Below are 56,711 nucleotides of genomic sequence, written 5' to 3' on the forward strand. Positions count from 1 at the left end.
CGCAGCGGGGGCAGCGCGCATGAGGCGCGTCAGCGTTGTTTGCCAAGCTTCATCGCTGTCCTCTTGGATGACTTCGTTCACCAAGCCCACTTGCAGCGCTTGCGCTGCGGTGTAGCTCAGGCCTTGCAGCAGGCATTGGCGCGCCGCGCTCTCGCCCAGGCGCTGCCACACCAAAGGCGCAATTTGCGCAGGCGGCAGGCCCAGCGTGACTTCGGGCGTGCCCAGCACCGAGCGCGTGGTGGCCACCACATGGTCGGCGCAGCACACCAGGCCAAAGCCGCCACCCATGGCCGCACCATCGACACGGCACACCAGCAGCTGGGGCAGATTAGAGAGGGCGTGCAGCAGGTCACCAAAGCCCCGGTTCATGGCCAGCAGCGGGTCGGTCTGTCCGGCAGGCAGTGGCTGGCCGATCAGCTTGGCAAAGCCGCCCAAACTGCCGCCCGCGCAAAAGGCGCCGCCTGCGCCCGTCAGCACCACGATGCGCAGCGTCGTGTCTTGTGCGGCCCGCACACAGGCGCTGTGCAAGCCGTCCACCATGGCGTCGTTCAGGGCGTTGCGCGAGGTTGGGTCGTGGAGGGTCCAGGTTTCCACCGGCCCTTGGCGGTCGATCAAAAGCGGCGCAGTGCTCATGCTTGTGGTCGCTTGGCAATGCCCATCATCTTGGACAGGATGCCCAACATCACTTCGTCAGCGCCGCCGCCGATCGAGGCCAGACGGCCGTCGCGGTACATGCGCGAGACCTTGTTTTCCCAGGTGAAGCCCATGCCCCCCCAGAACTGCAGGCAGGTGTCGGGCACGGTGCGGTTCAGGCGGCCCGCTTTGAGCTTGGCCATGGTGGCCCACTCGGTCACGTCTTCGCCTGCAATGTAGTGTTCGCAGGCCTGGTAGGTCAGGGCGCGCAGGCATTCGACCTCTGCCTTGAGTTCGGCCAGCTTGAACTGTACCCACTGCTGGTCGGCCAGTGTGCTGCCAAACAGCTTGCGCTCTTGCGCCCAATCCACCGTCCACTGGATGCAGTGGGTCAGCGACTGCAGCGTGCTGGCGGCGCACCACAGGCGCTCCTCCTGGAACTGTTGCATTTGGTAGATGAAGCCCTGGCCCTCGGCCCCGATGCGGTAGCGCTGCGGCACGCGCACTTCATCGAAATAAATCAGCCCGGTGTCGCTGCTGTTCATGCCGATTTTTTTGATCTTTTTGCCCACCTCGATGCCAGGCAGCAGCTTGCCGTTTTCGCGCATGGGCACCATGACCAGGCTTTTGTTTTTATGGATGGGCCCCTCGCCGGTGTTGACCAGCATGCACATCCAGTCGGCTTGCAGGCTGTTGGTGATCCACATCTTCTGGCCGCTGATCACGTAGTCGTCACCGTCCTTGCGGGCCACCGACTTGATGCCGGCCACATCGCTGCCCGCACCGGGCTCGCTCACGCCGATGCAGCCCACCATGTCGCCTGCAATCGCCGGGGCCAGAAATTGCGCGCGCAATTCGTCGCTGCCAAAACGCGCCAGCGCCGGTGTGGCCATGTCGGTTTGCACGCCAATGGCCATGGGGATGCCGCCGCAGTCGATGTGGCCCAGCGCTTCGGCCATGGCCATGCTGTAGGAGTAGTCCAGGCCCGCGCCGCCATAGGCCTCGGGCTTGGTCAGGCCCAAAAGGCCCAAGTCCCCCATCTTTTTGAACACTTCATGCGCCGGGAAAATTTCGGCCGCCTCCCATTCGTCCACATGGGGGTTGATCTCGGCTTCAATGAAACGCTTGAGCGTATTTTGAATTTCGCGGTGCTCGTGGGTGTATTGCATGGTTTTGTCTCCGTTGGGTTTTCACATCCGGGCCACGCCAAACGGGCTGGCGCGGGGTTGGCGGGCGGCACTCTCGGCGCAGGTGTCGAGGCAAAAACCCAGCACGCTGCGGGTGTCACGCGGGTCGATCACGCCGTCATCGAGCACCAGACCGCTGGTGTAGAAGGCATCGGCCTGGGCCTCAAACAGCGCCACGATCTTGTCGAATTGGGCCTGCATCTTGTCGGGGTCGGGCGTGATGCCTTTGCGGGCCATGCCGGCTTCGGCCACGATCTGCATGGTGCGAGCCGCTTGCTCGCCACCCATCACCGCCGTTTTGGCCCCCGGCCAGCTGAACAAAAAGCGCGGCGCATAGCCCCGCCCGCACATGCCGTAATTGCCCGCTCCAAAGGAGGCGCCGCACTGGATGGTGATTTGCGGCACGGTGGCATGGGTCACCGCTTGGATCATTTTGGAGCCGTGCTTGATCATGCCGCCTTGCTCGCTGTCCTTGCCCACCATGTAGCCTGTGGTGTTTTGCAAATACACGATGGGGTGGCCCAGTTGGCACATCCACTGGATGAAGTGCGTGGCCTTGTTGGCCCCCGCCACATCGATGGGACCGTTGTTGCTGATGAGGCCCACCGCATGGCCGCCGATGCGGGCTTGGGCGCACACCGTGGCCCCGCCATACAGCGGTTTGAATTCCAGAAAATCCGAATCGTCCACCAAACGCAAGATGACTTCGCGCATGTCGATGGGTTCGCGGTGGTGGGCCGGCATCAGACCCAGCAACTCTTGGGCGTCAAAGCGCGGGGGCTGGGACCTGCGCAGTGCCTTGTGCGCAGGCCAGTCCCAGCGCGCCACGACATCGCGTGCGGTGCCCAGGGCGTGGCGGTCGTCTTCGCACAGGTATTCGCCCAGGCCCGACACGCTGGTGTGCATTTCGGCCCCGCCCAGTTCTTCTTCGGTGGCGACTTCGCCCGTGGCGGCTTTGAGCAGGGGAGGGCCAGCCAAAAAGGCCCGTGACCTGCCGCGCACCATGATGACGGTGTCACTCAGCCCCGGCATGTAGGCCCCGCCTGCCGTGCCCGAGCCGTGTTGCACGGTGAGGACGGGCAAGCCTGCGGCCGACAAGCGTGCGAGGTTGCGAAACAGGCTGCCACCGAGCACAAAGCCCTCGACTTTGTACTGCATCAAGTTGGCCCCGGCGCTTTCAACCAGGTGCACAAAAGGCAACTTGTTTTCGAGGGCGAGTTCTTGCACGCGCAAGATTTTTTCCAAGCCCCGTGCCTGAATGGCCCCGGCCTCAATGCCCGAATCGCTGGCCACCACCATGCAGCGCACACCTTCGACAAAGCCTATGCCCGCGATCATGCCGCCGCCAGGCACCGACTTGGCCGCGTCGGCGGTGTCTTGCATGAAGCCCGCCAAGGCGCAAAGGGGCAAAAAGGGCGCGCCCGGGTCCAGCAGCAAGGCCACGCGTTCACGGGGCAGCAACTGGCCGCGCTTGTCGAACACGGCTTTGGATTGGGCGGAAGCCTGCGCGGAGCGCTCCTGCAGGGCTTGCCACTGCGCCAGGCGGGCCAGCGCCGCTTCGCGCCGTTGTTGGGCCAAGGGGCTGTGGGGGTTCCAGGTGGATTCAAAAGTCATTGGAAAACCTTCGGCGTGACGGCGCGGTGAAAGCCGCCAAAGGCTTTGACGGCATCGCGTTCTTGCACTTCGGGTGAGGCCACGGTCTGCTGCCAGCCCATGCGCATTTGGGGGCGGGCACCGTCCACGCGCAGCACCGTGCCACTGATGAAGCTGGCGGCAGGGCAGAGCAAGAACACGATGGCCGCCGAGGTTTCAGCCTCGTTGCCAAAGCGGCCTTGCGGGACGGTTTTTCGGATCTCCCGCAACATGGGGCCGGCTTCAGGCGGGTAATGGTCCATGCCGCTGCTGGCGATGTAACCGGGGGCCACGGCGTTGACGCGAACACCGTTGGCCGCCCACTCCAATGCAGCGGTTTCGGTGAAACTGACCATGCCTGCCCGCGCCGCGCCGCTGTGGCCCATGCCCGGCATGGAGCCCCACATGTCGGCCACGATGTTGACCACCGCGCCGCCGTGCTGTTGCATGGATTGGTTGAAGCACTCGCGCGCCACCAAAAAGCCGCCGGTGAGGTTGGTGTCGATGACCGCTTGCCAGCCTTTGGCGCTGGTGCTTGCCAATGGCGAGATGTATTGCCCGCCAGCGTTGTTGACCAGGCCGTGGATGCGCCCGTGCTGCTGCACCACCTGCGCCACCATGGCTTGGACATCGCCCTCGCGCCGAATGTCGCAGCTGTGCCAGCTCGCCTTGCCGCCGTCGCCCTCAATCTCTTGCGCGGTGTGGCGCAGCTTGTCGGGGTTGCGGCCCACCAGCACCACCTGCGCGCCCAGGTGGGCCAGTTCGTGGGCGGTGCAGCGGCCAATGCCGGAGCCGCCACCGGTGACGAGAATCACTTGCCCGGGCAGCAAGCCGGGGGTGAAGACCGAGCGGTAATGTGTTGCAGGGGATGAAGTGCTCATGGGGGATCTTTTAAGAACAATTGCAAAGCGGTGTCGGTCAATTCGTCCAGGTTGGCGCGCTTGGACGGGTTGCTGGGCGATGCCGGCTCGTACCACTGCACCGACCAGTTGAGGGCGCCGAAAATCATCAAACGCGCCAGACCCACAGGCGCTTGCAGTTGGCCTGTGTCGTGCAGGGCTTGCAGCACGGGTATCCAAGGGGCTTCGTAAGTGTCTTTGAGTTCGGTAATCGCTTTGCGCTGCGCGGGGGCGAGCGAACGCCACTCGTAGAGCATCACGGGAATGAAATCGCTGTCAGGGCCCAGCAGCACATCGAAATGATGCCGGATGAGATGGCGCAGTTGCTCGTATGCGCTGTCACCGGCGGCGCTGACAGCGCAAGCCGCCTGCTGTCGCGCAATGGCCTGCCGCATGCCTTCGACCATCACCGCCAGCAAGAGGTCCTGCTTGTTGCCAAAGTGATAAAAGGGCGAACCCGGCTGCATGCCGACTTGCGCCGCGATCTCTCGGGTGCTGGTGGCGTCGTAACCCTTGCGGTGAAACAGCTGCGCCGCGGCCGAGATCAGGGCTTGGCGGCGGTTGCCATCGTCGCGTTCGCCCTCGGTCTTCCTCGGGCGACCACGTGTGCGTTTGGGCTCGGCCAGTTTGGTCATGCGTTCATCGTCCCGCCAAACCCATGCTGCGTGAGATCACTTCTTTCATGATTTCGTTGGTGCCGCCGTAGATGCGCTGCACGCGGGCATCGGCATAGGCGCGGGTGATGGGGTATTCCCACATGTAGCCGTAGCCGCCATGCAATTGCACGCATTCGTCCATCACCTTGCATTGCAAATCCGAGCACCAGTACTTGGCCATGCTGGCCGTGGCCGTGTCGAGCTTGTCTTGCAGCAGCAACTCGCTGCATTTGTCCACAAACACACGCGCCACCTGCACCTCGGTCTGCAACTCCGCCAGGGTGTATCGGGTGTTCTGGTAGTTGCCCACGGCCTGGCCAAACACCTTGCGGTCTTTCACATACTGCACCGTCCAGTCGATGGCCGCTTGCGCTGCGGCGATGCCGCCAATGGCAATTTGCAGGCGCTCCCAGGGCAGTTGCTCCATCAGGCAGATGAAGCCTTTGCCTTGCATGGCCGCGCCGCCCAGCAACTGGTCCGCACCGACCTTGACGTTGTCAAAAAACAGCTCGGAGGTGTCTTGCGCTTTGAGGCCCAGTTTCTTCAAGCGCTTGCCTTTTTCAAAGCCGGGCGTACCGCGTTCAATGAGGAAGAGGCTGGTGCCCTTGGCTCCGGCCGCCGGATCGGTCTTGGCCACCAGGATCACCAGGTCGGCGTGCCAGCCGTTGGTGATGAAGGTCTTGCTGCCGTTGATGAGGTAAGTGCCATCGGGCTGCAACAGCGCCGTGGTTTTCACGCCCTGCAGGTCCGAGCCTGCGGCCGGCTCGCTCATGGCAATGGCACCGATCATTTCGCCGCTGGCCAGTTTGGGCAGGTACTTTTGCTTTTGCGCCTCGGTGCCGTAATGCAGGATGTAAGGCGCGACGATCTCACTGTGCAGCCCATAGCCGATGCCGCTGAACCCGGCCCGGGAGAGCTCCTCCATCTGCACCACCGAGTACAGCTTGTCGGCATCCGAGCCGCCATAGGCCTCGGGCAGGGTCATGCACAAAAAGCCGTTGTCACCGGCTTTGTCCCACACAGCGCGGTCCACATAGCCCTGCTCCTCCCAGGCGTCGTGGTGGGGGGCGATTTCCTTGTCCATGAAGCGGCGAAAGCTGTCGCGAAAGGCCTCGTGGTCGGCGGTAAAAAGCGTGCGTTCAATCATGGTGTCACCTTCAGGACTTGGGGATTTATTTATACAAAGCGTTTGCTTGGTAAAAGTCTATACTGATTGCTGAAACCCACAACTCAGGGCAAACCCCCTGATGACCCCCAGGAGAGATTCATGACCCCCACGCTCGTCACTTCGTGTACTCACTGCCCCCCGAGGGGGCTTTGCCCTCCTTGGGGCGGCCCGGCGGAGGGCAAGCCATGAGCGAAGCATTTGTTTACGACGCCATACGCACTCCGCGCGGCAAAGGCAAAAAAGACGGCAGCCTGCACGAGGTCAAACCGATCAGCCTGCTCTCGGGCGTGTTGCGCGAGCTGCAAAGTCGCAACCAGCTCGACACCGCTGCGGTGGACGATGTGGTCATGGGTGTGGTCTCGCCGATTGGCGAGCAAGGCTCGGTGATCCCCAAAGTGGCGGCCCTGGCGGCGGGTTGGGACTGGCGCTGCTCGGGTGTGCAACTCAACCGCTTTTGTGCCTCGGGCCTGGAAGCGGTCAACATGGCCGCCATGAAGGTGCGCAGCGGCTGGGAAGACCTGGTCGTGGCCGGGGGCCTTGAGAGCATGAGCCGCGTGCCGATTGGTGCTGACGGCGGTGCCTGGGCACAAGACCCCGAAACCAACAGCGCCACGCTGTTTGTGCCGCAAGGCATTGGCGCTGATTTGATCGCCACCATGAGCGGCTTCAGCCGCCAAGATGTCGATGCCTTCGCGGTCGAGTCGCAAAAACGTGCCACGGCTGCGCGTGCAGCGGGCTACTTCGATGGCTCGGTGGTGCCGGTCAAAGACAAGCTCGGCCAGGTCATCTTGGCGAAAGACGAATTCATCAAACCGGGCACGACGGTAGAAACGCTGGGCGGTCTCAAGGCTTCGTTTGAGCAGCTGGGTGCCATGGGTTTTGACGCGGTGGCCTTGCAGCGCTACCCACAGGTCGAGCGCATTCACCATGTGCACCACGCGGGCAACTCGTCCGGCATCGTGGACGGCGCAGCGGCGGTGCTCATCGGTTCGGAAGCCGCAGGCAAAACCCATGGCCTGAAGCCACGCGCGCGCATCGTGTCGGTGGCTTTGTCGGGGGCCGATCCGACCATCATGCTGACGGGCCCCATGCCCGCCGCACGCAAAGCGCTGGCCAAAGCGGGCCTCACGATTGACCAGATCGATTTGTTCGAGGTGAACGAAGCTTTTGCCGCCGTGCCCATGAAGTTCATGCAAGAGATGCATGTGCCGCACGACAAGGTCAACGTCAACGGTGGCGCCATTGCCATGGGCCACCCGCTGGGTGCCACAGGCGCGATGATTTTGGGCATCCTGATCGACGAACTGCACCGGCGCCAACTGCGCTATGGCCTGGCCACTTTGTGTGTGGGTGGCGGCATGGGCATTGCCACGATTGTGGAACGGATTTGACCAGGGAGACACCAAAATGATTTTGAAAACACTGCGCTACGAACTGGCGGACGGCATCGCCACCATCACCTTTGACGAGCAGGGCTCGCCGGTCAACACCATGTGCCTGCAATGGCAGGCCGACCTGGCCCAAGCGGCCGAGCAAGTCCTCAAAGACAAAGCCCAGATCAAAGGTGTCATCCTGGCCTCGGCCAAGTCCACGTTTTTTGCGGGGGCCGACCTCAAAGGTGTGATGCGCTCGCAAGCCTCGGACGGCCCGCGTGTCTTTGTCGAGATTGAAGGCATCAAGAAAGCTTTTCGCGCCATCGAAACGCTCGGTGTGCCCGTGGTCAGCTGCCTCAACGGCTCGGCCCTGGGCGGTGGTTGGGAAGTGGCCTTGATCGGTCACTACCGCATCGCCACCGCCAACCCCAAAACCCAATTTGGCTTGCCCGAGGTCACGCTGGGCCTGATTCCTGGCGGTGGTGGCATCACCAAAATGACACGCCAGCTGGGCTTGCTGGCCGCGCAGCCCTATGTGCTGGAAAGCCAACTCTTTGGCCCCGAAGAAGCGCAAAAGCTCGGTCTGGTGCACGAGATCGTGGCCAGCGACGACCAGCTGCGCATCCGCGCTCTGGCCCACATCGCGGCAAGCCAAGGCCAGCCCGAAGCCGCCCAACACCTGTGGGACCGCAAGGACTACAAAATGCCCGGCGGCACGCCGAGCAACCCCAAGATCGCGGGCATGCTGAGCGTGGCCCCGGCCGTGCTCAAACAAAAAACACGCGGCCTGTACCCTGCCCCCGAAGCGGCGCTGGCCGCCATGGTCGAAGGTGCGATGGTGGACTTTGACACCGCCATGCGCATCGAAAGCCGATATCTGGCGGGTCTGATGACCAGCCAGGTGGCGCGCAACATGATCAACACTTTCTTCTTCAACATGAACAGCATCAAGGGCGGCCAAAGCCGCCCCAAGGCTGCACCGCGTTACAAGCCGCAAAAGGTGGGCATCTTGGGCGCAGGCATGATGGGCTCGGGCATTGCGTATTCACAAGCCAGCCGGGGCATGGCCACGGTGCTCAAAGACGTGAGCCAAGAGGCCGCCGAAAAAGGCAAGGCCTACAGCCACAAGCTCACCCAAAAACGCGTGGACAAAGGCCGCATGACCGCGGACAAACAAGCGGCCTTGTTGTCACTCATCCAGCCCACGGCCAGCGCTGCAGACCTCAAGGGTTGCGACCTGATCATCGAAGCCGTGTTTGAAAACCGCGAGCTCAAGGCCCGTGTCACCCAAGAGGCCGAGCCCATGCTGGCCGAAGGTGGGTTCTTTGCCAGCAACACCTCCACCTTGCCCATCAGCGGCCTGGCCACCGCCAGCACCGCGCCCAATAAATTTGTCGGCATCCACTTCTTCAGCCCGGTGGACAAGATGAAGCTGGTCGAGATCATTCGCGGCGCGCAGACCGACGACGAGACCATCGCACGGGCGTATGACTATGTGCAGGCGCTGGGCAAGCTGCCCATCGTGGTGAACGACTCACGCGGTTTTTACACCAGCCGCACCTTTGGCACTTTTGTGATGGAAGGCGCGGCCATGCTGGGCGAGGGCATCCCCGCCCCCGTGATCGAGAACCTGGCCATGCAGGTAGGCATGCCCGTGGGGCCGCTGGCCGTGCTGGACGAAACGGCGCTGTCGCTGTCGGTGCATGTGCTGGACCAAACCCGAGAAGACTTTGCCAAAGAAGGCAAAACCCACACCGCCACGCCCGGCGAACTGCTGGTCGAGCGCATGGTCAAAGAACTCCAACGCCCCGGTCGCGCCGCAGGCGGTGGCTTTTACGACTACCCCGCTGGCCAAAAGAAAGTGCTGTGGCCTGAACTGAAAACCCGCTTTGAAAAAGCCGACGTGGTCTACAGCCAGCAAGACATCAAAGACCGCCTGCTGTACCGCCAAGCCGTGGAGACCGCCCGCTGCCTGCAAGAAGGCGTGCTGACCTCGGTGCACGACGGCAACATCGGCTCGATCTTCGGCATCGGCTTTCCAGCTTGGACGGGTGGCGCTTTGCAGTTCATCTATGGCCAAGGGGTGGATGCGTTTGCCAAGCGTTGCGCTGAACTGGCCGAGAAGTACGGTGCGGGATTTGTGCTCACCGATGCGGTGGTGGCGAGCTTGAAGCAGCATCAGCCGGTGTATTGAGCCACAAGCCTGAGAAGGCTCGCACCAAAAAACGCAGCGCTTGGGTGATTGGGCGGCTGCGTTTTTTTATGGGGCGATGAAGGCGGATGAGGCTCCTTGGGGCTAAGAGAATCCGTCTTTCAAATAGTTAAGTTCTCTGTCGGGTTCAGGACTCGTCCAGCCGCTAGTTCACCCCGCTCAGGCACACTACACACCATTTTTCACATCCCCAGCTGCTGGGGTGCCGCCATTCCCAGGGATCACCGCATGGAAATCAAAGTCAATTTTCTCGACAAACTGCGCCTAGAGGCCAAGTTTGACGACTTCACTGTGCTGGCCGATCAGCCCATTCGCTACAAGGGCGATGGCTCGGCGCCGGGGCCGTTTGATTATTTTTTGGCGTCTTCGGCTTTGTGTGCGGCTTATTTTGTCAAGCTGTATTGCGAGACGCGCGGCATCTCCACCGAGCACATTCGCCTCTCGCAAAACAACATCGTGGACCCGGACAACCGCTACCTGCAGACCATCAAGATCCAGGTGGAGTTGCCGGCCGACATGTCCGACAAGGACCGCCAAGGCATTCTGAGGTCCATCGACCGCTGCACGGTCAAAAAGGCGATTCAAGCGGGCCCCACTTTCATCGTTGAGGCGGTGGACAACCTGGACGCTGACGCGCAGGCCTTGCTCTCGCTGAAGGCCGATGCGCAGGCGCAGACCCGCATTGCAGGCAAAGACTTGCCGCTGGAACAGACCATCGCCAACATGACTGCGGTGTTGGCCAATTTGGGCATCAAGATCGAGATCGCGTCGTGGCGCAACCTGGTGCCCAATGTGTGGTCGCTGCACATCCGCGACGCGCATTCGCCCATGTGCTTCACCAACGGCAAAGGCTCCAGCAAAGAGAGCGCCTTGGCCTCGGCACTGGGCGAATACATCGAGCGCCTGAACAACAACCACTTTTACGCAGGCGTGTTTTTTGGCGAAGACCTGGCACAAGCCGACTTCGTGCACGACCCTAAGGAGCGTTGGTTCCAGCCCGGCAAGCGTGACGCGCTGCCCAAAGGCCTGCTGGACAAGCATTGCCTCAGCATCTACAACCCCGATGGCGAGCTCAAGGCCTCGCACCTGTTCGACACCAACTCGGGCAACCCTTCGCGTGGCATTTGTGCGCTGCCTTATGTGCGCCAGTCCGATGGCGAGGTGGTCTACTTCCCGTCCAATCTGGTGGAAAACCTGTTTGTGAGCAACGGCATGAGCGCTGGCAACACGCTGGTCGAAGCCCAGGTGCAGTGCCTGTCAGAAATTTTTGAGCGGGCCGTCAAGCGCGAAATCTTGGAAGGCGAAATGGCCTTGCCCGATGTGCCGCAGCACGTGCTCGCCAAATACCCCGGCATCGTGGCCGGCATTGAGGCTTTGGAAGCGCAGGGCTTTCCCGTCTTGGTCAAAGACGCGTCGCTGGGCGGGCTGTACCCGGTGATGTGCGTGACCCTGATGAACCCCCGCACGGGCGGTGTGTTCGCGTCCTTTGGCGCCCACCCGCGCTTGGAGGTGGCGCTCGAGCGCAGCCTGACCGAGTTGCTGCAGGGGCGCAGTTTTGAAGGCCTGAACGATCTGCCTGCGCCCACGTTCATCAGCAACGCTGTGACCGAACCCAACAACTTTGTGGAGCACTTCATTGACTCCAGCGGCATCGTGTCGTGGCGGTTTTTCAGCGCCCAGGCCGACCATGCGTTTGTGGAGTGGGACTTTGCCGGGCAGGGCGACGACGCCACCGCGCAAGAGGCCGCCACGCTGTTCGGCATTTTGCAGGCCATGGGCAATGAAGCCTATGTGGCGGTGCACGACCAACTGGGTGCCACCGCCTGCCGAATCCTGGTGCCAGGTTATTCGGAGGTGTACCCGGTCGATGATCTGATTTGGGACAACACCAACAAAGCGCTCTTGTTCCGCGCCGATGTGCTCAACCTGCACCGGCTGGACGACGAGGCGCTGGAGGCCTTGCTGGACCGCTTGGAAAACAACGAGCTGGACGATTACCTCGACATTGCCACTTTGATCGGCATCGAGTTCGACGACAACACGGTGTGGGGCCAGTTGACGGTGATGGAGCTCAAGCTGCTGATCCATTTGGCATTGGCGCAGTATGCGCAAGCGCACGAGCTGGTGGGTGCGTTTTTGCAATACAACGACAACACGGTGGAGCGCCGCTTGTTTTACCAGGCCTTGAACGTGGTGCTGGAAGTCACACTCGATGACGACTTGGCCCTGGAAAACTATGCGGTGAACTTCAGGCGCATGTTTGGCAACGAGCGCATGGATGCGGCGATCGGTTCGGTGGACGGCCGTGTGCGTTTCCATGGCCTCACGCCCACCAGCCTCCAGCTTGAAACCCTGGACCGTCACCAGCGCTTGCTCGACAGTTACAAAAAACTGCACGCGGCACGGGCGCGTGTGGCCGCGCAACAGGCCTTGGCCTGATGTTGGCCAGCAGGCAGCTGCCGCGCTCAACACAGCCCCAAGGTTCATTCAACCCATAAGAGGGGTCAAGGGGTCTTTGCTTTGATCCTGACCCCGCCAATGACGCCCGCGATCAGCAAGGCTATACCGGCCAGTGTCAGCGGCTCGGGCCACTGACCGCGCAGCCAAAACGCATAGGTCAGCGCGGCCAAGGTTTCAAACACGATGAGCTGCCCTGCCAGGGCGGTGGGCAGACGTTGGCTGGCGGCGTTCCAGCACAGGGTGCCCAGCCAAGACGCCAGCAGGCCGATGGCCACCATGAGGCCCAGAAATTCCAAGGGACGGGGCCCGAGCGGCATGGGCATCGGGTCGTTCGTGGCGCTGGCCCACAGCCAATAGGCGGCATAACCCAGCAGGGCCAGCGGCAAGGTGGCGAGGCCTTGTGCGGTGGCCCAAACGCGCGGGTTGCGGTCGGGGTGACCGCGCAGCCAGTCGGCGTTCTTCAGGGGATACCAGGTCCAGCAGACCACCGCGCCCACGGCCAGCACAGCGCCGGTGATGTAGCGCGTGGTGTCGGCTGCCGGGTTTTGCAGCAAGGCCGTCCACTCCACATGGTTGACGCAGGCGATGCCGAGCAAAATGAGCGCCAGCGGTGGCGCCAGCTTGAGCCACGGAAAGCGCCCATCGCGCTGGTGGTTCAGCACGTTGGCCGAGACGGCGATGACCACCGGCAGCGTGCCGATGATCATGGTGGGCAGGGCGCCGCCTGCCCGCTGGATGGCGCTGGCCAGAAACAGGTAATACAGCACGTTGCCAATGGCCGCCAGTTTGAGTGCGGCCAACCAGTCGCTGCGCCCCAGGCGCCGGATCTCGGCGCGGTCGATGTAGGCCAGTGGCAAGGCGATCAGCCCAAAAGCCAGATACCGGCCGAAGGTGTGCAAGGCGGCGGGGTAGTCGGGCAGCAGCAGGGGGCCAACAAACACCAAGCCCCACAGCATGCCGGCGGCCAAGGACAAGAAGATGCCGCCGGTCAGGGCAGCCGGAGGCTGGGGCATGGGCATGAGCATGAGGGGAAAATGTTCAGGTGTGCCATGCGGGCAGCTGCCAGTTGCGCCACAAGGCCAGGGCACGCAGCCCCACGGTGACCAGCACGCACCCCATCAGGGCCAACCAGCCGGGCGCGTCCACGGACCACAGGCCCACATAGACCCAGCCGCCTGCAAAGGCGCAGACCGCGTAGGGCCGGTGGTCCTTGAAAGCGGTGGGGATTTCGTTGCACACCATGTCACGCAGCACGCCGCCAAACACGCCCGTGATCAGGCCCATGAGCACGGCCACCACGCCGGGCATGTTGGCCTGCAGCGCGTGGTGCACACCTGTGGCCGTGAACAGCCCCAGCCCCAGGGCGTCGGGCCAGAGGATGGCTTTTTCGGTGACTTCAAAATGGCGCTGGCGCATGAAGACCATGGCCACCCCACACAGGGCCAACACGCCCCAGAGCATCTCGGTGTGTTGCACCCAAAAAAAAGGGCGCTGGTCAAGCAGCAGATCGCGCAGCGTGCCTCCGCCAAAGGCTGCCAAAAAAGCTACCACGCACACGCCCACGGCGTCGAGCCGCTTGCGCGCCGCTTCCATCAGGCCCGACAGCGCAAAGGCGGCGGTGGCCGACAACTCGACCAGCAGGCGCAGGGTGTCTCCCCAAGATTGAATGGCATACATGCTCAGGATTATCAGGCCAGCCAGACTTGCCGATAGCGCCCTTGCGCGTCGTGGTCCTGCGTTTGTTTGGTGGGGTTGAAGCGGCGGCCCACACGCGGGTCGGTGCCTCGGCCACTCACGTACAGCCAGTTGCCTTGGTTGCTGCACACGTCAAAGTCCACCAGTTGTGATTCGAACCAGGCCGCACCTGCACGCCAGTCGCACGACAGGTCGTGCACCAAAAAGCTCGCCACGATCTGGCGCATGCGGTTGGAGGTGAAGCCCGTGGCGGCCAACTCGCGCATGCCGGCGTCCACGATGGGCTCGCCCGTTTGGCCGCTGCACCAGCGCTGAAAATCTTTGGGGAAGTGCGAGGGTTGGGGCAAGCGCGACAAACCGCGCGCCGCATAGAGTTGCGGGCCGTGTTGCCGGTGCAGCATGCGGAAGTTGTCGCGCCACAGCAGCTCAAACCACAGCCAATAGGTGCCGTCGTTGCTGCCATGTGTTTGTTCGTAGGCATCCAGGTCTGCCCAAATTCGGCGGGCCGATACCGCGCCCGTGGCCAACCAAGGCGACCAGTGGCTGCTGCTGTGCTGGCCTTGCAGGGCGTTGCGGGTTTGTTTGTAGCGGTCGGGCCAAGGGGGCGTGAGGTAACTTTGCAGGTGGGCCAAAGCGCTGGCCTCGCCGCCCCGGCAGGCGGCCTGGGTGTACGGAAAGTTCGAGCGCGCGTGCGCCTCGCCCTCGGGGGCTTGCAGCAGGGTGAACGCGTTGTCACTCCAGCCCGGCAAGGGGGTCAATGGGTCATTTGGCGGCGCAGGCAGCTGGGTGGGCGCGGGCAGCGGTGCCAGCGGCTGGAGTCCGGCCGATTCGATGCGCTGGCGAAAAACGGTGAAGACTTGCGGCATGTCTTCGGCGGCAAAGGGCAGGGCGTCGGGCTCGATCAGGCTGGATTGCCACAGCGTTTTGACGGTGAGTCCCGCGCCGATCATCGCCTGCACTTGCGCCTCTTCTTCGGGCGCGGCGATGTCTTCGCAAAACACCGTGTCGGCTTGCACCGAGCGGGCGCAGGCGGGCAACACATCGGCCACGCTGCCGTGCAGCAAGACCAGGCGCTGGCCCAAAGCTTTTAATGAAGTTTGCAAGTCTTGCAGCGTGTCGGCCACAAAGCGCCTGCGGTGCACGCCCATGCGGCGAAAGCCCCAGGCGGTGGGTTCGTCTTGCACGGGTTCATGCACATAAACCAGCACCAAGGCTTGGTCGTGGGCCTGGGCGTGCTGAACGGCTTGCTGGAGTGCGCGTTGGTCATGCAGGCGCAAGTCGTTTCGAAACCAGAAAATGGTGCTGCGCATGGTTTAAAAATCAAAGCCCAGCTGGGCGCTGGGTGGGGTGTTGGCGGGTGCTGTCTTGCCTGACCTTCGGCGGCTGGTTTTGGGGGTGTCGCTGTCGCGGGTGAACACACCGCGTTGTGGGCCGTTGCCGTGTTGGCGCGAGGCGTGTTTCTCGACGATGGCTTTTTTGCCGGCCCTCACCTCGGGCTCGGCCCTGCGTGCGTGCAGCGCTGCTTTGGATTGGCGTGTGGCCTCGGCCAAGTCCACCACGGGCCAGGGAATGTCGGCCTCGGGCTCGGTGCCCACCGTCAAGCCGCAGTGGCGCTGCACCTCGGGCGGCATGAGCCAGGGCTCGAACAGCCAGGTGTCGGGCACGCGGCGCATGTGGGGCAACCAGCGGCGCACAAAAATCCCTTTGGGGTCGTGGTCCTGCGCTTGCTTGATGGGGTTGTACACCCGCGTGGTGTTGATGCCGGTGGTGCCCGACTGCATTTGCAACTGGCTCCAGTGGATGCCGGGTTCGTAATCCAAAAACTGCGTGGCCAACCATTGGCCCACGGCCCGCCAGTCCAGCCACAGCGGGTAGGCCGCCACCGACACCAGCATGGCCCGCATGCGAAAGTTGAGCCAGCCGGTTTCATGCAGCATGACCACGCAAGCGTCCACCATGGGCCATCCGGTGCGCGCCGAAGTCAGGGCCGCAAAGTGGGCATCGCTCCAGCCGTCTTCGCGCAGGCCGTCGTAACCCCGGTGCATGTTGCGCCACTCGATTTCGGGCTCGCTTTCGAGTTTTTGGATGAAGTGGCAGTGCCAATACAAGCGGCTGATGAAACCGATCAGACCCGCGCGGTGGCGATTGGCTTGCGGCGGCAGGGCATCTAAGGTGGCGCGGGTGCTTTGCACCACCTCGCGCAGGCTGATGCAGCCCCAGGCCAAGTAGGCCGAAATGCGCGAACACGCCGTGGGCGAAGAAAGTGGCGAGGAGATGCCGCCCCGGTAAGCCAGCGCTCGCGCATCCAGAAAGCTGTGCAGGGTTTCGAGTGCGTGGCTGCGGCCACCGCGCTGGCGCTGGGCGGGGTTGTGCTGCAGGCCGGGTGGCGCACACATCCCCTCGGGGCCGAAATTTTCTGGCGCATGGAAAAAGTGCAGCGCAGGCAGCACCACTTGCGGCGCGGCCATGTGCGCTTCCCATCGGGCTTGCCAGGTGCTGCGGCTTTTGAGGCGGCGCACCACACCAAACTGCGCAAATTCAGTCCAGTCCACGCCCGCACTGCGGCACCATGCGCCCACTTGCAGGTCGCGCGCGAAGGTGAAGGCATTGCCAGTTTCTTCGTGCGCCACCAGTTCAGCAAAAGGCGCTTGCGCGTGCAGGTCAGCGAGCACCTGCACCGCAGGCCCCACGCGCAGCTGCAGGCTGCCGCCAAGTGCTTGCAGGTCTTGGTGCAGCTCGGTCAATGATTCGCGCACAAATTCAAAGTGCTGCAAGGCCGCATCGGGCTGCGCCCACAGATCCGGCTCGACGATGTACAGGCACAGCACCGGTCCAAGAGCGGCCGCGTGCGCGAGTGCCGCATGGTCGTGCAGGCGCAGGTCGCGTTTGAACCAGACGACGCGGTAAGTCATGGCGACAGCCCTTTGGACAGTGCTGCATAACGACGCGCCTCAATCGGCACGCAGTCGATCAATTCGCGTGGCAGTTCGGGGCTTTGTTGTTGCAAATAACGCCGTACAAAATCGGCCGCTTGCCAAGGCGCTGTGGGCCCACTCCAGACCGCACTGTCCTGGATGAGCCAGTCACTGCCGTGCTGACGCAGCACCACGATGCTGGGATTGAGTGTTTTGAATGTGACCTCTGCAATGGCCCAGTCTGCCTGAATGTGCAGTTGCAGCAGTTGAGCTTCTAAGGAGTCCGGCAGACTGTGCTGCTCGATGGTGTGCAGCACCGCTTGGGCGTTGGCCGTGTGGGTGGGTTCGGCCTGAACCCGGCGGCAGTCTTGCCGCCATTGCCGCCCTTGCTCGGCCATCCAGCCTTGCAGATCGAACTTTTGGCCGTTGATCTCCAGCAAGGTGCCGTGGTCTTGGCGAACCCAGTCAATGTGGCTGTCCATGATCAAAAAGCCGATCACCCCCAGCACGGTGGCGGCCACATGTCGTTTCATGCGCAGTTCGGTGGCAAGGGTTTCAGACGCGCTCTTGCAAGGAAATGCCTTCGTGCTCAGCCACCATCTGCAGCGCTGCTTCAAACAAGGCACGGGCTGTGCCGGCCATCCTGTTGAGCTGGGTGTGCAACTCGCTGTCTTTGGGGCTTTGTTGGAGACAGTCCAGGCTGTAGTCTTCGAATCGGGCCAACTGTCCAATCAGTTCGGCCACATGCCGTGGGCATTCGCACAGCACTTGGCTGGGAATGTTGGCCACGCGCTGCAGCACCGCGTCTGAAAACCGGCGTGGCGGTACGGGCTCATCGAGCTGGGGCAGTTGCCACGGTGCATCGGTCAGCGGTGGGCGTGTGTTGCGCACGATGTCGGCCAAAGCTGCATCGCTCAGAGGTTCGCGGTGCACCCAGCAACCTGCGCGGCTCAGGTTTTCAATGGCCTTCATTTGCCCGAAGCCATACAGCACGACTGTCTGGCCTGCACTGTGGCGCGAGGACGCGTCCAAAATTTGCTGAGCACTGTCCTCATTGAGGTTGTTCACCGACACCATCAGCACATCGGTTGAGGAGGTCTCAGCGTGGTTGAGGGCTTCGTGCAAATCGGCCCACACCGCTTGAATGTGCAGTCTCTGCCCTGGATGCGCCGACCGGAAGCGTTCGGATTGCAAGCGCTCGGCCATTTGGCGGCCGATCAGCGCCCATTTGCCAGGGTGGGGGGTGGCAGCTCCTGGTGTGGGTGCTGGCGCGCGCGCCAGGTCAGCGCCGGTTTGCAACAACTGCTGCAGCTGCGGGGTGCTCAGTCCAGCGATCAAGCGGATGCCATGACCCTGACCTGTCAGCGATTTGAGCAAGGCCGCCTTGCGCAGGTCCTCGTCATCGTAGAGCCGGTGTTGTCCTTGACTGGTGGCCGGCGCGAACGCGTTGTAACGCGTTTGCCAGACCCGCAAAGTCGGCACAGGCACGCCGCTGAGCTTGGAGACTGCGCCAATGCGGTAAAGCGCCGGACGGGGGGTGGCAAAGGTGTTGGTCATTGTCTTGTTTATATATTGAGTAGATATTTTAAGGGATAAATTGATTTTTATCGAAACAAAATAGGAAATGAGTGGATTTTCAAGTTTTAAACCATACAATATCAACTTAATGAGGAGCGCATCATGATCTTGAAGAAAACAGCCAAAGCCGTAGACATTGCGGTTTTCATCACTTCTCGTTCAGCCGTGGAGCCCGTGACGACCGAGGAGATCGCTTCGGGCCTGGGGCTGTCGTCCTCTTACACAGAGTCGATACTCAAGGAGTTGCGTGAAGCCGGCTTGATCCGCGCGCACCGTGGCCCTGGTGGGGGTTACCAGATCCGAGGCAACCCCGAGGAGATCAGCTTGTGGGATGTGGTCAAGCACTTTGAAGTGGTCCACAGCTTCGACGAGGTTTACCCCGATGACGGGCACCCGATGAAGTCGCTCGAGTCAGAAATTCAACGCCACCTGCAAGAGACACTGGCGTCACAGACCTTGGACGATGTGGCCGTGCCCTTCATGCCGCGCGATGCCCGCGTGAGTTCCATGTTGGGGCAGTTTCGCCTCAAGCCACTGCCGCCACCGGTCATGCCTCGGGCGCCCAACTCGGTTTTTCAGCTGAGCATGATGCTCTGAGTGAAGTGTCGGTGGGTGCGGGTGTGGGCATTGCCAGTCCATGCCCAACGACAGCTGCATGCGCCGAAGCGAAAAATTGGCACTGCCATCGGTTCACTCTGTGCGTGTCAAGCCCAACCCTCGACACAAAGCGTGTGCGGCATCGGCTGTGAATGCACCCGCTTGCATGCCTGAGATCACTTCGTGGGGATCCCAGCAGGCAAAGTCTTGTACTTCGCCGTCTTGATTGATGGGTTGGAATGTATCTGGAATGTCGAGGTTGTAAACCAACAAGACTTCGTCATGCCATCCTTGCGGCTCTGTCCTTTGAGTCCTCACTGCGCCACACCCATTCAAATTCTGGCGCACATTCCAGTGCCATCCCGCCTCTTCTTTCAGTTCCCGGCGCACAGTGCTGATGGCGTCTTCACCTGCGGTTAAACCCCCGGCAGTCATGTTGTCCCACAGGCCAGGGTCTGTGGCTTTTGCTGCTGAACGTTTTGCGCACCACAATTGCCCGTTGGCACAAAAGCCGTTGATGTGAACGGCATGGCTCATCAAACCCAAATGCCGAAAACCGGCACGCTCAACACACAGCCAAGGCTCGTCAGTGACCAAGGGCGGTGTGTTCGGTTTGAGCCAGTAATTGAAATATTCGTCTCGCCACCCCTCCAATCGTCCACGATCGGCTTGAGTCTGTAAAAAATTCTGCAAGCTGCGGCTTCTTTGCATGGGATTTTCAGCATTGGATTGCCAAATTAATCGGCCCTCCCGCAGGACGCATCCGGGCAAATGCACCACCATTTGCTCAGCTCGCTCGGGTGATACCCAACCGACAAGATGGCCATCACCTGACCAAGCCAGCCAATGTTCAGGAGGCTCGGCTCTTGAGCACTGCGCAAATTCGATCAACCAATCGAGCTGATGGCCTCGAATCTGGTGAAGAAAGGCTTGCGCATGGGATGGCTTGGGCGGCATGTCAAGTCAAGGGTTTTGGCCCTGCGCGATGCGCAGTTCAATGCGAGAAATCGCCATGGGCAAATCGGCCACGCTGTCGATCACCTCGTGCGCACCTGCCGCTTGCAAGGTCGCCACGGCAGGCACCAAGGCTTGCATTCTTTCAGCGGCGCTGGCCTTGAGCCACTCGGCGTGCGACCAACCCAGCGCATTGCCACTGGCTGCCACGCCAACGGTCCAACAACCAGCGGCAAGCCCCTCGGCCAAACCTGGCGCTGTGTCATCAACTTTGATGACCTGATGGCTTTGTCCAGTCAAATGCATCGCAGCAAGGCATTGGAGGACACCCATGGGATCTGGACGGCTTCGCAAAACATCGTCACAGCACACCACCAAGGCGGGATGAAAACCCTGTTCAGCAGCTCGCTCAATCAAGGGCGTCATGATTTTTCGGGTGTAGCCGGTGGTGGTGGCAAAAGAGACGCCTTGAGCAGCCAAATCACGGTAAATGGCCATGAATCCTGGGATGAAGTCACTGCGATCCATGGCCGCATGTGCACTCATGGGCTCAAATTCGCTGAGCAAATTCTGCGCATCTTTGAACTGGAATGATCGACCGTATTGGTTTCGCCACTGCTGCGCCACCGCAGGCAGGGATCCCAAAGCCACGATGTGGTCAATTTTAGGCAGGCCCATGGGCACGCGGGCTTGTGCAATGGTGATCTCAATCTGGTGGCGCGCAAACAATTCTACAAAGGCGCCCATCGGCGCCAGGCTGCCAAAGTCCACGATGGTGCCCGCCCAGTCGAGCACGATGCCCTTGATATTCATGGGGGTGTTGGGATTCATGGGGTGCTCCAGTTGCGAACGATGTCTTCGGCCAAGCCAAAAGATGTGCTCATGCCTGTGCCGCTGGTCACGCTGACCACTTGCACGCCGGGCATTGTTTCGCGCACCAGGCTGTCTTGCTGGGCGCTGGGGTAAATGCCTGTCCAGCGCTCTGTCACCTGGTAGTGGCCCAGGCACAGCAGGCGCTGCATTTCATAGAGGATCAGGTCTTCCACTTCGCGCGAAGCAAAAGGGCGCATGGCCTGACCGTAGTGGTGCGAGTCTCCCACCACCAAAGAGCCATCCTGGCTTTGCACCACGATCAGGTGAATACCATGGGCCAGTTCCTGGGGGGCTTCCACGCGCAGTTGATCGAGCAGCAATTGGGCGCCGGGCAATTCGCTGTAACCCCGGTAGCGCACCAGACTCAAATCGCTCATCACGCCGGCACCGAGCTTGTAGCCGTTGGGCGGTTGAATCCGCAGCATTTGCAGCTGACACAACTGGGCGTTGTTCTGGGTGAAGGCCTGAGGAAACAGGCTGCGCATGTCGGGGCCGGGGCAGACCATGATGCGCTCGGCCTGCAACCATTGGCCGTCTGTCAAGACAGCGCCAGAGATGACCTCTTGCACATGCTGGCCCATCTGAAAAACGACACCTTGGGTGGCCAGCCACAGGCGCAGTTTTTCAATGGCGCTGCGGGCTTCAATGCGCAACTCGTAAGGGCTGTACAAGGCCCCCTGCAAATGGCTCAGCGCCAAATGCGGCGCATGGTCTTGCAGGGCTTGGCCTTCGAGCCATTGCAGATCATGGCCCTCGGCTTGGCTGCACAATTCTTGCAAAACCAATTTGGCCTGATGTCTTTGGGCCAGCACATACAGCCCCTCGTGCTCAATCGAGATGCCCGCTTGTGGGGCCAGCGTGGCCCACACATCCCGTGACCTGCGCGCGCGCCGCCAGGTGTCTCCCCGGCCTTGGCCGGTCACGGTGACGAATCCAAAGTTGCGAATCGAGGCCCCCACACAAAATGGATCGCGGTCGATCACGCGCACACTTTTGCCTTGTTGCAAAGCGGCCCAGGCACAAGCCAGGCCTACGATGCCGCTGCCCACAATGATCACGTCGTTGGTCATGCTGTACTGCCCACAAAGTTACGGCCTCGGGATGAACCGAGTGCCTGCTGAAGTTGATGATGGCCGTGCGGGCTGTTGCGCAGTTCACGCGGCGTGATGCCGAGACTTTGCAGCCAAGCGGACAGTTGTTGTCGCGCTTGGTGCCAGTGACAGTCAAAAATGAGTGCCAGGTCATCCTGTACCTGTGGGCTGATGGCGGCTGCAATGTCCAACACCATGGGCAACCACACCGCACAGGCGTGACCATGGGGTAATTTTTCATGCAGGGTCAGGTCATACGACAAGGCGTGGGCCAAGGCCGTCTGGGTTTGCGACATCGCCAAACCTGCCAGTAAGGATGCTTGGCTCATCTGCTCGCGCAAACCTGTGTCTTGGGGGTTCTTCAGCAGTGCAGGCAGGGTCTGCAAAACCATTCGCGCAGAACGTACCGCCAAGGGGCGTGTGATCGCGTTGGCATGGTGGTTCCAGATCGATTCCAGCGCGTGCGCCAGGGTATCTAAAGCAGTGTCCCGGGTTAAACCTTCGGGGCATGACAGGGTCAGGTTCGGGTCGATCCAGGCCTGATCGGCAAAGCCCTCGACGCAAGACCATGAGCGCTTGAGGGCGGGTTGGGTGTCCAGATCCCACAACGTGGCCCAAGGGGTGACCTCGCTGCCTGTGCCGGAAGTGGTGGGGGCGCACCACAAGGTGTGCCGCTTGTGATCGGCTGGCAGCTTGTTGGCTCGCCAGACCGTTGGGGCCAAATCCAGGTCATGGAGTTCGAAACGGGCCAGTTTGGCCAGGTCCAGCGTGGTACCGCCCCCTATGGCCAGCAAGGCTGCGTCCGGCTGTTTGGCCCATAAAGGCCAAAGCTGCTGGCACACCTCCAGCGCTGCCGTGATGCTGCTTTGTGCCGAACGTTGCCAGATCCAGGCCAAGCACAGTGCGCCCCATTGCCTATTTAAATCGGCTTCCATGGACAAAGAGATCGCATGCGGATCGGCCAGAACAAAAAATGGCTGTTCAGGTCGGTGTGTGTGCAAGAGGTTCGGACCCCATTCAAGCTGAACCGGGTTGAACCATGTCAAATGAATCGCTGTCGCAGCCATGAAGAACCCATGTCAATGAGAGAGACGGTGACGATCAGCATCAGCAAAACTGCGCAGGTCTGGGCGTACTCAAAGCTGCGGATCACCTCAAACAAAATCACGCCGATGCCACCTGCGCCGACCATGCCGACCACCGAGGCCGAGCGGACATTCGACTCAAAGCGGTACAGCGAATACGACAGCCAAAGCGGCATCACCTGCGGGATCACGCCATAAGCAATCTCAGCGAGTTTGTGTGCGCCCGTGGCGCGTATCCCCTCCACCGGTCGCGGATCGATGGCTTCGACCGCTTCAGAGAACAGTTTGGACAAGGTGCCGGTGGTGTGCACAAACAAGGCCAGCACACCGGCAAAAGGCCCTAAACCCACAGCCACAATGAACAACATGGCAAACACCATCTCATTGGTGGCCCGGCACGCATCCATCAAACGGCGAACCGGCTGGTAAACCCAGGCCGGGGCCACATTCGCGGCCGACAGCAAACCCATGGGAACAGCGGCCACAATGGCCAGCACAGTGCCCCACAGTGCAATGTGCAGCGTGATCACCATCTCGCGCAGGTACAACTGCCAATCTTTGAAATCGGGTGGAAAGAAATCTGCGGCAAAGGTGCGCATATTGGCCGCATCCCGGATCAAGGCCAGAGGGCGTATTTCAGCCCCCTGCCAAGCCCAAGCCAAAATGCCAGCGGCCACGAGCCAGACCAGATAGCTCAAGCCCTGGCTCTTTTTGTGCGAGGCCAGTAGCTGCAGTTTTTCCAGATCGGCGCTGGCCATGGCGTTGTGCATTGTGGACATGCTTATTTCTTCAATGCGGCCAGTTTCTGGTCAATATCGGCCAATTGTTTGGCTTTGTCGGCAGCAGCCAATTTGTCATCGCCCTCGACCTTGCGGCGGTCCTTGAACAATTCCAGTTGACGGATCGGGATCAGCTGGTCGTTGTTCGATTCGCGGAAGCCACCGTAGTTGTAAATGTTCTTGAGCACGGCTTTCTCTGCCGGATCGTTCTTGGCATAGTTCAGAACAAAATTCTTGATCTTGGTTTTGACCGCCGGGTCCATGTCCTTGCGCCAGACAAATGGATCGCTTGGAATCAAAGGGCTTTGCCAGATCACTCGCAGTTGCTTGAACAAATCGGGTTTGGCACTTTCGAGCTTGCCCATGTCCTCGGTGTTGTTGGTGGCCACATCCACCTGTTTGGCCAAAGTGGCTTGGATATTGGCACCGTGGCTGGCGTTGCGCACGGTCTTGAAGGTGGTGCGTGCTTCGATGTTGCGCTGGGCAAAGATGTAATAGGAGGGCACCAAAAATCCCGATGTCGAATTGGGGTCGCCAATGCCGAAGTTGATGTTTTTGCCGTTGGCGATCACATCGTCCACCGTTTTGTAGGGGCTGTCCTTGTGCGTGATCAGCAAGGCGTGGTAGCCGAAGCTGCCGTCGGCGTACATCAGCTGGGCAAAGATTTCACCGTTGGCGCGATCCACCGCTTCCATGGCGGCTTTGTTGCCGTACCAAGCCACTTGGATTTTGTTGAAGCGCATGGCTTCGATCACGCCAGCGTAGTCAGGGGCATAGAACGACTGGATTTTCAGGCCCGTTTTTTTCTCCATGTCGCGGAAGAACGGCTCCCAGCGCTCGCGTTGGGCCGATGCAGAGTCGGTGGCGATGATGCCAAAGCTGATGTCTTGGGCGAAGGCGCCGATGGCGCTCAGTGAAATCAGGCCGGTGGCCAGGATGTGGGCAAGTTTCATGGTGTGGTCCTCAGGTTGGAAAAATCAATGCGCCAAGAGTTGGAGCGTCGGGTTGAAAAGGGTTTCCGGTGTTTCAGGGGGGTGATCCATGAACAACTCGTCCGAATGGGTGCCGTACAGCTCACGCAGTCTTTGGTTGTCCAGGCCCATGGGGGGGCCGTCGTAGACCAGGCGACCTTCACGCAAGGCGATGATGCGGTCGCAGTACTGCCGCGCCAGGTTCACGTTGTGCAGGCTGATGACCAGGGTCATGCCCTGATCTCTTTGCAACTGGCGCAGCAAGTCCATGACCCTGCGCGTGGACTCGGGATCGAGCGACGCCACCGGTTCGTCGGCCAGCAAAATGCGGGCGCCTTGCACCAATGCACGGGCAATGGCTGCACGTTGCTGCTGGCCACCCGACAAGGTCGAGGCCCTCTGCATGGCCTGCTCAGACAGGCCCACAGAGTGCAAGGCTTTGAGCGCCTTGAACTTTTCTTCAGGCGTGAACAAGCCAAGCAAACTTCTGTGTAACGGAATGTGCGGCAGCAGGCCTGTCATCACGTTGGTCAGCACGTCCATGCGGCCTACCAAATTGAACTGCTGAAAGATGATGCCGATGTGGGTGCGCAACTGGCGCACCTCTGAGCTCAGCTTGCCTGACTTTTGCAGGCTTTCTCCCCACAGCTGGATTTCGCTGTTGACACCATCGAAACGCTCGAGTCCGCAAAGACTGCGCAGCAAGGTGGATTTTCCCGAGCCCGAAGCGCCCAGCAAGCCCACGCACTCGCCCTTGTCGATGCACACATCGATGGCTTGAAGTGCCTGACGGTCCTTTTGAAAGGATTTGCAGGCATTGATGACACGGATGGCCGGTTGTTGATTTGACATGGGCGGCATCTTGCAAAGTGCTTGTGACGTTGTCATGAAAAAAATATGTCATTTGCATGTCGCCTCTGATTTGTCATGCTTTTGACACGCTTGGGGCTCACAGTCATGCCATGCAAAAAATGATGAACACCCTTTTGTCGCTCTACGAGCAAGGTGGTGACCTGGTCTATGCAGGCGAGTCGGTTACCCAGTTGATGCACGCGTGGCAGTGTGGGCGACTGGCAGAAAAGTCAGGTGCCAGTGCGGCCTTGCAATTGGCCAGCTGGCTGCACGATGTAGGCCATTTGTGGGTGAACCTCGAGGGGACCCCCACCTTGAGGGGTCAAGACGATGTGCACGAGCGCATCGGTGCCGAGGTGCTGCTGCCTGTGTTTGGCCTTGCCGTATCCGAGCCTGTGCGCTTACATGTGCAGGCCAAGCGCTACCTGGTCAGCACCCGTGAGATCTATGCCCGCAAGCTGTCACCCGACTCGGTGCGAAGCCTCAACTTGCAGGGTGGCCCCATGGCGCCCCACGAGTGCAAGGCTTTTGAGGCGGAGCCTTTTTTTGCCGATGCTGTGAAGCTGCGTGTTTGGGATGACCTGGGGAAAAAGTCCAGTTGGTTTGAGGAGACACGTCAAGATGCCCTTGACCACTTGGAGGCCTTGATGCGTGATGTGGCGCGCGATCACGTCATTCAAATTTAACAAAAAGGACACGCCTTTGACACGGATGAGGGGGACCATGGCATGCAGGATCAAAAGGAGCTGAAGCCATGAAAGAGTTACCAAATCCCACCTTCGCACTGTCCCCTGTTCAGTTGCCCAGGGGGTCACTTCATCCGGGGTCCTCTGGCGCCGGTTTGGACTTTTTGCCGCGGCGTGTGCAAAGCACCATTGAAGTCAGCTGGGCGAAGCATCTCGACGAAGTTCGCGAAGCGCAACGCCTGAGGCATCAGGTCTTTGCGACGGAATTGGGCGCACGTTTGCCCAAAACGGTGCCCGGCCATGACATCGACTTGTTTGACGATTATTGCGAACACCTGCTGGTTCGCGACAGTGCCTCTGGTCAAGTGATTGGCACGTATCGGGTGCTCACGCCCGCACAGGCCAAGCGGGCGGGCAGCACTTACAGCGACACTGAATTTGACCTGACGCGCCTGCGTGATTGGCGTGGCCGCATGGTGGAATTGGGCCGCAGCTGTGTGCATGCCGAGCACCGCCACGGTGGGGTCATCATGGCCTTGTGGGGGGCCTTGTTTGAGTTCATGGATCGAAACCGACTGGACACCATGATCGGTTGCGCCAGCATCCCCATGCTGCACAACGGTCTGGTCACGGGCGATGCTGCAGCCAGCATCTGGCACCAATTGCGTCAAACCCATCTGGCGGATATCCAATTCCATGTTCGCCCACGTCTGCCCTTGCCTGTAGAAGAGTTGGACCATGGCTTGTCCATCGAGCCGCCAGCGCTCATCAAAGGTTATTTGCGTCTGGGCGCCAAGGTGCTGGGAGCGCCCGCCTGGGACCCTGATTTCAATACCGCCGATCTGCCCATGATGATGCGCACGGTCGATTTGCCCCAGCGCTACCGCAAGCACTTTTCCATGGGGTCCTCATGACTACAACGGCCCAACCCTCACATGCGGGTGCATTGTTCAAAACCTCTCATTCGAATATAGGCGATACATTGGTTCAGACTTCGCCGGCTCTTGTGCCTCAGTTGATGCCGGGATTGGAAGACCCTGATGAAGACAATTTGCCTGCAGGCCGACCCCGTTTGCGGGCCATTTTTATATCTGATCTGCACATTGGCACCCCTGGATTCCAAGCTGAGGCGTTGCTCGATTTTTTGAAAAATCATCCCAGTGACGTTCTCTATTTGGTGGGCGACATCGTGGACGGATGGCAATTGCGCAGGCGTTGGTTCTGGCCCCAAAGTCACAACGATGTGGTGCAAAAATTGTTGCGCCGTGCGCGCAAGGGATGCCGTGTGATTTATGTGCCCGGCAACCACGATGAGTTTGCGCGGCATTTTGTAGGCCATGCGTTTGGTGGGGTGGAGGTGCTTCACGACACGTCACACACCACGGCCAAAGGCCTGAAGCTGTGGGTTGTGCACGGCGATCATTTCGATGGCGTGATCCAGTGCGCCAAGTGGCTGGCCTATGTGGGTGACTGGTTGTACGAGTTGACTTTGCGGCTCAATCGCCACCTCAACAGCTTCAGGGCCCGGATCGGCTTGGAGTATTGGTCCTTGTCTGCTTATCTCAAACTCAAGGTGAAAAAAGCAGTCAATTTCATCAGTGATTTTGAGGTGGCCGTGGCGCAGGAGGCCAAGCGCCGTGGCTTTGATGGCGTGGTGTGTGGCCACATTCACCATGCTGAAATCCGCGATATCAACGGCACCTTGTACTGCAACGATGGCGACTGGGTGGAAAGCCGCACCGCTTTGGTCGAGCACGCCGATGGCCGTCTGGAAATCATCCATTGGGCTGGTCAGGCGGTGGTCGTCAATGCTTTGCCAGTGCAGGCGGTCCCCGCATGAAACTGGCGTTGATCACCGATGCATGGCACCCTCAGGTCAATGGGGTGGTGACCACCTTGCACGAGTTGGTGGAGGCTTTGGGGCCTTTGGGCGTGCAGGTCAGCGTGTTGCATCCGGGGCAATTCAAAAACCGACCATGTCCCGGTTATGCGGGCATCGATCTGGCGGTTCGCCCTTACAAGGCCTTGGCCGAGATGCTCGACAGACTTGAACCCGATGCGGTCCATATCGCCACCGAGGGTCCATTGGGTTGGGCAGCTCGCCGACACTGCCTCAAAAGAGGATGGCGTTTCACCACGGCTTTTCACACCAAATTTCCAGAAATTCTCAAGGCGGCACTGCATGTGCCTTTGTTCATGGGTTACGCCTTGTTCCGCCGCTTTCACCGACCCTCTTCAGGCGTGATGGTGCCGACTCAAGGTGTTTTGAACATGCTGCAAGCACGGGGTTTCAAAAACCTGATGCCTTGGACCCATGGGGTGGACCTGTCATTGTTCACCTACCAGCCGCAGCCCATCGACTTGCCAGAACTTCAGCATCTGCCACGGCCTTGGGCCTTGTATGTGGGGCGTGTTTCGTATGAAAAAAACATCGATGCTTTTTTGGACATGGATTGGTCAGGTACGCGCATTGTGTGTGGCGAGGGCCCTTTGGCCGCTCAGCTCAAGGCACGCTACCCCGACGTGGTGTGGATGGGGGTCTTGCCGCGTCCTCAATTGGCGCGTGTTTATGCAGCAGCCAATGTGTTTGTGTTTCCTTCGAAAAATGAAACATTTGGCCTGGTCATGCTCGAAGCCATGGCCTGCGGGACACCGGTTGCCGCTTACCCCGTGGATGGTCCATTGCAGGTGATGGGGGCAGACCAGGGGGAGCCTACTGGGGGGGTGCTGCGCCAAAGCTTGGCTGAGGCCACATTGCAAGCTTTGCAGTTACCCCGCCAAGAAGCCAGGCACAGGGCACAGGCCTTTGGTTGGCCGCATACCGTGGGTTTATTCAAAGGCTATTTGACGTCCATCAAGGGCGAGGGAAAACCATGACACGGGTTCACGCCATTGTCATCAAACTGACTTGATGCCTTCTTAGACTGAGTTGAATTCATTCACTCGTGTGCCATGGCCTATCCAATTACACAGCCCAGTCCGGCAGAGCCAGCATCTGATTTCCTGGACCGCGACCTCAGTATTTTGTCGTTCAATGAACGCGTACTCGACTGGGCGCACCGCCCTGAAGTGCCCGTTCTTGAACGCTTGCGCTACCTGTGCATCGTGTCATCCAACCTGGACGAGTTCTTCGAGGTCAGGGCCGAGCCGCATGTGATGGCCAGCTTGCAGGAGATCAAGACTGGCCAATACACCAACAACAGCTTGGTGGCCATTGCCGACAAAACCAACGCCATGGTGGCGCGGCAATACGCGCTGTACAACGATGATTTGCTGCCCACTTTGCAGCGCCATGGTTACCGCTTGCTGTCGCATGGCGAGCGCAATGCCGAGCAACGCCGCTGGGTACGCAGCTATTTCCAGCGCGAGGTGCAGCCCCTGCTGGTGCCCGTGGGTCTGGATCCCGCGCATCCTTTTCCGCAAGTGGCCAACAAGTCGCTCAACTTCATTGTTCAGTTGTCGGGCAAGGACGCCTTTGGCCGCGCCAATGAGATTGCCATCGTCAAAGTGCCGCGTGTGTTGCCACGCGTGATCCCACTGCCAGATCGGGTGTGTGAGGGAAGCAAGGCCTTTGTGCTCTTGTCGAGCGTGATCCGCGCCCACCTGGTCGAGTTGTTTCCTGGTCGCGAAGTCGGACAGTTTTCGCAGTTCAGGGTCACGCGCCATTCGGAATTGGCCGTCGACGAAGACGAGATCGCTAATTTGCGCATGGCTCTGCGCCAAGGGCTGCAGCACCGAAACTATGGCCAAGCGGTTCGCCTGGAGGTCTCGTCCAACTGTGCGCCCCGTTTGGCTGAATTTTTGCGCAAAGAGTTTCGTCTGCCCGAAGCGTCCGTGTACCGGGTCAACGGCCCGGTGAATCTGGTTCGCCTGATGCAACTGATCGATCTGGTGCCCGCACCGGATTTGCTGTTTCCACCCTTCAAAGCCAGCTTTCCGGTGCAGTTGCCGCAGCACGGCTCGGTGTTCAACCGGCTCAAAGAAGGCGATGTGGTGATCCACCAACCCTTTGAAAGTTTCGATGGCGTCCTGGCCTTTTTGCGTGAAGCCGTGATGGACCCGAATGTGCTGGCCATCAAGCAAACCATTTACCGTGCTGGCAGCGACACCACCATGATGGATTTGTTGCGCGAGGCGGTGCGCCGGGGCAAAGAAGTCACGGCCGTTGTGGAACTGAAGGCGCGTTTTGACGAAGAGGCCAACATCAATTGGGCCGAGCAACTCGAATCGATTGGGGCCCAGGTGGTTTACGGCATCGTGGGCCTGAAGACACATGCCAAAATGCTGCTGGTCACACGACGCGAAGGCCGTGTGTTGCGCCGCTATGGCCATCTGTCCACCGGCAATTACAACCGCCGCACAGCCGCGCTGTACACCGACATCAGCTACCTCACGGCCAATGCCGAGATCACCGCCGACATGGACCAGTTGTTCGGCCATCTGGCCAGCCAAAGCCGCTTGCCCAAAATGAAGCGTTTGCTGGTCGCGCCTTTCAATTTGCATGCCCAGATGCAGACCCTCATTGAGGCCGTGGGCAATGCGGCTGCCCGTGGGGCAACCGGGCGCATCGTCATCAAGATGAATGCCCTGACCGACCAGCCCCTGATGGAGGCCTTGTTGGAGGCAGGCAAAAAAGGTGCCAAGATCGATTTGATCGTTCGCGGGGCCTGCATGTTGCCCGCAGGGGTGTCTGGCTTGAGCGACAACATCCGGGTGCGATCGGTGATTGGCCGTTTTCTGGAACACTCGCGGGTGTTTTACTTTTGCGCTGACCAAGATGAATCGCTGTACCTGTCGAGCGCCGATTGGATGAGCCGCAACATGACCCGCCGCATCGAGTTGGCCTGGCCCGTGACCGAGCCGTTGCTGCGCCAACGCATCATCGACGAATGCCTGATTGCCTACCTGCACGACAGGCGCGACGCCTGGGACTTGGCGCCAGACGGTCAGTACCACCGAGTGGGCCTGACGTCGCCAGGGCCCGGTGCGCAGCAAGCGCTGATGCAGCGCTACGACGCATCGCCCGAGAAGGAGTGAGCGCCATGGATTTGATCGTGTGGCGACATGCCGAAGCCCATGAAGTCGAGCCGGGCGAGGACGACATGCAAAGGGCCTTGACGCCACGTGGGCGCAAGCAGGCCGAGCGCATGGCCACCTGGCTTGACGCCCAGTTGCCACAAGGCACCCGCGTACTCAGCAGTCCGGCGGTGCGTGCCGAGCAGACCGTACGGGCCCTGGGCCGCAAATACAAAGTGCGCGATGCCCTGTCCCCCGGGGCCAGCGTGGCCGATCTGCTGGAAACTTCGGGCTGGCCCGAGGCGCGTTACCCGGTCTTGCTGGTGGGCCACCAACCGGCGTTGGGCGGCATGGTGTCGCAATTGCTGGGCATGCCCGAGGCCGTCTGTGCCATCCGCAAGGGCGCAGTGTGGTGGCTGCGCCACCGCATCCGCGAAGGCCAGCCGCAAAGTGTGCTGTTGGCGGTGACCTGCCCTGAACGTTTGTGAGCGGCGTGTTGGGGAACGCTTTCAGTCTTTGACTGGGCGGCCAGTTTTGATGGTCGGCACGTCGGCCATGGCCTTTTTGAAAGCGGTGTCGGCCATACCTGCCAATGCCCTGAGGCCAGCACGGATCAGCTCGCTTTTCTTGACTTCGACACCCAAGGCCATGGCGCGTTTTTTCATCTCGGTGATTTGCAGCAGCTCTGTCTTGGGCAAGGTGAAGCTGTCGCGAACGACTTTGACTTTTTTCTCCTTGTTGGCCTTGGTGGCTGGGGTTGAACTTGGATTGCTCAAGGTCAGGGGACGGGCTGTTTTGGCTTGAGTGGCCTTGGCTTTGGCGGGCTCAGTGGCTTGCTTGGCGGTTGGCTTTGCAGCTTGGACGGGTTTGCGTTTTGGCGCTTGAGCGCTTTTCACGGCTCGGGATGAAGCGGAATTTTTTGGCGCAGTGGCAGGTGTTGTTTTTGTGGCGCTTTTCTTGGCAGTAGCTTGGCCGCTGGCGATTTTTTTGCGCGGTTTGGCAGGTGTTGACGTGGTGTTCATGGTGGATCGATTTTGGAAAATAACGGAATATACAGTTTATACCGTTGATTTCCAGCGAGCAAGTTTTGCCCTCAACCCTTGGTGTGGTTCAGTTTGTCGAAACCTGTAAAACCCATTCGGTCTTTTGCCAAGCACTTTTCTCTTCACGCAGCAAATGCGCCGACTGTGGCCAGAGTTCGGCCCAAGCGGCGTCCAATTGAAGGTTGGCCGTCCGGCGATCTGTGTCGAATTGAATGTGCAAGCCTGACAAATCTGGGTCGCGCCGGGCATGGCACAAGATGACCGCCAGTCGCAACGCCATGAGTTGCTGCACGAATCGGAGGTCTTCCAATTCGGTTTCAAGTTTGCGCAGCTTACCCCGGTGGCCCAGCACCAATTGGCTCAAGCGGTGCAACTCGTCCAGGGTGAAACCGGGCAGATCGGTGTTGTCCAGAATATAGGCACCGTGCTTGTGGTAATCGCTGTGCGAGATGCGCATGCCGGTTTCGTGCAGTTGGCATGCCCAGTGCAGTTTTTGCAAATGGCGTTGGCGCTCGTTTTGCGGGACATCAGTCCCCGATGTGAGCATGGCTTGCAACAGACCTTGGGCTGTCCGAGAGACCCGTTCGGCTTGCTGCCCATCGGTGCCAAAGCGTTGAGCCAGCCAGTCCACCATGGACGAGCGGACATCCTGGGGGCTTTCGCGGTCGATCAGGTCGTACAGAGCGCCATGGCGCAGTGCGCCTTGCGCAGCATGCATCTCATCGATTTGCAACAAATCAAACACCGCTTGCAGAACCGCCAGTCCACCCCCAATGACGGGCTTGCGTTCTTCCTTGACACCCTCCAAGCGCAGGTTGTCCAGTTTTTGGGCTTTGAGCAGCCGTTCTTTGAGCCAAGCGAGTCCGTCTCGTGTGATGCGCCCCTCGGGCCAGCCGGCCTGAGCCAGCACCTCAGCCACCGCACCCACCGTACCCGAGGATCCGTAGCACTTGTCCCAGTGCTGGCGGTTGAACAAAATGGGCGCTTCGTCTAGAACCGCCATGGCCCCAATTTCAGCCGATTTGAAGGCTTGAGGGGTCCACAGGCCATCGGGGAAATACTTCATCGACCAACCCACGCTGCCCACGCGGTAAGACTCGAGGGTGTTGGCTGTTTCGTATTGCCCCAAAATCATTTCGGTCGAACGCCCACCGATGTCCACCACCAAGCGACGCTCATTCGATTGCGGCAGCAGGTGCGACACACCCAGGTAAATCAAGCGGGCTTCTTCGCGTCCTGCGATCACTTCGATCGGAAAGCCCAAAATTCGCTTGGCTTTGGCCATGAAAACATCGCGGTTTCGGGCCTCCCGCAAAGTTTGGGTCGCCACGGCGCGCACTTGGCTGGGTTTGAAGCCTGCAATGCGTTCACCAAATCGGGCCAGGCAGTCCCAGCCCCTTGTCATGGCCTCATCGCTCAAGTTGCGCTCGGCATCGAGCCCATTGCCCTGGCGTACGGTTTCCTTGATGTATTCCACGCGCCGCAGCTGGCCGGCATCCATCTGACCGATTTCGAGGCGAAAACTGTTAGAGCCCAGATCGATGGCAGCGTACAGGGACTTGTTGTGCATGGCGTGGTGGGTGTGGAGCGAGCGAGCAAAGTGCAGATTATGTGACCGAATTGTGAAATCAAGATGACATGACACACCGCAGTCCATGGGCACATAGCCCTCAGCGGGACCTCGGGTCAAGCTCGGAGTGACCCCAGGCTGGCCGAGTGCGGTTTGGCCATGTCAGCCTGCGCGCACATCACAGTGAGCGTTTTGCCACAGGGCACACCTTGGCAGCAGTGCGCGGTCAAAAAGTCCATCAGGCTTTGCATGGCGCCCAAGTCGGCGCGGTAGCGCAAAAACCGCCCTTCGCGTTGCACACGCACCAGGCCTGCATGGTGCAGTTCCTTGAGGTGAAATGACAGCGTGTTGGCTGGAATGTCCAGCGCCGCAGACAACTGTCCGGGCTGAATGCCCTCGGGGCCAGTGCCCACAATCGCGCGAAACACCTTCAGGCGAGAGCTTTGCGCCAAAGCGGACAAGGCCTGGACGGCCACGTCCTCGTCCATCGCGCTCAATAGTGACAGGGTGTTCATGGCGTGTTCTCAGTCGATGGGGTGTGGGTCAGCAAGCCCAAAGGCAGTCGCAGTGTGGCCAGCCAGCACAGCAGGAGCATCAGCGCCGAGCCCAAGAGTGCGTACAGCAAGCCGCCCCATTGGTAGAGCAAGCCTGAGAGCAGCGTGCCTGTAAAGCGTCCCAGCGCATTGGCCGCGTAATAAAAGCCCACGTCTTCGGCCGCTTTTTCTGATCCTGCATAGGCCAGTATCAAATAGCTGTGCACCGAAGAGTTGATGGCAAAAGCAAAGCCGAACAGACTCAGTCCGCCCACCACCCACCACTGCAGCTGGGGCGCTTGCCAATACATGGCCGCGGCGATGCCCAGCGGAATGAGGGTCAGCACCGCCGACCAGGCCCGGGCTGCGGGCACTTCGCGGCTCAGGCCATCGGCGCTTCGGCGCACCAGTTGCGGGGCCAAGGCCTGCACCAGGCCGTAGCCAATCGTCCAGGCTGCCAAAAAGCCGCCCACCATGGTGAAGGTCCAGCCCACCGAGTACAAAAACACCGGCACACCCACCACAAACCACACGTCACGCGCGCCAAACAGAGCCACGCGGGCGGCGGCCAGTGCGTTGATGCCCGGGTTTTTGGCAAACAGTTCTTTGGCCGAGCCCGAAGGCTTGCTCTTGCCCATCATGGGCGGCAAGCTGCTCACCACGCCCACCAGCACCAAGGCCAAAAGGCCCGACATGGCCCACAGCGAGCCTTGAAAGCCCAGCGTCTCTAAGAGCAAACCGCCCAGAAAAAAGCCAAAGCCTTTCATGGCGTTTTTGCTGCCCGTGAACCAGGCCACCCACTTGAAGAGCTGGCCATTGCCCGTGTCTTTGGCCTGTGCCTGCGTGATCTTGATGGCCGATTTGCTGGCGGTTTTGGTCAGGTCTTTGGCCACCCCGCACACGCCTTGGGCCAGCACCACCCAGGCCACCGATATGGCCGCTGTCCAATCCGGCTGCAGGGCCGAGAGCAAACCAAAGCCGATGATTTGCGTGACCAGGCCCACGGTGAGCATGCGGGCAATGCCAAAGCGCGTGGCCAACCAGCCGCCAATCAGGTTGGCCAACACGCCCGCGCCTTCATACAGCAAGAACAAAAAGGCCAGCGTGAACGGTGAATACCCCAGCTTGTAAAAGTGCAAGAGCACCAACATGCGCAAAGCGCCATCGGTCAAAGTGAAGCCCCAATACGCCGCGGTGACGATGCCGTAATGGCGTTCAGCAGCGTTCATCTCAGATGCCCACATCGTTCATGTGGCAAGCCAGGTCGACCATGCGGCAGGCGTAGCCCATCTCGTTGTCGTACCAAGCGTAGATTTTCAGCAGCGTGCCATCGGTCACCAGGGTGGACAGGGCGTCCACGATGGCGCTGCGCGTGTCGCGGGCGTAATCCACGCTGACCAGCGGGCGGGGCTCGTACCCCAAGATACCCGCCAATGGGCCTTGGGCCGCAGCGGCAAACAAGGCGTTGACTTCTTCGGCGCTTGTCTCGCGCTTCATCTCGAACACGCAGTCGGTGAGCGACGCGTTGAGCACGGGCGCACGCACGGCGTGGCCGTTGAGCTTGCCTTTGAGCTCGGGGTAAATCAAAGCAATGGCCGTGGCGCTGCCGGTGGTGGTGGGGGCCAGGCTCATCATGGCGCTGCGGGCGCGTCGCAGGTCCTTGTGGGGGGCGTCCACCACCAAGTTGGTGTTGGTCGGGTCGTGGATGGTGGTGATTTGGCCGTGTCGGATGCCAATGGCTTCGTGCACCACTTTCACCACCGGGGCCAGGCAGTTGGTGGTGCAAGACGCGGCCGTGACGATGCGGTCTTTGGCGGGGTTGTACAGCGTGTGGTTGATGCCGACCACGATGTTCAGCACATCGCCCACCTTGATGGGTGCAGCCACGATCACGCGCTTGGCTCCCCGGTCCAAGTGACCCTGAATGGTTTCGGGCGTCAAAAACTTGCCGGTGCACTCCAGCACCACATCCACACCCAGGTCGCCCCAAGGGATGTCGGCCGGGTTGGCGTGGGACGAAAAGCCCAAAGTGCGCTCGCCGATGCGGATCTGGCGGTCGCCTTGCGCCTCGATGTGTTCGCGCCACTTGCCTTGCACGCTGTCAAAGGCCAGCAAATGCGCCGTGGCTGCTGCGCCGCCCTTGAGCTCGTTCAGGTGCACCACCTCCAGGCGGTTGCCTGCGCGGGGGTCGTCTGACTGGCGCTCGGCACCGCCCATGGCCGCACGCAAGGCCAAACGGCCAATGCGGCCCATTCCATTGATGCCAACTTTCATGGTTTATCTTTCGATGGTTCTGGAAATGTCAATTCATGAACTTTGCCATGTGGTGATGACGGTTTGATGACAAAGGCTTCGCCCTTCAAGCCAATGATTGACTTGAAAACTTCAAAAAAGCCCCATCAAACTGTCACAACTGCGCATTCAAATGGCCGTTTTAACAGGAGTCATCCATGTCTCACCACGACCTCGATCCCATCCACAACACATCTGACAACCCGCATTTTCAGGATGTGTTGCGCCAATCCCTGCAAAACCCCGCTCGTCGTGGTTTGCTGCTCGGGGGTATGGGCTTGGCGGGCATGTCCTTGTTACCCGGTTGCGCCACTTTGGGTTCGCAGACTGCCGCTGTTCCCAAGGCGCTGGGCTTCCCATCCGTGGACAAGAGCCTGCTGGACAACGTGATATTGCCGCCTGGCTATCAGTACACGGTCTTGCACGCCACGGGCGATGCACTGGATTCAGCCTTGCCCGCTTACTCCAACAAGGGTGTCGAATCCGACGACTGGTCGCGCCGCATTGGTGATCACCACGACGGGATGGACATTTACTACATCGATGCCAATGGCCGCTACACCGAGAAAGAAACAGGCCGCGCCGTGCTGTGTGTGAACCATGAAAGCTCGGCCGATGCGCATTTCATGCACCCCAATGGCCAAACCTCCAACGGCGTGAGCGGCAAGAAGTTTGACCAGTTTGGCTCTTGGGATTTGGGTTCACGTCCTGAATTGGAAGTGCTCAAGGAAATCAACCACCACGGCGTGTCGGTGGTCGAGATCGTTAAATCACCGCAAGGCTGGCGCATCAAGCAAGACTCACCCCTGAACCGCCGCATCACCGCACAAACGCCTGTGCGCATCAGTGGCCCCCGCGCCCAGATTGAGGCGATCCGCAGCTTCATGGTCACCCGCTGGGACACGGCCGGTGCCATGGCACGTGGCACGCTGAACAATTGCGGCCATGGCAAAACCCCTTGGGGCACCTATTTGGGCTGTGAAGAAAACTGGGCCTTTTACTTTCAGGCCACGGGCACGGGCACCGGACTGTCGGCCAAAGAAGTGGCGGCACGCCGTCGCTATGGCGTCGCTGCTGCAGCGCCCGCTGCAGGCGTGCAAAAAGCCATCAGCCAGGGTTGGCACACCGTCTCGTCCAACGACGACCGTTTTGCCCGCTGGAACTTGGCCGCTGTGGGTGCCGACGCTGAAAGAGATTTCCGCAACGAAGCCAATACCTTTGGATTCAACGTGGAAATCGACCCGCTGGCTCCCAATTCCACGCCGGCCAAACGCGTGGCCATGGGCCGTTTTGCCCACGAAGCCGCCGTTTGCAGCCTGCCCAAGGCGGGCGAGCCCTTGGCCTTTTACATGGGCTGTGACGCCCGCAACGAGTACATCTACAAATTTGTCTCCACCGCTGTTTGGGACCCGCGTGACGTGGGCGGTGGTTTGGTGGCAGGTGACAAGTACCTGAGTGAAGGCAAACTGTACGCTGCGCGTTTCGATGCCACAGGCCAAGGCGAATGGCTGGAGTTGACCATCGCCGATCCACGCATTGCCAACCACAGCGCCTACAAATTCGCCAACCAGGCCGATGTGTTCATCAACGCCCGCCTGGCTGCCGATGCCGTGGGCGCCACCAAGATGGACCGTCCGGAGTGGGGCGCTGTCAACTACCGCAATGGCGAGGTGTATTTTGCGCTGACCAACAACAGCGCAGCCAACCGCACCCCCGCCAAAGTGGACCCGGCCAACCCCCGCGCCTACATGGACATGGATGGCAAAAAAGGCATGGGCAACCCGCATGGCCACATCATCCGGTTCCATGAGGCAGGGCAAAAATCCACAGCCAAAGCTTTCGCTTGGGACATCTTCCTGTTCGGCGCAGAAGAAGATTCCGGCGATGCCAACTTGTCGGGCTTGAGCGCCAAAAACGCTTTTTCCTCCCCCGACGGTTTGTGGTTCAGCAAAGCCACGGGCATCTGCTGGATTCAGACCGATGACGGTGCTTTCACCGATGAAACCAACTGCATGATGCTGGCCGCTATTCCAGGCCAGGTGGGTGATGGCGGCAAAGTCACCGTCAAAAACAAAATGGTGGTCAATGGTGTCGAGCAAACCGGCACCCAACAGACCTTCATGGGGGCGGCATTGGGCGACGCCAAACTGCGTCGTTTCTTGGTGGCACCCGCCGGCGCAGAAGTCACTGGCATCACCGAAACGGCCGATGGCCGCACCTTGTTTGTCAACATCCAGCACCCTGGCGAGTTGTCCAAGCCCTTGGCTTCGGGCAATGCGCCACAAAGCATGTGGCCCGGCAACCAGGGTTACGGTGTCCAAGGCCGTCCACGCTCGGCCACCATCGTGATCACCCGCAAGGATGGTGGGGTGGTCGGTCTGTAAAGCCCAGGGGCCAAGTGTTCAAAGCAGGCGGGCGATGGCTTCGACATCCTCGGCGAACATTTGGCCCTTTTCGGCCAGCAGCACTTTGTGCTGGCTGTCCATCAAGAGCGTGATGGGCAAGCCCTTGGGTTTGGGAAACTGCTGGCGCCATGCTGGGCTGGCCCAAGCCGATGGGAAGGTGTAGCCTCGTTTTTGCAAATAAGCCTGAGCGGCCTCGGACTTTTTGTCGATGGACAAGGCCAGCATGCGCAGACCCCGGCTTTTTTGTGACTGCCACAGCGCCTGCATGCTGGGGCTTTGCAAGGCGCAAAAGGGGCAGGTGCTGGACCACCAATAAAGCAACAAGGGCTGTCGTTCGTGCTGAAAGTCCTGGCCATTGAGCAAACGGATAGCCGGCACTTTCAGCACATCACCGACTCGGGGCATGGTCGGAGCCGTGGCTTCCAGGGCCGCTTCAGAGGGACTCTGAGCCTGTGCGCTGGCCCAAGGCCACAAGGCCCCCAAGCCCAAGCCCAAGGCCAATTGCCTGCGTGTTGCAAAAGCCAGTGGTGAAAAATTTTGGGCGGGCATGGGGTCTTCCCTTGGACTGTGAATGCACCAATATAAGTCAAAGTCAATGTTTGAGGGTCACCGTGGTCTGGACACAGATGAAAACGGCTGGGTGAAAGCTTCACGAGTCAAGAATCTGGGATAGATCAATAAGAACTTAAAAAACATCTCTTTGACACAAGACTGTCACAATTCACCTCTAAAGTGACATCAGTCCTCAAGAAATCCTACTTGGGGGTCTTGAACGCACACCCTCAACCAGGAGTTGATATGTTGAAACTGAAATCTTTTGTAGCCGCCATTGGCCTGAGCGCCATGGCAGCGGCCAGCTTCGCCGCCGACATCACCGGCGCTGGCGCGACATTCCCTTTCCCTATTTATGCCAAGTGGGCTGAAGGCTACAAAGCCGCCACAGGCACAGGCATGAATTACCAGTCCATCGGTTCTTCCGGTGGCATTCGCCAAATCCGTGCCAAAACCGTGACTTTTGGCGCCACAGACGCCCCTGTTCCAGGCGCTGACCTGGACAAAGACGGCATGGTTCAGTTCCCCGCCATCATCGGCGGCACTGTGCCTGTGATCAACCTGGACGGCTTCAAACCTGGCGAATTGCGCGTGACCGGTCCCGTGATGGCCGAGATGTTCATGGGCAAGATCAGCAAGTGGAACGATCCCAAGTTTGCAGCTTTGAACCCCGGTAAAAATCTGCCCAATGAGACCATCACCGTGGTGCACCGCGCCGACGGTTCGGGCACCACCTTCAACTGGACCGACTACCTGACCGCCGTGAGCAAAGAATGGGCTGACACCGTGGGCAAGGGCGCTGCCGTCAAGTGGCCAGCACCCACCTCGGTCGGTGGCAAGGGCAATGAAGGTGTGGCTGCCAACGTGAACCGCATCAAAGGCTCATTGGGTTATGTGGAATACGCCTACGTGAAAAAGAACAACATGAATTTCATGCAAATTCAAAACGCCAACGGCAAATACGTCAGCCCTGACGACTTGACCTTTGCCGCAGCAGCAGCCGGTGCTGACTGGTTCAGCGTGCCAGGCATGGGCGTGTCCATGGTCAATGCCAAAGGTGACAACAGCTGGCCCGTCAGCACGGCCTCTTTCATCTTGATGTACAAAGCCCCGGCCGACAAAGCCGCTTCGGCCGAAGCCCTCAAGTTCTTCGACTGGTCTTTCAAGAACGGCAAGAAAATGGCCGCAGATCTGGACTATGTGCCCCTGCCTGACAGCTTGACCGATCAGATCCGTTCACGGGTTTGGTCGCAAATTCAGAAGTAATCCACGCTTCGGCCTTTCATCCGTCGGTTGTCCTGAAGCGACCGACGGATTTCTTGTTTAATTCGATGCTCTTTGTTTGATGGGTCAAGACATGCAATCACCCCTCTCCAGTGCGGACAACAACAGCCACATGCTGGCCGTGGTCAAGCGGCAGCGGCTGCAAGACATGTTGTTTCACCGCCTGACGCAGTTGTTCTCCTTGTTGGTTCTGGTGGCCTTGGCCGGGATCATCGTGTCTTTGTTCATCAACGCCTGGCCCACCTTTGCCAAGTTTGGTGCGCGTTTCATTTGGTACGTGGAGTGGGACATCATCAACGAAGAGTTTGGTGCAGCCATTGCGATCGTGGGCACTTTGGCCAGCGCTGGCATTGCCATGCTGGTGGCGGTGCCTTTGGCTTTTGGTATTGCGGTCTTTCTGACCGAGACCTGCCCCGTCTGGTTGCGTCGCCCTTTGGGTACGGCCATCGAGTTGTTGGCAGCGGTGCCCTCCATCATTTACGGCATGTTCGGTCTGTTTGTGTTTGCACCCTTGTTTGCTGATTACATCCAGGTGCCGCTGCGCGAGGTGTTGGGCGGCATGCCCCTGATCGGGTTCTTGTTTGGTGGTGCCACCAACGGCATGGGCATTTTGGCGGCCGGTATTGTGCTGGCTTTCATGGTCTTGCCTTTTGTGGCGGCTGTGATGCGCGATGTGTTCGAAATCACCCCGCCCATCCTGCGCGAATCGGCCTATGGCTTGGGCTGCACCACCTGGGAAGTGGTGCGCAAGATCGTTCTGCCTTACACCCAAAAGGGCGTGATCGGCGGCATCATGTTGGGCCTGGGTCGCGCCTTGGGCGAGACCATGGCCGTGACCTTTGTGATTGGCAATGCCAACCGCATGCCAACTTCGTTGTTCTCGCCGGGCACCTCGATTGCCTCGACTTTGGCCAATGAATTCGGCGAAGCCGCAGACTTCCACATGTCGTCCTTGTTTGCGCTCGGCTTCTTGTTGTTTGCGATCACCTTTGTGGTGTTGGCCTTGGCCAAAATCATGATCAATCGGGCTGAAAAGGCCAAGGGGTTCTGACATGTCCATGAACATGAATCACGCGCTCTATCGTCGGCGCCGCTTGGCCAACGCTTGGGGCATGGTCACATCCATGCTGGCCATGGGTTTGGGTTTGGCCGTTTTGATGTGGATTTTGGTGGTCTTGTTTTCCAACGGCTTTGCCGCATTGGACTGGAACATCTTGACCAAGGACACGCCTGCGCCAGGCACCGATGGCGGGGGGCTGCGCAATGCCATCGTGGGCAGTTTGATGATGGTTGGCTTGTCGGTGTTGGTGGCAACGCCTGTAGGCATCTTGGCGGGCATTTACCTGACCGAATACGGCGATCAAAGCAAAACGGCCGAGCTCACCCGCTTCGTGACCGACATCATGCTGTCGGCCCCGTCCATCGTGATCGGTTTGTTTGTGTATGCCATCGCGGTGGCCACCTTGGGTGGGTTCTCTGGTTACGCAGGTAGCCTGGCGCTGGCGCTGATTGCTGTGCCTGTGGTCATGAGAACCACCGAAAACATGCTCCGTCTGGTGCCTGGGAGCTTGCGCGAGGCGGCTTTCGCCCTGGGCGCGCCGCGTTGGAAGGTGTCTTTGTCGGTCACCCTGCGTGCGGCCAAAAGCGGGGTGATCACCGGTGTGTTGCTGGCCATTGCCCGCATCAGTGGTGAAACAGCGCCCCTGTTGTTCACCGCGTTGAGCAACCAGTTTTACAACGACGACATGAGCAAGCCCATGGCCAATTTGCCGGTGGTGATTTTCCAGTTTGCCATGAGTCCTTATGACAACTGGATTCGGTTGGCTTGGGGTGGGGCACTCTTGATCACCATGACGGTTCTGATTTTGAACATCTTGGCCCGCGTGTTTTTCAGGGACAAACAGTCGGCTTGAGGCTGACAGTTCCCAACACCACAGCTTTTTCTATTTGTATTTACAGGAATTCTCATGCCTGACAAGAAACCGACCCAAAACGCCCTCGAAGTGCGAAACCTCGACTTTTTTTACGGCAAATTCAAAGGCCTGAAAAACGTCAACCTCGACATTGCAGAGCACCGCGTGACGGCCTTCATCGGTCCATCGGGCTGCGGCAAATCCACTTTGCTGCGCACGCTCAACCGCATGTACAGCCTCTACCCCGGCCAGCGCGCAGAGGGCCAGATCAACTTTTACGGTCAAAACATCCTGGACAAAGGCCAAGATCTGAACTTGTTGCGCGCCCAAATCGGCATGGTGTTCCAAAAGCCCACACCTTTCCCGATGTCCATCTACGACAACATCGCCTTTGGCGTGCGTTTGTACGAAAACCTGAGCCGCTCGGACATGGACGAGCGTGTGGAGTCTGCCCTCACCAAAGCGGCCATCTGGAACGAAGTCAAGGACAAGCTGGGCCAAAGCGGCCTGTCTCTCTCGGGCGGTCAGCAGCAGCGCCTGTGCATTGCCCGCACGGTGGCCGTCAAGCCCAAGGTCATCTTGCTTGACGAGCCCACATCGGCTTTGGACCCGATCTCGACCGCCAAAGTCGAAGAGTTGGTGAGCGAGCTGAAAAAAGAATACACCGTCGCCATCGTCACACACAACATGCAGCAGGCTGCGCGTGTCTCCGACTTCACGGCTTATATGTACCTGGGCGAGTTGGTCGAATTTGGCCAGACCGAGCAGATTTTCATGAAGCCCGCCAAGCAGGAAACCGAAGACTACATCACCGGCCGTTTCGGCTGATCAGGAGCACACCATGGACAAACACATTTCAAGCCAATTCGACGCCGAACTCACCGGCGTTTCTTCCCGTGTTCTGGAACTGGGTGGCCTGGTCGAATCGCAAACCCGCCATGCGGTGTATGCGCTGGCCCAGTTCAGTTCGGAAGTGGCCGATCAGGTGGTGGCCACCGAAAAGCAGGTCAACGCGCTGGAGGTCGAGATCGATGCCGAATTGGCCTCGATCATTGCACGCCGACAGCCCACAGCACGCGATCTGCGTTTGCTGATGGCCATCTCTAAAATCACGGGCAACCTGGAGCGTGCCGGCGATGAGGCCGAGCGCATTGCCCGCATGGTCAAGCTGATCCTGGATCAGGGCACGCCACGCAACCTGCCCTCTTCGGAGCTGCGCATTGCCGCCGATTTGGCCACAGGTTTGCTGCGCAAGGCGCTCGATGCCTTTGCCCGCCTGGATGTGAACACGGCGCTGGTCATCCTGAAAGAGGACGATCTGATCGACGCCGAGTTCAATGGTTTTGTGCGCAAGTTGGTCACTTACATGATGGAAGACCCCCGCACCATTTCGGCCAGTTTGGACTTGCTGTTTGTGGCCAAGGCGATCGAGCGCATTGGCGACCATGCCAAGAACATCGCTGAGTTTGTCATCTACGTGGTCAAAGGCGCTGACGTGCGCCACACCGCCTTGACCGAGATTGAAAAAGCGGTGCAATGAGAACCACACCTCGCATTCTGATTGTCGAGGACGAGCCCGCCATTGCCGAGCTGATCGCGGTGAATCTGCGGCACAACGGCTTTCAACCAGTGTGGGCCATCGACGCCGAAACCGCCCAGCGCGAACTCGACGAGATCCTGCCCGATGTGATCTTGCTGGACTGGATGCTGCCTGGTGAGAGTGGCTTGGCGCTGGCCCGCAAGTGGCGTGCATCGTCACGCACCAAAGCGGTGCCTATTTTGATGCTGACCGCGCGCGGCGATGAGGCCGATCGGGTGGCCGGACTCGATGCCGGCGCTGACGATTACATCGTCAAGCCGTTTTCGCCGCGTGAGCTGCTGGCGCGCATCCGTGCGGTGCTGCGTCGCCGTGTGCCCGAGGCTTCGGGGGGCGTGGTCAAAATGGGCGACTTGCAGCTCGATGCCGACACACACCGGGTCAACTTGGCCGACAAACCCCTGAAGGTGGGTCCGACCGAATTCAAGCTCTTGCACTATTTCATGCGCCACCCTGAGCGGGTGCACAGCCGGGGGGCCTTGCTCGACAAGGTCTGGGGCGACCACGTCTACATCGAAGAGCGCACGGTGGATGTACACGTCAAACGCCTGCGCGAGTCGCTGGGCGATGCTGGCAACATGATCGAGACCGTGCGCGGCGCGGGCTACCGTTTCACCCCCACTCCCTCCGTTTGAAGTCAGGTCCTGCATGTTTTTTTGGCTTCTCGAAATGCTCTTTCTGGTGGGCTTGGCGGGAGCACCTGGCTGGTTCCTAGGGGGAGCCATTGGGGCTGTGCTGGGCGCGCTGATTGCTGTGTTCATTTATGGCGCCACGCTGTTGTGGAAGCTGGACCGCCTTGAGCGCTGGCTGAGTGCGCCGGTTTTGCGCCAGGACCCGCCGTGGCATGGTGTTTGGCGCGAGATTTCTGTTCGCGTACAACGCATGGTGCGCCAGCAGGAAAAGCTGGCCGCTTCACACCAAAAACAGCTGCAGGATTTTTTGCAGGCGATTCAGGCTTCGCCCAACGGGGTGATCTTGCTGGACGAGCAATCTCGCATCGAATGGTGCAACGACACCGCTGCGGCGCATTTGGGGCTGGATGCGCAAAGGGACCGACTGCAACACGTCGCACACCTGGTGCGCGACCCGGTGTTTGCGCGGTATTTTGCGCAGGACGACCATGTTTCTGAGGTGGTCATTGAGGGCCGTGCCAGCTCGGTCGTCAACCGGCAGAAATTGTCGGTGCAGTTGCACGCCTATGGGGAAGGGCGTTCGCTGCTTTTGACGCGCGACATCACGGCCGTCGCCCAAGCAGATGCCATGCGCCGCGACTTTGTGGCCAATGTGTCACATGAAATTCGCACCCCCTTGACGGTGCTCAGCGGCTTTGTGGAAACCCTGCAGTCCATTCCCATGGATGCCCATGAAACCCAGCACTACCTGCAGCTCATGTCGGCGCAATCGGACCGCATGCAGTCCTTGGTGGCCGATTTGTTGATGCTGTCGCAACTCGAAGGCAGCCAGTTGCCCAGTACCCAGGACAAGGTGTCCCTGGCGGCCTTGATGCTGCAAGTGACCACCGAAGCCCAGGGCTTTTCGGACTGGATGGCCAGCAAAGGCCAGGGGCCTGTGCACCAATTGGAATTTGCCCCAGTGCCCGATGTGTATTTGCTGGGTGCGCGTTCGGAGTTGTTGAGTGCGGTCTCCAATCTGGTCAGCAATGCGATCCGTTACACCCCTCTGGGGGGCCGCATCCAGATCCAGTGGACAAGCACGCCCGAAGGCTTGGTGTTTGCCGTCAAGGACTCAGGCCCCGGCATCGCGGCCGAACATTTGCCACGTTTGTCCGAACGGTTTTACCGGGTGGACCGCAGCCGGTCCAGAGAAACCGGTGGCACCGGCTTGGGCCTGGCCATCACCAAGCACGTCATGCAACGCCACGGCGGCGAACTGCGCATCGAAAGCGTGTTGGACCAAGGCTCCACATTCAGGCTGTTGTTTCCACCAAGCCGAGTCGTCCTGGCATGAGCTGATCCGACCGGATCCGGGGCATTCACAAGCAGACAACCTTGTCGTGATTTCTTCATGCAAATGACACGCTCGATTCACGGTTGATGTGGATCATGACCAGCAAACTTGGAGGTTTGCCATGCGTGTCACAGTCATCGGTTCGGGTTACGTTGGTTTGGTCACAGGCGCTTGCTTGTCGGACCTGGGTTTCAAGGTGTTGTGTCTGGACAAGGACGAGGAAAAAATCCGTGCCCTGCAACAAGGGGATGTGCCCATTTATGAACCCGGACTCCAAGAGCTGCTGAGTCGCAATCGGGCCGATGGTCGCATTCGATTCACCAGCGATGCCTGTGAGGCGGTGGAGCATGGTGACATCCTGTTCATCGCGGTGGGCACACCGCCGGCCGAAGATGGTTCGGCCGACTTGGCTCACGTCTTGTCTGTGGCATCCACCATTGGACGACACCTGAAGGGCTTCAAGTTGGTGGTCAACAAATCCACCGTTCCGGTAGGAACGGCCGACAAGGTGCGTGCTGCGATCTCCCATGAATTGCTGCACAGGGGCATGTCGCTGGACTTGTTTGATGTGGTGTCCAATCCGGAGTTCCTGAAAGAAGGGGCCGCCATTGATGACTTCATGCGTCCTGATCGGATTGTGGTCGGCGTGGATGAGGGGCTGCACCATGCCCGCAGCCGTCGCATGATGGGTGATCTGTATGCCAGTTTCAACCGCCACCATGCCCGCACCGTGTGGATGGATGTGCGCAGTGCCGAGTTGACCAAATATGCGGCCAACGCCATGTTGGCTGCGCGCATTTCATTCATGAATGAGATGGCCAACCTCGCCGATGTGCTGGGGGCCGACGTGGACCACATTCGCCGGGGCATTGGCGCAGACAGCCGAATTGGACACAGCTTTTTGTATGCGGGTTGTGGCTACGGGGGCAGTTGCTTTCCAAAGGACACACAGGCTTTGGTCAACACCGCCAAGGCCCATGGGCACAGCATGGCGGTGGTCAGTGCCACGGAGTTGGTCAACGAGCGTCAGAAAACGATTTTGGTGGACCGATTGTCGCAGCGCATGGGACCTGATTTGACAGGTAGAAAAATCGCAATTTGGGGCCTGGCCTTCAAGCCCAACACGGATGACATGCGCGAGGCACCCAGTCGCGTGGTGATTCGTCAATTGTTGCAGCAAGGTGCGCACGTCAGCGCCTATGATCCCGTGGCGGGGTCTCAGGCCCTTGAGGCTTTGCGGTTGGATCTGAGCCAGGAGCCCTATCTGTTGAGGCGTTTTGAATTGGCCGCTTCAGACATGCAAGCGTTGGAGGACGCAGATGCCTTGATGGTATTGACGGAGTGGAAAAATTTTCACAACCCGGATTTCGAGGCCATGAAGGTATTGATGAAAAGACCCTTCATTTTGGACGGCAGAAACCTTTACAACCCGGAAGCCTTGAGTGAACTCGGCATGGCTTACCAAGGAGTGGGCAGGCGCAATCATTTGGCTCAGCTGATGGATTTCGGGGGCGCAGTCGAAGCATCCACAGCGTCCGAATGGATGAATGCCTAAGGGTTTTCCGTTTTTGATCCTGGCCCAGTTTTTCAGTGGGCTGGCAGACAACGCATTTTTGTTGCTTGGCATTTTCTTTTTGCAAGAGCAAGGCCATCCCGCTTGGTGGGCCCCCGTGCTGAAAATGGTTTTCACGGTGTCCTATGTGGTGCTGGCCAGCATTGTGGGGCCTGTGGCCGATGCATTTCAAAAACGCCACGTCATGCTGGCCATGAACTTGCTCAAGTTGATGGCCGTTTTCTTGTTGTGGACAGGAACACACCCTCTGCTGGCCTTTGCACTGACAGGCTTTGCTGCCTCGGTGTATGCCCCGGCAAAATACGGTTTACTCTGTGAAACTGTGCCGGCTGCAGGTTTGGTCAAGGCCAATGCCTTCCTGGAGGTGTCGGTGGTCTTGTCTGTTCTATGGGGTGTTGTGTTGGGTGGTTGGCTGATGAGCGCAGGGTCCTTAGGGGGCGAAGGGGCTGCAGCTGTCTTGCACTCAACCCTCACCAGTTGGCTGGTTGAAACCCAAATTGGCTTGGGCTTGGGTGTGATCTGCTTGTTGTATGTGTTCTCAGCTTTCCTCAACCTCGGCATGTATGCCTTGCGCTCGCCTCAACACCCTGACTGGGCATGGTCCGATCTGCGTTGGTCGGCCTTTTGGGCCAACCATTTAATGTTGTGGAGAGACCCCTTAGGGGGCGTTTCCTTGCGGGTCACCACCTTGAGTTGGGGGGTGGGCGCTGCGCTGCAGTTCGTGGTTCTGGTGTGGGCACAGTCCCAAGCTGGTTTGACGCTTCAACACGGCGCATATTTGCAGGGCTTGGTCGCATTAGGCGTCATCGGTGGTGCGGTCATCGCCGCACTTCAATGCCAAATTTTTCGTGCCCGCAAACAAATGGTGTGGGCCGTGGTGTTGGCTTGTCTGATGCCTGCTCTGGCGCTGACGCAGAGCCTGTGGTTGGCCGTGCCCATGCTGTTGGTCGCGGGTTGGGCCGGCGGCATGTTGCTGGTGCCCATGAATGCCTTGTTGCAACACCGGGGTCACAAGATCATGCCTCCTGGGCGCTCGATCGCCGTGCAGGGTTTCAATGAAAATCTGAGTGTGTTGCTGATGCTGGGTTTGTACAGTTTGCTGCTGGCATGGGAATGGCCTCTGTTGACCATCATGCTTTGCTTGTCATTGCCCTTGTGGGTGGCCATCATGCCGTGGCGTCGCTAGGCGCGAAGCTGGATCAACGATCAGTCAAAAAACCCTTCAGGACCCTTCGGAACATGTTCTCCACTTCAACGGCGATGCTGGGCCACTCCCATTGACGAATGCTGGCCGCGGCGTTCAGGCGTGCCTCTTGCAAAGTGCATGTGTTTTGTGTGATGGCCAAGGCTCGCAATACAAAGCGTTGTGCATCTTCTCCAGGAACGAGCCAGCCATTGAGCTCGTCCTCAATGACTTCCTTGGCGGCGGCGCAGTCAAACGCCAACACTGGGGTGCCGCTGGCCAACGCTTCCAGAGTCACATTGCCGAATGTTTCGGTCAAGCTGGGAAACACAAACAGATCTGCACTGGCGTAAGTCACAGCCAGCTGCGCTTGCGAGGCCATGCCCATGAAGATGGCATCCGGGCAATCGGCCTGCAGTTTGGTCCGATAGGGGCCATCACCGCAAAAAACCAGTTTGACTGGGCGGTTGTTTTGTTTCAAGGCATAGTAGGTTTTGACTGTCAGATCCAGATTTTTTTCTGCCGCCAAACGCCCCACCGACAAGATGACCAGCGTCTTGTCATTGGCTTGCCATTGCTTGCGCAAGTCAGCGCTCCGTTTGTTTGGCCTGAAAAGCTGAGTATCTACACCACGTGACACCACTTGGAGGTTGTGAAACCCCAAGACCCTGAGCTGATCGTGCATGGCCTGGGTCGGCACCATGGTGCACAGGGTGCGGTTGTGAAATTTTCGCAAGTAAGCCACGATGGGTTTTTGCAACCAGCCCACGCCATAGTGCTTGCTGTAACTTTGGAAATTGGTTCTGAAGTCAGAGGTGACCGGCAAACGCAAGACCCTGGCCGCTTGCAGGGCCGACCAACCCAATGGCCCCTCGGTGGCGATGTGAACCAAGTCGGGCCTTTGCTGTGTCCAGGCCTGGACCAGTGATTTTTTGCTGGGAAAACCCAGTTTGAGTTGTGGGTAGCGCGGAATAGGCATGCCTTTGAGCAGCAACTCACTCCAGCCCTCCCGATGGCTTTCGGTTTCATGGCGGTCTTGTCGGGGCCGGATGAGCTGAATCGTGTGTTGGCGTTGGCTCAGTTCCTGGATCAAACGCGACAGGGTCAGTGCAACACCGTTGACCTCGGGTGGCCAGGTTTCGGTCACCACCGCAATGCGCAAGGGTGCGTTGGCGGGCACAAAATTTTCGACGCAATAGGGCGCGTTGTTGGGTTCAAGCATGTCCCTATCGTGAACGCTGGTTTTAACAGTTTGATGACAAAAGTAATGTCACTGTTTTTTCACATGAATTGATGATGATCTTCACACATTCAACTCATGGGGTTCTTGTGAAAGATTTCTTGAAAGCTTTGGAAGTGCAGCGCTGGGACGATCACCGTTATTACCACCATTGCCGCATCAACCAGTCCTTGCACTTGCTCAGTGCGATGGCTTTTGTGGTGGCTTATGGGATGTTGTGGATCGATCCGGCCATGGCCGCATTGCTGGCCTGGATGGTCTCCATGACCTCCAGGCAAGCCGGTCACTTTTTCTTTGAACCATTGGGCTATGACCACGTCAACGAAGCCACCAACGACTTCAAGGAAGAGATCAAGGTGGGCTACAACTTGCGGCGTAAGGTGGTGCTCTTGAGTGTCTGGGCCCTTTTGCCGTTGGCTATTTACATGAATCCTGGCTTCATGGGCTTGCTGCCTGTGCATGAAAACTGGTTTGAGTTTTTGCGGGCTGTGGGTTTTGCGTGGCTGTATTTGGGTGCGGCGGCTTTGCTGTTCCGCACGGTGCATTTGTTCTTTCTGCACGACGTCCAAACCGGACTGGTCTGGATGACCAAGATCATTACCGATCCGTTTCACGACATTTACCTCTACCACCGGGCGCCTTGGCAGTTGCTGCGGGGTGAGCGCTTCGCCGACAACACTTTCCACAGCGGTCGCTGATGGTTGAAAACCCCGGTTTACCTTGCCATGGTGAACCGGGGTTTGGTTTCAGCGAAACAGTGTTTCTTTCAGGATGCTGCGGCGGATGGATTTGTTGGTGATCTCGGGGGCATGCCACCACCAGCCATCGCGTTGCATGTCTTGAGCAGCCGTGACAAACTTTTGAAGCACTTTTTCAAAGTCGGCGTCGCTGTAGTTGAGGCTGAAGATCAAACGACCCGTTCCCACCCAACTGAGCGCCAATCCATGCAGCCTGAGGTAGTACTGCAGCATCCAGTTGTACCGGCTGGGCTGGGTGTAGAAGAGTGTCCAGACACTCGACATGTTGGCCGCTTGCAAGGGCAGCTCATGCGTTTGCATGGTCCTGTTGAATTGGGTGGCGCGGGCATTCCAGCGTTCGTCCAAGCCTTCGTAAATGGCCTTGATTTCGGGGGTTTCCAGTTGCTCAAGAAAGACCGACATCGCACCCATGACTGCAGGGTGTGCGTTGAAGGTGCCGCGTGCAAAGCAAATGTCGGCTGGACGTTTTTCATTGAAGCGACGCATCCATTCGCGCTTGCCACACACCACACCCACCGGAAAGCCGCCTCCCAGGGTTTTGCCATAGGTCACCAAATCGGCCTGCACGCCGAAGTAGGCTTGCGCACCGCCTGCAGCCAATCGGAAGCCCAAAAAAACCTCGTCAAATATCAATGCAATGCCGCGTTCTGTGCAGACTTGGCGCAAGGCCTTGAGCCAAGCGGTGTACGCCTCGCGGTCATAGGCGGCACGGCGGCTGCTGTCGACCAAGGTCGAGTCTCCCGGTGCGTTGGTATTCGTGTGCAGGGCTTGCAGCGGGTTGATCAGCACGCATGCGATGTCCTTGCGGGAGCGCAACACCTGCAAGCTGCGCTCGCTCATGTCGCTCAGGGTGTAGGTCTCGCGCGGCGGCATCGGGTTGCCCGGGCCGGGTTGTACATCCTCCCACCAACCATGGTATGCACCACAAAATCGCACGATGTTTTTTCGGCGCGTGTGGTAGCGGGCCAGGCGCACGGCCTGCATCACAGCTTCGGTGCCCGACATGTGAAACGACACCTCGTCCAAGCCCGAGATGGCCTTCAGGCGCTCTGCATTGCCAGCCACCACAGGGTGGTAAGAGCCCAAAACCGGTCCCAGGTCTTGGGTGCGTGCCATGCCCTCGGTCATGGTGCGTTTGTAAAAGTCAGCGCCAAAAACGTTCACGCCATAAGAACCTGTCAGATCATAAAAAACATGACCGTCCAAATCGGTGACGTACACGCCATGGGCCGATTGCAAGAACGAGCCAACCTTCAGGTGCTCGCGCACCACAGGGCTGAATTGGAAGGGCACGCGGTAGGCAGCGATGAATTGCATGTCAGAGATGTTCTCGCGTGCCGCCGCGGTGGCCTCGATGCTCAAGCGGTGGCGCGTTTGCAGCGTGTGGCCCAAGGCAAAAAATGCCTTGCGTCGTTGCGCTTGAACGTCTTCGGGAGCGCCGTCACAACCGAAGAATTCAGTCTCATCGAAGCCGTAACCGGGCAACCAGCGTGCCAGCCGTTTGGCCATGCGCGAATGCCCGGCCAGCGAGCGGTGTTTGGCCCGCGAGAGTTGTATGCGCCGATGCAGGCTTGGGGCCAATGCGGCCAGTACGCCCAAACTGATCCAAGTGGAGTTCACAGCAGTTTCCTTGTGTCAATGAAATTTCTTTTTATTCAAATTGAGTGACAACATGATGAAGATTCGCCGAATTTTTCATAAGTGGATGATGCAAGAAGACCTGAATTTTTTGCTCACCAACCGCATCCCACGCATCACCTTGACACGCTTCATGGGTTGGTGGAGCCAGATCCGACATCCTTGGGTGGTCAAGTCGTCCATGGCGGTTTGGCGTTTGTTCAGTGATCTGGACTTGAGCGAAGCCAAGCACACCCAATTTGACAGCTTGCATGCGTGCTTCACGCGTGAGCTCAAGCCTGGGGCCCGGGTGGTCAACCCGGATCCCGCGCTCATGACCTCGCCTTGTGATGCCATCGTGGGCGCGTGCGGCACGATCACGCAAGGCCAAGTTTTTCAAGCCAAAGGTTTTCCTTACCAGTTGCATACCTTGCTCGGCACTTCCGAGCGCTGTCAGCATTGGCCTGCCGCCCTGGAAGGGGGCACCTATGTCACTTTGCGCTTGACCAGCAGCATGTACCACCGCTTCCATGCGCCGCACGATGTGCAACTCCAGCATGTGACTTACATCTCGGGCGACACCTGGAATGTGAACCCGGTGGCTCTGGCGCGTGTACAAGAGCTGTTTTGCAAAAATGAACGGGCGGTCTTGCACATGCAAACGCAAGAGGGTTTGCCTTTCTTGATCGTGCCCGTGGCAGCTGTGTTGGTGGCCAGCATGCGCTTTCATGCGGTCGATGTCTTGCTCAATCTGCGCTACAAAGGCCCGAACGAAATGCCCTGTGATGCGGCCTATATCAAGGGCCAGGAAATGGGTTGGTTCGAGCATGGCTCGACCATTTTGGTCTTTGTACCTCAAGGTTTTGCCTTGGCCGATGGCATTGCGTCGGGCGTGCGAATTCAGATGGGGCAGGCCTTGCTAGAACGGCTTGGTTGATCAAACTCGGGCACGGTGGACCAAGACCGTGCTTTGTTGGCAAGGTCAATACTTCTCGGGCACGATCATGTCCGCAGGAACCGGGTGGCGGATGTAATCGGGGTTGCGAACTCGGCCCGGGAGCTCCACTTGTGGGTGAGCCACTTCGTGATATGGCACCTGTGCCAGCAAGTGGTCAATGCAATTGAGTCGGGCTTTTTTCTTGTCCACTGCCTGCACCACCCACCAAGGTGCTTCAGGTATGTGCGTGCGCTCGATCATGGTTTCCTTGGCGCGGGTGTAATCTTCCCAGCGGCGGCGGCTTTCCAAATCCATGGGGCTGAGTTTCCACTGCTTGAGCGGGTCGTGGATGCGGCCCAAAAATCGGGCGTGTTGCTCGTCATCGGTGATGGAGAACCAGTACTTCACCAGCTGAATGCCGCTGCGCACCAACATTTTTTCAAACTCAGGCACCGAGCGAAAGAACTCCTCGTATTCTTCGTCATTGCAAAACCCCATGACTTTTTCTACGCCTGCGCGGTTGTACCAGCTGCGGTCAAACAGCACAATTTCGCCTGCTGCGGGCAGGTGCGAGATGTAGCGCTGAAAGTACCACTGGGTTTTCTCACGATCGTTCGGCGCGGGCAGGGCGGCCACGCGGCACACGCGTGGGTTCAGGCGCTGGGTGATTCGCTTGATCACGCCGCCTTTGCCCGCTGCATCGCGGCCCTCAAAAAGGATGACCATGCGGTGGCCGGTTTTGACCACCCAGTCCTGCAGCATCACCAATTCGGACTGCAGCCGCAAGAGTTCACGGAAGTAATGGGTTCTTTCTCCCCAAGCGGATTCCTTGGAAGCACCTTCAACGCTCCAGCGGTCATCCAACTCCAACTCCAGTTCTTCATCCAGACTGTCAAGCAAGTCTTCGCGAAGTTGCCTTAATTGGATGTCGGTGATGGCGTTGGTGGTCATGACGTACAGACAGGATGAATCAGGGGAGCAATTTCCTCTTCTTTGATGAAAGCTTGATGACACGAATCAGCAGAGTCAAAACTGCCCATCTCCCGCATGAAGTTGAGTTCAAAGGCCATCATCAGGGTGTGCTCAAAAGGATGAGTTTCTAGGCGCTGATTTGCCGTATCGCTGCAAAACCGAGATGCCAACGCCGCTGAGCAGACCCGATGCCAAAGCGATGAGCAGGGGCCACAGAGGTGGCGGCTCAAATTGAAGAGGACCTGACAGCCAAGGCCAATGGATGGCCAAAGCCAGAAAAAAACCGGCCAAGCCGATCACCCCGTAGGCCACGGCATTGGGGGTGTTCAGGCTGCGCCAGAACTGCCCAGCGCCTGCACGATTGGACAGGATCAAGGCGGCATTGCCGGTGAGTAGTGTGATGAACAGCATGGCGCGGGTTTGGGCTTCGCTCAAAGGTGCCATGAACAGCGGGTTGGCCAGCGCAGGTGTCCACAGCGTTGTCCAGGACGCCCCGTTTGCCCCCGGCCAGAGTTGTGCCAGGTAGAAGGTCAAGCCCACAGCGCCCAACACGCACAGCCCTTGCCCCAAGGCCAGGCCGATGGCTTGCGGTCCAAACAGGGCGGCACGGGTATCGCGGGGTGGCTGCTGCATCACGTTCGCTGCTGCGGGCTCGTTCTCGAATGCGAGGGAGCAGGCCGGGTCAATCACCAGTTCCAGCAAGGCCACATGCAGAGGCAGCATCAGGGGTGGCCAGCCCATGAGCATGGGGACCAGGGCCATGCCTGCGATCGGGAAGTGGATGGCAAAGATGTATTGCATGGACTTTTGCAGGTTGCCGAAAATGCGCCGGCCCAAACGGATGCCCCGAACGATCGAGGCGAAGTTGTCGTCCACCAGCACCAGGTCAGCGGCTTCCCGAGCGACATCGGTGCCGCGTGCCCCCATGGCGATGCCCACGTGCGCGGCTTTGAGGGCCGGGGCGTCGTTGACACCATCGCCCGTCATGGCCACGACTTGGCCTTGGGTTTGCAGCGCTTGCACGATGCGCAGCTTCTGGTGCGGCGAGATGCGGGCGCAGACGGTGACCCGCCGCAGCCGCTCGCCCAAAGCCACGTCATCCAGGCCCTCCAGGGCTTCACCGGTCAGCGTGTCCCCCGCGGGCAGTCCGGCTTGCCTGGCGATTTCTTGGGCGGTGGCTGGGAAGTCACCGGTGATGACGATGACCTGAATGCCCGCCGTTTGGCAGTCGGCCACGGCTTGGGCAATTTCGGGGCGCAAGGGGTCGGTCAGCCCGATCAGGCCCAACCACGCAAAGTCAAAGTCGTGGGGGCTGTCGGGGTAACTGTGGCCATCGAATTGGCTGTGTGCCACTGCCAGAACCCGCAAGCCTTGAGCGGCCATGTCCGCCACGCAGCCCAGCCAATGCTGCCGCGCTGCCGGATTCAGGTGACACAGGTCCATGATGGCTTCGGGTGCGCCTTTGGCCGAAACCACCTGCGGATCGGCCGGGTCGAATGCCCAGACATGCGACATCGCTTTGAGGCTGGGGCTGAGGGCGTAGGTTTGCACCAACTGGCCTTTGCCGAATGCACGCTGCCCCCCGTTCAGATGGTGTTGGCCCATGGCGTGGAAGGCGGTTTCCATGGGGTCAAAGGGCGTGGGGGCACTGGCCAAAATGGCGTGTTCAATCAGCGGGTGGAAAGCCTCTGACAAGGGCGGTGCGCGATTCGGCGCAGCGCTGGCTTGGCCAGGTGCAGGTGTTGGCCAGAGCAGGGTGTTGAAAGGTTCTGCGCTGCCGACCGTTTTGGGGACGGCCAGTGCCGTCACCGTCATGCGGTTTTGCGTCAAGGTGCCGGTTTTGTCGGTGCACAGCACGCTGATGGCCCCCAGCGTTTCGATCGCGGTGATGTGCCGGGTCAGCACGCCTTCACGCGTCAGGCGACGCGCACCCATGGCCGGAAACAGCGTGAGGACCACGGA

Annotated in this window: 51 protein-coding genes (2 of these 51 cut by a window edge); 22 read left to right on the forward strand and 29 right to left on the reverse strand. The window is 59.5% G+C overall.

Features of this window, described 5'->3' with window-relative positions:
* The 6 genes in view from LHAB_RS07410 to LHAB_RS07435 are tightly spaced (at most 21 nt apart) and all read right to left on the reverse strand, a layout consistent with a single transcriptional unit that may run on beyond the window.
* On the reverse strand, positions 1-633 hold the 5' portion of the coding sequence (locus LHAB_RS07410) for an enoyl-CoA hydratase/isomerase family protein (RefSeq protein ID WP_090045089.1). Its footprint begins 177 nt before the window's first position; 633 of the gene's 810 nt are visible here — the first part of the coding sequence; the start codon lies at positions 631-633; its stop codon lies off the left edge, out of view.
* Complete coding sequence (locus LHAB_RS07415; RefSeq protein ID WP_090045091.1) at positions 630-1,802, reverse strand: acyl-CoA dehydrogenase family protein; 1,173 nt, start codon at positions 1,800-1,802, stop codon at positions 630-632. The genes LHAB_RS07410 and LHAB_RS07415 overlap by 4 nt, the downstream gene beginning before the upstream one ends.
* Before the next feature lie 21 nt (positions 1,803-1,823).
* The gene (locus LHAB_RS07420) at positions 1,824-3,434 is read right to left on the reverse strand and encodes an acyl-CoA carboxylase subunit beta (RefSeq protein WP_090045093.1); all 1,611 of its coding nucleotides are present in this window, start codon (positions 3,432-3,434) and stop codon (positions 1,824-1,826) included.
* On the reverse strand, positions 3,431-4,333 hold the full coding sequence (locus tag LHAB_RS07425; protein ID WP_090045095.1) for an SDR family oxidoreductase: 903 nt from the start codon (positions 4,331-4,333) through the stop codon (positions 3,431-3,433). The genes LHAB_RS07420 and LHAB_RS07425 overlap by 4 nt, the downstream gene beginning before the upstream one ends.
* Entirely contained in the window at positions 4,330-4,986 is a 657-nt protein-coding gene (locus LHAB_RS07430) for a TetR/AcrR family transcriptional regulator (RefSeq protein ID WP_090045096.1), read from the reverse strand. Before LHAB_RS07430 ends, LHAB_RS07425 begins: the two co-directional genes overlap by 4 nt.
* A gap of 4 nt (positions 4,987-4,990) precedes the next feature.
* Positions 4,991-6,154 (reverse strand): acyl-CoA dehydrogenase family protein, encoded by a 1,164-nt coding sequence (locus tag LHAB_RS07435; RefSeq protein ID WP_090045098.1) that lies wholly within the window; start codon positions 6,152-6,154, stop codon positions 4,991-4,993.
* Between the two features lie 206 nt (positions 6,155-6,360).
* Here LHAB_RS07435 and LHAB_RS07440 point away from each other — a divergent pair, with 206 nt between their 5' ends.
* From LHAB_RS07440 to LHAB_RS07450, 3 genes are all read left to right on the forward strand, one after another.
* Positions 6,361-7,566, forward strand: coding sequence for an acetyl-CoA C-acetyltransferase (locus LHAB_RS07440; protein WP_090045100.1), 1,206 nt, complete (start codon positions 6,361-6,363; stop codon positions 7,564-7,566).
* A 22-nt stretch (positions 7,567-7,588) separates the two neighbouring features.
* Entirely contained in the window at positions 7,589-9,742 is a 2,154-nt protein-coding gene (locus tag LHAB_RS07445) for a 3-hydroxyacyl-CoA dehydrogenase NAD-binding domain-containing protein (protein ID WP_090047779.1), read from the forward strand.
* A gap of 246 nt (positions 9,743-9,988) precedes the next feature.
* Positions 9,989-12,199 carry an OsmC domain/YcaO domain-containing protein gene (locus tag LHAB_RS07450; RefSeq protein WP_090045101.1) on the forward strand — a complete coding sequence of 737 codons (2,211 nt, stop codon included), beginning with the start codon at positions 9,989-9,991 and terminating at the stop codon, positions 12,197-12,199.
* 65 nt (positions 12,200-12,264) lie between these two features.
* Here the strand turns inward: LHAB_RS07450 and LHAB_RS07455 are convergent, their stop codons facing one another.
* Genes LHAB_RS07455 through LHAB_RS07480 form a run of 6 tightly spaced genes read right to left on the reverse strand, consistent with a single transcriptional unit; the run spans position 12,265 to position 18,387 of the window.
* The gene (locus LHAB_RS07455; RefSeq protein ID WP_228763379.1) at positions 12,265-13,245 is read right to left on the reverse strand and encodes a DMT family transporter; all 981 of its coding nucleotides are present in this window, start codon (positions 13,243-13,245) and stop codon (positions 12,265-12,267) included.
* 13 nt (positions 13,246-13,258) lie between these two features.
* Positions 13,259-13,897, reverse strand: coding sequence for a trimeric intracellular cation channel family protein (locus LHAB_RS07460; protein ID WP_090045103.1), 639 nt, complete (start codon positions 13,895-13,897; stop codon positions 13,259-13,261).
* Positions 13,898-13,908: 11 nt separating this feature from the next.
* On the reverse strand, positions 13,909-15,225 hold the full coding sequence (locus LHAB_RS07465; protein WP_090045105.1) for a DASH family cryptochrome: 1,317 nt from the start codon (positions 15,223-15,225) through the stop codon (positions 13,909-13,911).
* A gap of 3 nt (positions 15,226-15,228) precedes the next feature.
* Complete coding sequence (locus LHAB_RS07470) at positions 15,229-16,827, reverse strand: cryptochrome/deoxyribodipyrimidine photo-lyase family protein (RefSeq protein WP_090045106.1); 1,599 nt, start codon at positions 16,825-16,827, stop codon at positions 15,229-15,231.
* The gene (locus LHAB_RS07475) at positions 16,824-17,363 is read right to left on the reverse strand and encodes a hypothetical protein (RefSeq protein WP_090045108.1); all 540 of its coding nucleotides are present in this window, start codon (positions 17,361-17,363) and stop codon (positions 16,824-16,826) included. The genes LHAB_RS07470 and LHAB_RS07475 overlap by 4 nt, the downstream gene beginning before the upstream one ends.
* Positions 17,364-17,385: 22 nt before the next feature.
* A complete protein-coding gene (locus LHAB_RS07480; protein WP_090045110.1) occupies positions 17,386-18,387 on the reverse strand; it encodes a MerR family transcriptional regulator in 1,002 nt (333 codons plus the stop codon).
* Positions 18,388-18,510: 123 nt separating this feature from the next.
* Between LHAB_RS07480 and LHAB_RS07485 the strand changes: the two genes are divergently transcribed.
* Positions 18,511-19,005, forward strand: a complete 495-nt coding sequence (locus LHAB_RS07485; protein WP_090045111.1) for an RrF2 family transcriptional regulator — start codon at positions 18,511-18,513, stop codon at positions 19,003-19,005.
* A gap of 93 nt (positions 19,006-19,098) precedes the next feature.
* Here LHAB_RS07485 and LHAB_RS07490 read toward each other — a convergent pair whose 3' ends face one another.
* The 7 genes from LHAB_RS07490 to phnC all read right to left on the reverse strand — a co-directional run bounded on the left by LHAB_RS07490 (position 19,099) and on the right by phnC (position 25,610).
* A complete protein-coding gene (locus LHAB_RS07490; protein ID WP_090045113.1) occupies positions 19,099-19,962 on the reverse strand; it encodes an NUDIX hydrolase in 864 nt (287 codons plus the stop codon).
* 6 nt (positions 19,963-19,968) lie between these two features.
* Positions 19,969-20,790, reverse strand: coding sequence for a phosphonoacetaldehyde hydrolase (gene phnX / locus LHAB_RS07495; protein ID WP_090045114.1), 822 nt, complete (start codon positions 20,788-20,790; stop codon positions 19,969-19,971).
* Positions 20,787-21,902, reverse strand: coding sequence for a TIGR03364 family FAD-dependent oxidoreductase (locus LHAB_RS07500; protein WP_090045116.1), 1,116 nt, complete (start codon positions 21,900-21,902; stop codon positions 20,787-20,789). The genes phnX and LHAB_RS07500 overlap by 4 nt, the downstream gene beginning before the upstream one ends.
* Positions 21,899-22,858, reverse strand: a complete 960-nt coding sequence (locus LHAB_RS07505) for an iron-containing alcohol dehydrogenase (RefSeq protein WP_194943121.1) — start codon at positions 22,856-22,858, stop codon at positions 21,899-21,901. Before LHAB_RS07505 ends, LHAB_RS07500 begins: the two co-directional genes overlap by 4 nt.
* Positions 22,859-22,965: 107 nt before the next feature.
* Complete coding sequence (phnE, locus tag LHAB_RS07510) at positions 22,966-23,787, reverse strand: phosphonate ABC transporter, permease protein PhnE (protein ID WP_369814106.1); 822 nt, start codon at positions 23,785-23,787, stop codon at positions 22,966-22,968.
* 2 nt (positions 23,788-23,789) lie between these two features.
* On the reverse strand, positions 23,790-24,740 hold the full coding sequence (gene phnD / locus LHAB_RS07515; RefSeq protein ID WP_090045118.1) for a phosphonate ABC transporter substrate-binding protein: 951 nt from the start codon (positions 24,738-24,740) through the stop codon (positions 23,790-23,792).
* 24 nt (positions 24,741-24,764) lie between these two features.
* Positions 24,765-25,610 carry a phosphonate ABC transporter ATP-binding protein gene (gene phnC, locus LHAB_RS07520; protein ID WP_090047784.1) on the reverse strand — a complete coding sequence of 282 codons (846 nt, stop codon included), beginning with the start codon at positions 25,608-25,610 and terminating at the stop codon, positions 24,765-24,767.
* Positions 25,611-25,732: 122 nt separating this feature from the next.
* On the opposite strand from phnC, the gene LHAB_RS07525 reads away from it, so the two are divergent.
* The 6 genes from LHAB_RS07525 (at position 25,733) to LHAB_RS07550 (ending at position 31,800) form a co-directional block, all read left to right on the forward strand.
* Positions 25,733-26,296 (forward strand): HD domain-containing protein, encoded by a 564-nt coding sequence (locus LHAB_RS07525; protein WP_194943122.1) that lies wholly within the window; start codon positions 25,733-25,735, stop codon positions 26,294-26,296.
* A gap of 68 nt (positions 26,297-26,364) precedes the next feature.
* Positions 26,365-27,210 (forward strand): GNAT family N-acetyltransferase, encoded by an 846-nt coding sequence (locus tag LHAB_RS07530; RefSeq protein ID WP_090045119.1) that lies wholly within the window; start codon positions 26,365-26,367, stop codon positions 27,208-27,210.
* A gap of 104 nt (positions 27,211-27,314) precedes the next feature.
* Positions 27,315-28,136, forward strand: coding sequence for a UDP-2,3-diacylglucosamine diphosphatase (locus LHAB_RS07535; protein WP_090045121.1), 822 nt, complete (start codon positions 27,315-27,317; stop codon positions 28,134-28,136).
* The gene (locus LHAB_RS07540) at positions 28,133-29,173 is read left to right on the forward strand and encodes a glycosyltransferase family 4 protein (protein ID WP_090045122.1); all 1,041 of its coding nucleotides are present in this window, start codon (positions 28,133-28,135) and stop codon (positions 29,171-29,173) included. Before LHAB_RS07535 ends, LHAB_RS07540 begins: the two co-directional genes overlap by 4 nt.
* Before the next feature lie 75 nt (positions 29,174-29,248).
* Complete coding sequence (gene ppk1 / locus LHAB_RS07545) at positions 29,249-31,333, forward strand: polyphosphate kinase 1 (RefSeq protein WP_090045124.1); 2,085 nt, start codon at positions 29,249-29,251, stop codon at positions 31,331-31,333.
* Between the two features lie 5 nt (positions 31,334-31,338).
* Positions 31,339-31,800, forward strand: a complete 462-nt coding sequence (locus LHAB_RS07550; protein WP_090047785.1) for a SixA phosphatase family protein — start codon at positions 31,339-31,341, stop codon at positions 31,798-31,800.
* Between the two features lie 21 nt (positions 31,801-31,821).
* Here LHAB_RS07550 and LHAB_RS07555 read toward each other — a convergent pair whose 3' ends face one another.
* The 5 genes from LHAB_RS07555 to LHAB_RS07575 form a co-directional block, all read right to left on the reverse strand.
* A complete protein-coding gene (locus tag LHAB_RS07555) occupies positions 31,822-32,334 on the reverse strand; it encodes a hypothetical protein (protein ID WP_228763380.1) in 513 nt (170 codons plus the stop codon).
* Positions 32,335-32,422: 88 nt separating this feature from the next.
* Positions 32,423-33,925, reverse strand: a complete 1,503-nt coding sequence (locus LHAB_RS07560) for a Ppx/GppA phosphatase family protein (protein WP_090045125.1) — start codon at positions 33,923-33,925, stop codon at positions 32,423-32,425.
* Positions 33,926-34,041: 116 nt separating this feature from the next.
* Complete coding sequence (locus LHAB_RS07565; protein ID WP_228763452.1) at positions 34,042-34,413, reverse strand: ArsR/SmtB family transcription factor; 372 nt, start codon at positions 34,411-34,413, stop codon at positions 34,042-34,044.
* A 23-nt stretch (positions 34,414-34,436) separates the two neighbouring features.
* Positions 34,437-35,687: an organoarsenical effux MFS transporter ArsJ gene (gene arsJ, locus LHAB_RS07570; RefSeq protein WP_090045127.1), complete on the reverse strand. Its 1,251-nt coding sequence runs from the start codon at positions 35,685-35,687 to the stop codon at positions 34,437-34,439.
* A 1-nt stretch (position 35,688) separates the two neighbouring features.
* The gene (locus LHAB_RS07575; RefSeq protein WP_090045129.1) at positions 35,689-36,732 is read right to left on the reverse strand and encodes an ArsJ-associated glyceraldehyde-3-phosphate dehydrogenase; all 1,044 of its coding nucleotides are present in this window, start codon (positions 36,730-36,732) and stop codon (positions 35,689-35,691) included.
* Positions 36,733-36,908: 176 nt separating this feature from the next.
* Between LHAB_RS07575 and LHAB_RS07580 the strand changes: the two genes are divergently transcribed.
* Positions 36,909-39,134 (forward strand): PhoX family protein, encoded by a 2,226-nt coding sequence (locus LHAB_RS07580; protein WP_090045131.1) that lies wholly within the window; start codon positions 36,909-36,911, stop codon positions 39,132-39,134.
* Positions 39,135-39,152: 18 nt separating this feature from the next.
* Here the strand turns inward: LHAB_RS07580 and LHAB_RS07585 are convergent, their stop codons facing one another.
* Positions 39,153-39,704, reverse strand: a complete 552-nt coding sequence (locus LHAB_RS07585; protein ID WP_090045132.1) for a TlpA family protein disulfide reductase — start codon at positions 39,702-39,704, stop codon at positions 39,153-39,155.
* 249 nt (positions 39,705-39,953) lie between these two features.
* On the opposite strand from LHAB_RS07585, the gene pstS reads away from it, so the two are divergent.
* The 9 genes from pstS to lplT all read left to right on the forward strand — a co-directional run bounded on the left by pstS (position 39,954) and on the right by lplT (position 49,228).
* Entirely contained in the window at positions 39,954-40,973 is a 1,020-nt protein-coding gene (pstS, locus tag LHAB_RS07590) for a phosphate ABC transporter substrate-binding protein PstS (protein WP_090045133.1), read from the forward strand.
* Positions 40,974-41,064: 91 nt separating this feature from the next.
* Positions 41,065-42,042: a phosphate ABC transporter permease subunit PstC gene (pstC, locus tag LHAB_RS07595; protein ID WP_228763381.1), complete on the forward strand. Its 978-nt coding sequence runs from the start codon at positions 41,065-41,067 to the stop codon at positions 42,040-42,042.
* 7 nt (positions 42,043-42,049) lie between these two features.
* A complete protein-coding gene (gene pstA / locus LHAB_RS07600) occupies positions 42,050-42,904 on the forward strand; it encodes a phosphate ABC transporter permease PstA (RefSeq protein ID WP_369814107.1) in 855 nt (284 codons plus the stop codon).
* 54 nt (positions 42,905-42,958) lie between these two features.
* Positions 42,959-43,732, forward strand: coding sequence for a phosphate ABC transporter ATP-binding protein PstB (gene pstB / locus LHAB_RS07605; protein ID WP_090045138.1), 774 nt, complete (start codon positions 42,959-42,961; stop codon positions 43,730-43,732).
* A 13-nt stretch (positions 43,733-43,745) separates the two neighbouring features.
* Positions 43,746-44,444, forward strand: coding sequence for a phosphate signaling complex protein PhoU (gene phoU, locus LHAB_RS07610; RefSeq protein ID WP_090045139.1), 699 nt, complete (start codon positions 43,746-43,748; stop codon positions 44,442-44,444).
* Entirely contained in the window at positions 44,441-45,136 is a 696-nt protein-coding gene (phoB, locus tag LHAB_RS07615) for a phosphate regulon transcriptional regulator PhoB (protein WP_090045141.1), read from the forward strand. Before phoU ends, phoB begins: the two co-directional genes overlap by 4 nt.
* 13 nt (positions 45,137-45,149) lie before the next feature.
* Entirely contained in the window at positions 45,150-46,469 is a 1,320-nt protein-coding gene (phoR, locus tag LHAB_RS07620) for a phosphate regulon sensor histidine kinase PhoR (RefSeq protein WP_090045143.1), read from the forward strand.
* A gap of 121 nt (positions 46,470-46,590) precedes the next feature.
* Positions 46,591-48,024 (forward strand): UDP-glucose dehydrogenase family protein, encoded by a 1,434-nt coding sequence (locus LHAB_RS07625; protein WP_090045144.1) that lies wholly within the window; start codon positions 46,591-46,593, stop codon positions 48,022-48,024.
* Positions 48,017-49,228, forward strand: a complete 1,212-nt coding sequence (gene lplT / locus LHAB_RS07630) for a lysophospholipid transporter LplT (RefSeq protein WP_090045146.1) — start codon at positions 48,017-48,019, stop codon at positions 49,226-49,228. Before LHAB_RS07625 ends, lplT begins: the two co-directional genes overlap by 8 nt.
* Positions 49,229-49,241: 13 nt before the next feature.
* On the opposite strand, the gene LHAB_RS07635 is transcribed toward lplT, so the two are convergent.
* Positions 49,242-50,447 (reverse strand): glycosyltransferase family 4 protein, encoded by a 1,206-nt coding sequence (locus tag LHAB_RS07635; RefSeq protein WP_090045147.1) that lies wholly within the window; start codon positions 50,445-50,447, stop codon positions 49,242-49,244.
* Positions 50,448-50,554: 107 nt separating this feature from the next.
* On the opposite strand from LHAB_RS07635, the gene LHAB_RS07640 reads away from it, so the two are divergent.
* Positions 50,555-51,163 carry a hypothetical protein gene (locus LHAB_RS07640; RefSeq protein WP_090045149.1) on the forward strand — a complete coding sequence of 203 codons (609 nt, stop codon included), beginning with the start codon at positions 50,555-50,557 and terminating at the stop codon, positions 51,161-51,163.
* A gap of 48 nt (positions 51,164-51,211) precedes the next feature.
* On the opposite strand, the gene LHAB_RS07645 is transcribed toward LHAB_RS07640, so the two are convergent.
* The gene (locus LHAB_RS07645; protein ID WP_090045150.1) at positions 51,212-52,843 is read right to left on the reverse strand and encodes an aminotransferase class III-fold pyridoxal phosphate-dependent enzyme; all 1,632 of its coding nucleotides are present in this window, start codon (positions 52,841-52,843) and stop codon (positions 51,212-51,214) included.
* A gap of 52 nt (positions 52,844-52,895) precedes the next feature.
* Between LHAB_RS07645 and asd the strand changes: the two genes are divergently transcribed.
* Positions 52,896-53,777, forward strand: a complete 882-nt coding sequence (gene asd / locus LHAB_RS07650; RefSeq protein ID WP_228763382.1) for an archaetidylserine decarboxylase — start codon at positions 52,896-52,898, stop codon at positions 53,775-53,777.
* A 45-nt stretch (positions 53,778-53,822) separates the two neighbouring features.
* Here the strand turns inward: asd and ppk2 are convergent, their stop codons facing one another.
* Positions 53,823-54,728 (reverse strand): polyphosphate kinase 2, encoded by a 906-nt coding sequence (gene ppk2 / locus LHAB_RS07655; RefSeq protein WP_090045152.1) that lies wholly within the window; start codon positions 54,726-54,728, stop codon positions 53,823-53,825.
* Positions 54,729-54,860: 132 nt separating this feature from the next.
* A protein-coding gene (locus LHAB_RS07660; RefSeq protein WP_090045153.1) for a cation-translocating P-type ATPase crosses the window boundary here: on the reverse strand, positions 54,861-56,711 show its 3' portion. Its footprint extends 522 nt past the window's final position; 1,851 of the gene's 2,373 nt are visible here — the last part of the coding sequence; the start codon falls outside the window, past its right edge; its stop codon occupies positions 54,861-54,863.

The organism is Limnohabitans sp. 2KL-27 (genome assembly GCF_001269345.1).
Taxonomy (GTDB): domain Bacteria; phylum Pseudomonadota; class Gammaproteobacteria; order Burkholderiales; family Burkholderiaceae_C; genus Limnohabitans_A.

Coding starts and splice junctions, on each gene's coding strand:
- LHAB_RS07465 (WP_090045105.1), bottom strand. CDS start 15,225: ATGCGCAGCACCATTTTCTGGTTTCGAAACGACTTGCGCCTGCATGAC.
- LHAB_RS07635 (WP_090045147.1), bottom strand. CDS start 50,447: ATGCTTGAACCCAACAACGCGCCCTATTGCGTCGAAAATTTTGTGCCC.
- LHAB_RS07450 (WP_090045101.1), top strand. CDS start 9,989: ATGGAAATCAAAGTCAATTTTCTCGACAAACTGCGCCTAGAGGCCAAG.
- pstA (WP_369814107.1), top strand. CDS start 42,050: ATGAACATGAATCACGCGCTCTATCGTCGGCGCCGCTTGGCCAACGCT.
- LHAB_RS07575 (WP_090045129.1), bottom strand. CDS start 36,732: ATGAAAGTTGGCATCAATGGAATGGGCCGCATTGGCCGTTTGGCCTTG.
- LHAB_RS07440 (WP_090045100.1), top strand. CDS start 6,361: ATGAGCGAAGCATTTGTTTACGACGCCATACGCACTCCGCGCGGCAAA.
- LHAB_RS07425 (WP_090045095.1), bottom strand. CDS start 4,333: ATGAGCACTTCATCCCCTGCAACACATTACCGCTCGGTCTTCACCCCC.
- phnX (WP_090045114.1), bottom strand. CDS start 20,790: ATGAATCCCAACACCCCCATGAATATCAAGGGCATCGTGCTCGACTGG.
- ppk2 (WP_090045152.1), bottom strand. CDS start 54,728: ATGACCACCAACGCCATCACCGACATCCAATTAAGGCAACTTCGCGAA.
- pstB (WP_090045138.1), top strand. CDS start 42,959: ATGCCTGACAAGAAACCGACCCAAAACGCCCTCGAAGTGCGAAACCTC.
- LHAB_RS07415 (WP_090045091.1), bottom strand. CDS start 1,802: ATGCAATACACCCACGAGCACCGCGAAATTCAAAATACGCTCAAGCGT.
- LHAB_RS07580 (WP_090045131.1), top strand. CDS start 36,909: ATGTCTCACCACGACCTCGATCCCATCCACAACACATCTGACAACCCG.
- LHAB_RS07430 (WP_090045096.1), bottom strand. CDS start 4,986: ATGACCAAACTGGCCGAGCCCAAACGCACACGTGGTCGCCCGAGGAAG.
- LHAB_RS07480 (WP_090045110.1), bottom strand. CDS start 18,387: ATGACCAACACCTTTGCCACCCCCCGTCCGGCGCTTTACCGCATTGGC.
- LHAB_RS07560 (WP_090045125.1), bottom strand. CDS start 33,925: ATGCACAACAAGTCCCTGTACGCTGCCATCGATCTGGGCTCTAACAGT.
- LHAB_RS07475 (WP_090045108.1), bottom strand. CDS start 17,363: ATGAAACGACATGTGGCCGCCACCGTGCTGGGGGTGATCGGCTTTTTG.
- LHAB_RS07470 (WP_090045106.1), bottom strand. CDS start 16,827: ATGACTTACCGCGTCGTCTGGTTCAAACGCGACCTGCGCCTGCACGAC.
- LHAB_RS07535 (WP_090045121.1), top strand. CDS start 27,315: ATGCCGGGATTGGAAGACCCTGATGAAGACAATTTGCCTGCAGGCCGA.
- LHAB_RS07555 (WP_228763380.1), bottom strand. CDS start 32,334: ATGAACACCACGTCAACACCTGCCAAACCGCGCAAAAAAATCGCCAGC.
- LHAB_RS07490 (WP_090045113.1), bottom strand. CDS start 19,962: ATGCCGCCCAAGCCATCCCATGCGCAAGCCTTTCTTCACCAGATTCGA.
- LHAB_RS07565 (WP_228763452.1), bottom strand. CDS start 34,413: ATGGACGAGGACGTGGCCGTCCAGGCCTTGTCCGCTTTGGCGCAAAGC.
- LHAB_RS07435 (WP_090045098.1), bottom strand. CDS start 6,154: ATGATTGAACGCACGCTTTTTACCGCCGACCACGAGGCCTTTCGCGAC.
- LHAB_RS07460 (WP_090045103.1), bottom strand. CDS start 13,897: ATGTATGCCATTCAATCTTGGGGAGACACCCTGCGCCTGCTGGTCGAG.
- lplT (WP_090045146.1), top strand. CDS start 48,017: ATGCCTAAGGGTTTTCCGTTTTTGATCCTGGCCCAGTTTTTCAGTGGG.
- LHAB_RS07550 (WP_090047785.1), top strand. CDS start 31,339: ATGGATTTGATCGTGTGGCGACATGCCGAAGCCCATGAAGTCGAGCCG.
- phoR (WP_090045143.1), top strand. CDS start 45,150: ATGTTTTTTTGGCTTCTCGAAATGCTCTTTCTGGTGGGCTTGGCGGGA.
- arsJ (WP_090045127.1), bottom strand. CDS start 35,687: ATGAACGCTGCTGAACGCCATTACGGCATCGTCACCGCGGCGTATTGG.
- ppk1 (WP_090045124.1), top strand. CDS start 29,249: ATGGCCTATCCAATTACACAGCCCAGTCCGGCAGAGCCAGCATCTGAT.
- LHAB_RS07525 (WP_194943122.1), top strand. CDS start 25,733: ATGAACACCCTTTTGTCGCTCTACGAGCAAGGTGGTGACCTGGTCTAT.
- LHAB_RS07485 (WP_090045111.1), top strand. CDS start 18,511: ATGATCTTGAAGAAAACAGCCAAAGCCGTAGACATTGCGGTTTTCATC.
- LHAB_RS07505 (WP_194943121.1), bottom strand. CDS start 22,858: ATGGAAGCCGATTTAAATAGGCAATGGGGCGCACTGTGCTTGGCCTGG.
- LHAB_RS07530 (WP_090045119.1), top strand. CDS start 26,365: ATGAAAGAGTTACCAAATCCCACCTTCGCACTGTCCCCTGTTCAGTTG.
- LHAB_RS07585 (WP_090045132.1), bottom strand. CDS start 39,704: ATGCCCGCCCAAAATTTTTCACCACTGGCTTTTGCAACACGCAGGCAA.
- asd (WP_228763382.1), top strand. CDS start 52,896: ATGATGAAGATTCGCCGAATTTTTCATAAGTGGATGATGCAAGAAGAC.
- phoB (WP_090045141.1), top strand. CDS start 44,441: ATGAGAACCACACCTCGCATTCTGATTGTCGAGGACGAGCCCGCCATT.
- LHAB_RS07420 (WP_090045093.1), bottom strand. CDS start 3,434: ATGACTTTTGAATCCACCTGGAACCCCCACAGCCCCTTGGCCCAACAA.
- phoU (WP_090045139.1), top strand. CDS start 43,746: ATGGACAAACACATTTCAAGCCAATTCGACGCCGAACTCACCGGCGTT.
- LHAB_RS07625 (WP_090045144.1), top strand. CDS start 46,591: ATGCGTGTCACAGTCATCGGTTCGGGTTACGTTGGTTTGGTCACAGGC.
- LHAB_RS07500 (WP_090045116.1), bottom strand. CDS start 21,902: ATGACCAACGACGTGATCATTGTGGGCAGCGGCATCGTAGGCCTGGCT.
- phnC (WP_090047784.1), bottom strand. CDS start 25,610: ATGTCAAATCAACAACCGGCCATCCGTGTCATCAATGCCTGCAAATCC.
- pstC (WP_228763381.1), top strand. CDS start 41,065: ATGCAATCACCCCTCTCCAGTGCGGACAACAACAGCCACATGCTGGCC.
- phnD (WP_090045118.1), bottom strand. CDS start 24,740: ATGAAACTTGCCCACATCCTGGCCACCGGCCTGATTTCACTGAGCGCC.
- phnE (WP_369814106.1), bottom strand. CDS start 23,787: ATGTCCACAATGCACAACGCCATGGCCAGCGCCGATCTGGAAAAACTG.
- LHAB_RS07540 (WP_090045122.1), top strand. CDS start 28,133: ATGAAACTGGCGTTGATCACCGATGCATGGCACCCTCAGGTCAATGGG.
- pstS (WP_090045133.1), top strand. CDS start 39,954: ATGTTGAAACTGAAATCTTTTGTAGCCGCCATTGGCCTGAGCGCCATG.
- LHAB_RS07455 (WP_228763379.1), bottom strand. CDS start 13,245: ATGCTCATGCCCATGCCCCAGCCTCCGGCTGCCCTGACCGGCGGCATC.